Annotated in this window: 55 protein-coding genes and 1 pseudogene (1 of these 56 running past the window's edge); 32 read left to right on the top strand and 24 right to left on the bottom strand. The window is 67.4% G+C overall.

Translation table 11 applies throughout. The features are described 5' to 3' along the window. Window positions 1-1,185, top strand: the final stretch of a protein-coding gene (gene uvrA / locus CDO44_RS12015) for an excinuclease ABC subunit UvrA (RefSeq protein WP_087780444.1). It extends 1,722 nt beyond the left edge of the window; only the last 1,185 of its 2,907 coding nucleotides appear in the window; its start codon lies beyond the left edge, outside the window; the stop codon is at window positions 1,183-1,185. Window positions 1,186-1,233: 48 nt separating this feature from the next. Here uvrA and CDO44_RS12010 read toward each other — a convergent pair whose 3' ends face one another. After that, on the bottom strand, window positions 1,234-1,773 hold the full coding sequence (locus tag CDO44_RS12010; protein ID WP_087780443.1) for an adenine phosphoribosyltransferase: 540 nt from the start codon (window positions 1,771-1,773) through the stop codon (window positions 1,234-1,236). A 211-nt stretch (window positions 1,774-1,984) separates the two neighbouring features. On the opposite strand from CDO44_RS12010, the gene CDO44_RS12005 reads away from it, so the two are divergent. The 11 genes from CDO44_RS12005 to CDO44_RS11955 all read left to right on the top strand — a co-directional run bounded on the left by CDO44_RS12005 (window position 1,985) and on the right by CDO44_RS11955 (window position 12,165). Next, window positions 1,985-3,001, top strand: coding sequence for an SIS domain-containing protein (locus tag CDO44_RS12005; protein ID WP_087780630.1), 1,017 nt, complete (start codon window positions 1,985-1,987; stop codon window positions 2,999-3,001). A 7-nt stretch (window positions 3,002-3,008) separates the two neighbouring features. Then, on the top strand, window positions 3,009-3,614 hold the full coding sequence (locus CDO44_RS12000; RefSeq protein WP_087780442.1) for an HAD family hydrolase: 606 nt from the start codon (window positions 3,009-3,011) through the stop codon (window positions 3,612-3,614). 190 nt (window positions 3,615-3,804) lie between these two features. After that, window positions 3,805-4,419, top strand: a complete 615-nt coding sequence (gene lptC, locus CDO44_RS11995) for an LPS export ABC transporter periplasmic protein LptC (protein ID WP_087780441.1) — start codon at window positions 3,805-3,807, stop codon at window positions 4,417-4,419. 7 nt (window positions 4,420-4,426) lie between these two features. Further along, window positions 4,427-5,032, top strand: a complete 606-nt coding sequence (lptA, locus tag CDO44_RS11990) for a lipopolysaccharide transport periplasmic protein LptA (protein ID WP_233146152.1) — start codon at window positions 4,427-4,429, stop codon at window positions 5,030-5,032. Then, entirely contained in the window at window positions 5,029-5,841 is an 813-nt protein-coding gene (lptB, locus tag CDO44_RS11985) for an LPS export ABC transporter ATP-binding protein (RefSeq protein WP_087780440.1), read from the top strand. Before lptA ends, lptB begins: the two co-directional genes overlap by 4 nt. Before the next feature lie 9 nt (window positions 5,842-5,850). Further along, complete coding sequence (locus CDO44_RS11980; protein ID WP_087780439.1) at window positions 5,851-7,332, top strand: RNA polymerase factor sigma-54; 1,482 nt, start codon at window positions 5,851-5,853, stop codon at window positions 7,330-7,332. A 261-nt stretch (window positions 7,333-7,593) separates the two neighbouring features. Further along, on the top strand, window positions 7,594-7,923 hold the full coding sequence (gene hpf, locus CDO44_RS11975) for a ribosome hibernation-promoting factor, HPF/YfiA family (protein ID WP_087780438.1): 330 nt from the start codon (window positions 7,594-7,596) through the stop codon (window positions 7,921-7,923). A gap of 410 nt (window positions 7,924-8,333) precedes the next feature. After that, the gene (gene ptsN, locus CDO44_RS11970) at window positions 8,334-8,810 is read left to right on the top strand and encodes a PTS IIA-like nitrogen regulatory protein PtsN (protein ID WP_087780437.1); all 477 of its coding nucleotides are present in this window, start codon (window positions 8,334-8,336) and stop codon (window positions 8,808-8,810) included. 40 nt (window positions 8,811-8,850) lie between these two features. Then, the gene (hprK, locus tag CDO44_RS11965; RefSeq protein ID WP_087780436.1) at window positions 8,851-9,780 is read left to right on the top strand and encodes an HPr(Ser) kinase/phosphatase; all 930 of its coding nucleotides are present in this window, start codon (window positions 8,851-8,853) and stop codon (window positions 9,778-9,780) included. A 321-nt stretch (window positions 9,781-10,101) separates the two neighbouring features. Continuing rightward, a complete protein-coding gene (gene rapZ / locus CDO44_RS11960; protein ID WP_087780435.1) occupies window positions 10,102-11,034 on the top strand; it encodes an RNase adapter RapZ in 933 nt (310 codons plus the stop codon). Between the two features lie 3 nt (window positions 11,035-11,037). After that, entirely contained in the window at window positions 11,038-12,165 is a 1,128-nt protein-coding gene (locus CDO44_RS11955; RefSeq protein ID WP_233146151.1) for a septal ring lytic transglycosylase RlpA family protein, read from the top strand. Between the two features lie 109 nt (window positions 12,166-12,274). Here the strand turns inward: CDO44_RS11955 and CDO44_RS11950 are convergent, their stop codons facing one another. Then, window positions 12,275-13,528 (bottom strand): MFS transporter, encoded by a 1,254-nt coding sequence (locus CDO44_RS11950; RefSeq protein WP_087780434.1) that lies wholly within the window; start codon window positions 13,526-13,528, stop codon window positions 12,275-12,277. Between the two features lie 182 nt (window positions 13,529-13,710). On the opposite strand from CDO44_RS11950, the gene CDO44_RS11945 reads away from it, so the two are divergent. Further along, entirely contained in the window at window positions 13,711-14,379 is a 669-nt protein-coding gene (locus CDO44_RS11945) for a hypothetical protein (RefSeq protein WP_087780433.1), read from the top strand. An 86-nt stretch (window positions 14,380-14,465) separates the two neighbouring features. Next, window positions 14,466-15,377 carry an IclR family transcriptional regulator gene (locus tag CDO44_RS11940; RefSeq protein ID WP_087780432.1) on the top strand — a complete coding sequence of 304 codons (912 nt, stop codon included), beginning with the start codon at window positions 14,466-14,468 and terminating at the stop codon, window positions 15,375-15,377. A gap of 84 nt (window positions 15,378-15,461) precedes the next feature. Here the strand turns inward: CDO44_RS11940 and rsmI are convergent, their stop codons facing one another. Continuing rightward, entirely contained in the window at window positions 15,462-16,397 is a 936-nt protein-coding gene (gene rsmI, locus CDO44_RS11935; protein WP_087780431.1) for a 16S rRNA (cytidine(1402)-2'-O)-methyltransferase, read from the bottom strand. A 26-nt stretch (window positions 16,398-16,423) separates the two neighbouring features. Here rsmI and CDO44_RS11930 point away from each other — a divergent pair, with 26 nt between their 5' ends. From CDO44_RS11930 to CDO44_RS11910, 5 genes are all read left to right on the top strand, one after another. After that, window positions 16,424-16,960 carry a YraN family protein gene (locus CDO44_RS11930; protein WP_087780430.1) on the top strand — a complete coding sequence of 179 codons (537 nt, stop codon included), beginning with the start codon at window positions 16,424-16,426 and terminating at the stop codon, window positions 16,958-16,960. Between the two features lie 209 nt (window positions 16,961-17,169). Further along, complete coding sequence (locus CDO44_RS11925) at window positions 17,170-17,760, top strand: phosphoheptose isomerase (RefSeq protein ID WP_087780429.1); 591 nt, start codon at window positions 17,170-17,172, stop codon at window positions 17,758-17,760. After that, window positions 17,760-18,428 (top strand): BON domain-containing protein, encoded by a 669-nt coding sequence (locus tag CDO44_RS11920; protein WP_087780428.1) that lies wholly within the window; start codon window positions 17,760-17,762, stop codon window positions 18,426-18,428. The genes CDO44_RS11925 and CDO44_RS11920 overlap by 1 nt, the downstream gene beginning before the upstream one ends. Window positions 18,429-18,585: 157 nt before the next feature. Then, on the top strand, window positions 18,586-19,134 hold the full coding sequence (locus CDO44_RS11915) for a TlpA disulfide reductase family protein (protein ID WP_087780427.1): 549 nt from the start codon (window positions 18,586-18,588) through the stop codon (window positions 19,132-19,134). A gap of 13 nt (window positions 19,135-19,147) precedes the next feature. Further along, on the top strand, window positions 19,148-20,029 hold the full coding sequence (locus CDO44_RS11910; RefSeq protein WP_087780426.1) for a Kdo hydroxylase family protein: 882 nt from the start codon (window positions 19,148-19,150) through the stop codon (window positions 20,027-20,029). 27 nt (window positions 20,030-20,056) lie between these two features. Here CDO44_RS11910 and CDO44_RS11905 read toward each other — a convergent pair whose 3' ends face one another. From CDO44_RS11905 to CDO44_RS11880, 6 genes are all read right to left on the bottom strand, one after another. Then, complete coding sequence (locus tag CDO44_RS11905) at window positions 20,057-20,464, bottom strand: Zn-ribbon domain-containing OB-fold protein (protein WP_087780425.1); 408 nt, start codon at window positions 20,462-20,464, stop codon at window positions 20,057-20,059. Next, window positions 20,461-21,633: a thiolase domain-containing protein gene (locus CDO44_RS11900; protein ID WP_087780424.1), complete on the bottom strand. Its 1,173-nt coding sequence runs from the start codon at window positions 21,631-21,633 to the stop codon at window positions 20,461-20,463. The genes CDO44_RS11905 and CDO44_RS11900 overlap by 4 nt, the downstream gene beginning before the upstream one ends. Window positions 21,634-21,684: 51 nt before the next feature. Continuing rightward, window positions 21,685-23,235 carry an AMP-binding protein gene (locus CDO44_RS11895; RefSeq protein WP_087780627.1) on the bottom strand — a complete coding sequence of 517 codons (1,551 nt, stop codon included), beginning with the start codon at window positions 23,233-23,235 and terminating at the stop codon, window positions 21,685-21,687. A 20-nt stretch (window positions 23,236-23,255) separates the two neighbouring features. After that, window positions 23,256-24,911: a thiamine pyrophosphate-requiring protein gene (locus tag CDO44_RS11890; RefSeq protein ID WP_087780423.1), complete on the bottom strand. Its 1,656-nt coding sequence runs from the start codon at window positions 24,909-24,911 to the stop codon at window positions 23,256-23,258. A gap of 39 nt (window positions 24,912-24,950) precedes the next feature. Beyond that, window positions 24,951-25,934, bottom strand: a complete 984-nt coding sequence (locus CDO44_RS11885) for a tripartite tricarboxylate transporter substrate binding protein (RefSeq protein ID WP_087780422.1) — start codon at window positions 25,932-25,934, stop codon at window positions 24,951-24,953. Window positions 25,935-26,010: 76 nt separating this feature from the next. Continuing rightward, window positions 26,011-27,000 carry a zinc-binding dehydrogenase gene (locus tag CDO44_RS11880; protein ID WP_158213268.1) on the bottom strand — a complete coding sequence of 330 codons (990 nt, stop codon included), beginning with the start codon at window positions 26,998-27,000 and terminating at the stop codon, window positions 26,011-26,013. Between the two features lie 191 nt (window positions 27,001-27,191). Between CDO44_RS11880 and CDO44_RS11875 the strand changes: the two genes are divergently transcribed. Further along, window positions 27,192-28,184 (top strand): LysR family transcriptional regulator, encoded by a 993-nt coding sequence (locus CDO44_RS11875; RefSeq protein WP_087780420.1) that lies wholly within the window; start codon window positions 27,192-27,194, stop codon window positions 28,182-28,184. Between the two features lie 22 nt (window positions 28,185-28,206). On the opposite strand, the gene pcaQ is transcribed toward CDO44_RS11875, so the two are convergent. Beyond that, the gene (pcaQ, locus tag CDO44_RS11870) at window positions 28,207-29,166 is read right to left on the bottom strand and encodes a pca operon transcription factor PcaQ (protein ID WP_087780419.1); all 960 of its coding nucleotides are present in this window, start codon (window positions 29,164-29,166) and stop codon (window positions 28,207-28,209) included. A 124-nt stretch (window positions 29,167-29,290) separates the two neighbouring features. Between pcaQ and CDO44_RS11865 the strand changes: the two genes are divergently transcribed. The 6 genes from CDO44_RS11865 (at window position 29,291) to CDO44_RS11840 (ending at window position 36,210) form a co-directional block, all read left to right on the top strand. Next, complete coding sequence (locus tag CDO44_RS11865) at window positions 29,291-30,256, top strand: tripartite tricarboxylate transporter substrate binding protein (RefSeq protein WP_087780418.1); 966 nt, start codon at window positions 29,291-29,293, stop codon at window positions 30,254-30,256. Between the two features lie 357 nt (window positions 30,257-30,613). Continuing rightward, a complete protein-coding gene (locus CDO44_RS11860) occupies window positions 30,614-31,585 on the top strand; it encodes a tripartite tricarboxylate transporter substrate binding protein (RefSeq protein ID WP_087780417.1) in 972 nt (323 codons plus the stop codon). A gap of 399 nt (window positions 31,586-31,984) precedes the next feature. Next, complete coding sequence (locus tag CDO44_RS11855) at window positions 31,985-32,755, top strand: phytanoyl-CoA dioxygenase family protein (RefSeq protein ID WP_087780416.1); 771 nt, start codon at window positions 31,985-31,987, stop codon at window positions 32,753-32,755. A 401-nt stretch (window positions 32,756-33,156) separates the two neighbouring features. After that, window positions 33,157-34,308, top strand: coding sequence for an NEW3 domain-containing protein (locus tag CDO44_RS11850; RefSeq protein ID WP_087780415.1), 1,152 nt, complete (start codon window positions 33,157-33,159; stop codon window positions 34,306-34,308). Next, complete coding sequence (locus tag CDO44_RS11845; RefSeq protein ID WP_087780414.1) at window positions 34,305-35,258, top strand: ABC transporter ATP-binding protein; 954 nt, start codon at window positions 34,305-34,307, stop codon at window positions 35,256-35,258. The genes CDO44_RS11850 and CDO44_RS11845 overlap by 4 nt, the downstream gene beginning before the upstream one ends. Further along, window positions 35,248-36,210, top strand: a complete 963-nt coding sequence (locus CDO44_RS11840) for an ABC transporter permease (protein ID WP_087780413.1) — start codon at window positions 35,248-35,250, stop codon at window positions 36,208-36,210. The genes CDO44_RS11845 and CDO44_RS11840 overlap by 11 nt, the downstream gene beginning before the upstream one ends. A gap of 66 nt (window positions 36,211-36,276) precedes the next feature. On the opposite strand, the gene lipA is transcribed toward CDO44_RS11840, so the two are convergent. The 8 genes from lipA to CDO44_RS11800 form a co-directional block, all read right to left on the bottom strand. Continuing rightward, complete coding sequence (gene lipA / locus CDO44_RS11835; protein ID WP_087780412.1) at window positions 36,277-37,281, bottom strand: lipoyl synthase; 1,005 nt, start codon at window positions 37,279-37,281, stop codon at window positions 36,277-36,279. A gap of 60 nt (window positions 37,282-37,341) precedes the next feature. Further along, window positions 37,342-38,034: a lipoyl(octanoyl) transferase LipB gene (gene lipB / locus CDO44_RS11830; protein ID WP_087780411.1), complete on the bottom strand. Its 693-nt coding sequence runs from the start codon at window positions 38,032-38,034 to the stop codon at window positions 37,342-37,344. Window positions 38,035-38,058: 24 nt separating this feature from the next. Beyond that, the gene (locus CDO44_RS11825; protein WP_087780410.1) at window positions 38,059-38,346 is read right to left on the bottom strand and encodes a DUF493 family protein; all 288 of its coding nucleotides are present in this window, start codon (window positions 38,344-38,346) and stop codon (window positions 38,059-38,061) included. An 8-nt stretch (window positions 38,347-38,354) separates the two neighbouring features. Further along, window positions 38,355-39,218: a D-amino acid aminotransferase gene (locus tag CDO44_RS11820; protein ID WP_087780409.1), complete on the bottom strand. Its 864-nt coding sequence runs from the start codon at window positions 39,216-39,218 to the stop codon at window positions 38,355-38,357. A 272-nt stretch (window positions 39,219-39,490) separates the two neighbouring features. Further along, window positions 39,491-40,741: a D-alanyl-D-alanine carboxypeptidase family protein gene (locus CDO44_RS11815; protein ID WP_087780408.1), complete on the bottom strand. Its 1,251-nt coding sequence runs from the start codon at window positions 40,739-40,741 to the stop codon at window positions 39,491-39,493. A 171-nt stretch (window positions 40,742-40,912) separates the two neighbouring features. Continuing rightward, window positions 40,913-41,572 (bottom strand): alpha/beta hydrolase, encoded by a 660-nt coding sequence (locus CDO44_RS11810; RefSeq protein WP_087780407.1) that lies wholly within the window; start codon window positions 41,570-41,572, stop codon window positions 40,913-40,915. Window positions 41,573-41,580: 8 nt separating this feature from the next. After that, a complete protein-coding gene (locus CDO44_RS11805) occupies window positions 41,581-41,898 on the bottom strand; it encodes a ferredoxin (protein WP_087780406.1) in 318 nt (105 codons plus the stop codon). A gap of 37 nt (window positions 41,899-41,935) precedes the next feature. Then, on the bottom strand, window positions 41,936-43,042 hold the full coding sequence (locus CDO44_RS11800) for a VanZ family protein (protein WP_158213267.1): 1,107 nt from the start codon (window positions 43,040-43,042) through the stop codon (window positions 41,936-41,938). A gap of 133 nt (window positions 43,043-43,175) precedes the next feature. On the opposite strand from CDO44_RS11800, the gene CDO44_RS11795 reads away from it, so the two are divergent. The 3 genes from CDO44_RS11795 to CDO44_RS11785 are packed head-to-tail and all read left to right on the top strand — an operon-like array spanning window position 43,176 to window position 45,904. Beyond that, the gene (locus CDO44_RS11795; RefSeq protein ID WP_087780404.1) at window positions 43,176-44,030 is read left to right on the top strand and encodes a biotin--[acetyl-CoA-carboxylase] ligase; all 855 of its coding nucleotides are present in this window, start codon (window positions 43,176-43,178) and stop codon (window positions 44,028-44,030) included. Beyond that, window positions 44,027-44,965, top strand: coding sequence for a type III pantothenate kinase (locus CDO44_RS11790; RefSeq protein ID WP_087780626.1), 939 nt, complete (start codon window positions 44,027-44,029; stop codon window positions 44,963-44,965). The genes CDO44_RS11795 and CDO44_RS11790 overlap by 4 nt, the downstream gene beginning before the upstream one ends. Before the next feature lie 18 nt (window positions 44,966-44,983). Then, on the top strand, window positions 44,984-45,904 hold the full coding sequence (locus CDO44_RS11785) for an SPOR domain-containing protein (RefSeq protein ID WP_087780403.1): 921 nt from the start codon (window positions 44,984-44,986) through the stop codon (window positions 45,902-45,904). A gap of 15 nt (window positions 45,905-45,919) precedes the next feature. Here the strand turns inward: CDO44_RS11785 and rfaE2 are convergent, their stop codons facing one another. Beyond that, window positions 45,920-46,399: a D-glycero-beta-D-manno-heptose 1-phosphate adenylyltransferase gene (gene rfaE2, locus CDO44_RS11780; protein ID WP_087780402.1), complete on the bottom strand. Its 480-nt coding sequence runs from the start codon at window positions 46,397-46,399 to the stop codon at window positions 45,920-45,922. Window positions 46,400-46,535: 136 nt separating this feature from the next. On the opposite strand from rfaE2, the gene CDO44_RS11775 reads away from it, so the two are divergent. The 3 genes from CDO44_RS11775 to CDO44_RS11765 all read left to right on the top strand — a co-directional run bounded on the left by CDO44_RS11775 (window position 46,536) and on the right by CDO44_RS11765 (window position 50,149). Beyond that, window positions 46,536-47,192: a response regulator gene (locus tag CDO44_RS11775; RefSeq protein ID WP_087780401.1), complete on the top strand. Its 657-nt coding sequence runs from the start codon at window positions 46,536-46,538 to the stop codon at window positions 47,190-47,192. Between the two features lie 118 nt (window positions 47,193-47,310). After that, on the top strand, window positions 47,311-48,636 hold the full coding sequence (locus CDO44_RS11770; RefSeq protein WP_087780400.1) for an ATP-binding protein: 1,326 nt from the start codon (window positions 47,311-47,313) through the stop codon (window positions 48,634-48,636). A gap of 64 nt (window positions 48,637-48,700) precedes the next feature. Beyond that, the gene (locus CDO44_RS11765; RefSeq protein ID WP_087780399.1) at window positions 48,701-50,149 is read left to right on the top strand and encodes a DegQ family serine endoprotease; all 1,449 of its coding nucleotides are present in this window, start codon (window positions 48,701-48,703) and stop codon (window positions 50,147-50,149) included. Window positions 50,150-50,222: 73 nt separating this feature from the next. Here CDO44_RS11765 and CDO44_RS11760 read toward each other — a convergent pair whose 3' ends face one another. The 5 genes and pseudogenes from CDO44_RS11760 to CDO44_RS27615 all read right to left on the bottom strand — a co-directional run. After that, window positions 50,223-51,062 carry a ferritin gene (locus tag CDO44_RS11760; protein ID WP_087780398.1) on the bottom strand — a complete coding sequence of 280 codons (840 nt, stop codon included), beginning with the start codon at window positions 51,060-51,062 and terminating at the stop codon, window positions 50,223-50,225. A gap of 146 nt (window positions 51,063-51,208) precedes the next feature. Continuing rightward, on the bottom strand, window positions 51,209-52,642 hold the full coding sequence (locus CDO44_RS11755) for a sodium:solute symporter family protein (RefSeq protein ID WP_087780397.1): 1,434 nt from the start codon (window positions 52,640-52,642) through the stop codon (window positions 51,209-51,211). Between the two features lie 159 nt (window positions 52,643-52,801). Further along, window positions 52,802-53,569, bottom strand: coding sequence for a sulfite exporter TauE/SafE family protein (locus CDO44_RS11750; RefSeq protein ID WP_369824629.1), 768 nt, complete (start codon window positions 53,567-53,569; stop codon window positions 52,802-52,804). 91 nt (window positions 53,570-53,660) lie between these two features. Beyond that, window positions 53,661-55,214, bottom strand: a complete 1,554-nt coding sequence (gene ubiB, locus CDO44_RS11745) for a ubiquinone biosynthesis regulatory protein kinase UbiB (protein WP_087780396.1) — start codon at window positions 55,212-55,214, stop codon at window positions 53,661-53,663. A 3-nt stretch (window positions 55,215-55,217) separates the two neighbouring features. Further along, window positions 55,218-55,439 (bottom strand): annotated as a pseudogene (locus tag CDO44_RS27615) (sterol-binding protein); the annotation flags it as partial.

Genomic DNA, 55,439 nt, shown 5'->3' with positions numbered 1-55,439 from the left:
GGCGGGGAGGTCGTCTCGCAGGGGTCTCCCGCGCATATCGTGACCGACCCGAACTCGCTGACGGGGCTGTACCTCAGCGGCAAGAAAGCCATTCCCATTCCCGTCCGGCGGCCGGTGCGAGGCCAGGAGGAGCTGCCGTGGCTGGAGCTCAAGGGCTGTACCGGCAACAACCTGAAGGGCGTGGACCTGCGCATTCCCGCCGGCCGGCTGGTGTGCGTCACCGGCGTGTCCGGATCGGGCAAGTCCACGCTGATCAACGACACGCTGGTCAATGTCGTGTCGCGGCACCTCTACAACAGCCAGACCGAACCGGCGCCGTACGAATCGATCGAGGGGCTGGAGCATTTCGACAAGATCATCAGCGTGGACCAGAGCCCCATCGGCCGCACCCCGCGCAGCAACCCGGCGACCTACACGGGACTCTTCACGCCGATACGCGAGCTCTTCGCTGGCGTGCCAGAGGCGCGGGCGCGCGGCTACGACCCCGGCCGCTTCAGCTTCAACGTCAAGGGCGGCCGCTGCGAGGCCTGCCAGGGCGACGGCGTCGTCAAGGTGGAAATGCACTTCCTGCCCGACATCTACGTGCCCTGCGACGTCTGCCACGGCAGCCGCTACAACCGCGAGACGCTGGAGATCCGCTACCGCGGCCGCAACATCAGCGAGGTGCTGGACCTGACGGTCGAGCAGGCGCTGGACTACTTCGAGGCGGTGCCCGCCATCGCGCGCAGGCTGCAGACCTTGATCGACGTCGGCCTGGGCTACATCCGGCTGGGGCAAAGCGCCACCACCCTGTCGGGCGGCGAGGCGCAGCGGGTCAAGCTGTCGCAGGAACTGTCCAAGCGCGGCACCGGACGTACCCTTTACATCCTGGACGAACCCACCACCGGCCTGCACTTCCACGACATTTCCCTGTTGCTGGAAGTCATCGGACACCTGGTGGACGCCGGCAACACGGTCGTCGTGATCGAGCACAACCTCGATGTGATCAAGACCGCCGACTGGATCGTCGACATGGGTCCCGAGGGGGGCGACGGCGGCGGGCGGATCGTGGCGGAGGGCACGCCGGAGGAAATCGCCGAGGTGGCGCAAAGCCACACCGGCGGCTACCTGAAGAAGTTCCTTGCGCCTCGGGCGTCGGCCGAGCCTCCCAGGCCTGCCCGCGCGCGCCGGCAGAAAGCGGGCTGAGCGCCGGCCGCGGCGCAGGCATCCCGCCCGCCCTGGGCGCTCGCCGCCCTACTCGTCGAATTCGCAGACGGTATAGAGGTTCAGCCCGGAATTGCGTATGGCCTGCGACCCGCCCAGCCTGGGCAGGTCGATGACCGCGGCGGCCTCGACCACGTTGGCGCCCAGCCGCTGCAGCAGTTTCATGCCGGCCAGCATGGTGCCGCCGGTGGCCACCAGATCGTCGACCAGCACCACCCGCTGGCCGGGACGCACGGCATCGGCGTGCATCTCCACCGAGGAACTGCCGTATTCCAGGGAATACTGTTCGGCGATGGTGTCGTAGGGCAGCTTGCCCTTCTTGCGCACCGGCACGAAACCCAGGTTCAGCTCGTGGGCGATGACGCTGCCGACGATGAACCCGCGGGCATCGATGCCCGCCACCAGGTCCAGCCGCTGGTTCATGTAGCGGTAGACGAACAGCTCGATCAGCACGCGGAAGCTGCGTGGGTCTTGCAGCAGGGGCGTGATGTCCCGGAACAGCACACCGGGTTCGGGCCAGTCGGGCACCGTGCGGATGCGGTCGCGGATGTAGTTCGGATCCAGGAACATGGCGGGCTCGGCGGGAAAAGTCGGGGAGGAACCGGGGTGCGGACACCCTGGCGACGCAGGACGCCACTGTAACCCAAAGAACGTGAAGCAAGGATCGTGCCCTTGCTACTATACTGGTAGATCATCGCAATTGAATGACCGCTGCCGCATCTGGCCGGCGCGGGGCGCTTTTTTCGCCGCCCGCCACCCGTGGCGGCGGCCCGGACTCATCATGAACACCTCAGACAACGGCACGTCCAACGTATACGTCCCCGGCGCCTCCGGCCCCGTCGACGTCATCGGCTCGGCCCGCAGCACCCTGGCGGTGGAAATCCAAGCGCTCAAGGCCCTGTCGGACCGCCTCGACCGCACTTTCGTGCGCGCGGTCGACATCCTGCTCGGCTGCCCGGGCCGCGTCGTGGTCAGCGGCATCGGCAAGTCGGGCCACATCGCCCGCAAGATCGCCGCCACCTTCGCCTCCACCGGCACGCCGTCCTTCTTCGTGCACGCGGCCGAGGCGGTGCACGGCGACCTCGGCATGATCACCGCCAACGACGTCCTGGTCACGATCTCCTATTCCGGCACGACGGCCGAACTGCTCACCATCGTTCCCGCCGTGAAGCGGCTGGGCTCGTCCCTGATCGCCATCACCGGCAACCCCGAGTCCGAGCTGGCGCAGCTGGCCGACGTGCACCTGGACGCCAGCGTACCGCAGGAAGCGTGCCCCCTGAACCTGGCGCCCACGGCCAGCACCACGACAGCGCTGGCGCTGGGCGACGCCCTGGCGGTCGCCTGCCTCGAGGCGCGCGGCTTCGGTCCGGAGGATTTCGCCCGCTCGCATCCCGGCGGCGCGCTGGGGCGGCGCCTGCTGACCCACGTCAGCGACGTCATGCGCACCGGCCGGGACCTGCCCACGGTGCCGGTCACCGCCTCGGTCACCGACGCCCTGGTCGAGATCACCCGCAAGAGCATGGGCATGACGGCGGTGCTCGACGGCGAGCGCGTGGTCGGCATCTTCACCGACGGCGACCTGCGCCGCCTGATCGAACGCGAAGGCGACATCCGCAACCTGACCGTGGTGGCCGGCATGACGCGCAATCCCCTTTTCATCGGCCCGGATGCGCTCGCCACCGAGGCGGCGGCGCTGATGGACGAAAACCGCAAGAACCAGCTGCTGGTGCTCGATGCCACCGGCAAGCTGGTCGGCGCCCTCCATACCCACGACCTGATGGCAGCAAAGGTGCTCTGACGTTCCCATGGCGATTCCCCTCACCCCCCATCCGGCAGAAGCCCTGATCCTGGCCCGCGTGCCGCAGGACGTGCGCGAACGTGCGTCGCGGCTGCGCCTGATGATCTTCGACGTCGACGGCGTGCTGACCGACGGCCGGCTCTACTACGGCGAACACGGCGAAACCGTCAAGCGCTTCCATGCGCTCGACGGCTTCGGCCTGCGCATGCTGCACGAGAGCGGCGTGGAGGTGGCCTTCATGACCGGCCGCGACTCGCCCACCGTGTCGCGGCGCGCGGCCGAACTGGGCATCTCGGAAGTCCAGCAGGGGGTACGCGACAAGAGCGCCGCCGTCACCGTGCTCGCGCAGCGCCACAACCTCGAGCTGGACGACATCGGCTTCATGGGCGACGACATCATCGACCTGGCCGTGATGCACCGCGTCGGCTTCGCCGCCAGCGTGGCCGAGGCTCCGGTCTACATTGCCCAGGCGGCGCACTGGGTAGCCACCCGGCCCGCCGGCAGCGGCGCGGCGCGCGAATGCTGCGACCTGATCCTCGCCGCCCAAGGCCGGCTCGGCGGCTACATCACCAGCCGCGCCCGCACCACGCTTACCTCGGGATCGCCTCAATGAACGTGGCCCCCCCCTACGCGCTGACGCGCGCCCCCCAGGGGGCGATGCGAGCGGACTGGCAGAGCCAGATCCGCCGCATCCTGGATCTGCCCACAGAATCACAGTGCGGAGCGCCCCGTTCTTGCTTTCATCCAGGGCACCGCGGATCCGGCTTTGCCGGTCCGCCAGTGCCGCCCCCTAGGGGGTATCAATGAAAGACCGTCTCGCGTCGGGGGTTTCCATCGCGCTGCTGGCTGCGCTCGTGGCCGGCACGTGGTGGGCGGCCGATTATGCGCGGCGCGCGGTGGTGGAAGATCCGCCGCGCCGCCTGACCCACGAAATCGACTCCTACGTGGAGGAGTTCGTCATGGTGCGCAGCGACGAAAACGGCATGCCGACGACCCGGATGGAAGGCGACCGCCTGGTGCACTATCCGGACGACGACTCGTCCGAGGTCACGCAATTCCGGGCTGTGAGCCAGCGCCCAGAACGCCCCACGATGACGGCTACGTCGCACCAGGCGCGCATGGACCAGGACGGCGCGCGCGTGGTCATGCGCGGCGACGTGCAGCTGCGCCGGCTGCCCGGCCAGGGGCGTCCGGAACTCGATATACGCAGCGAGGAAGTCACTCTGCTGCCCGACGAGGATGTCGCCTTCACCGACCTGCCCGCCACCGTGGTGAACGGGTCCACGCGCATACAGGGCCGCGGCATGCGCTACGACAATGTCTCGCGTGAACTGAAGGTCGACAACCAGACGCGGGTACAGATACTGCCCAACAGTACGCGGCCGGCACCACCGGCCCGTCCGCCATCCAAGGGATAAGAACACCGTGCCACACTATCGATTCTCCCTGATCGCCGCCCAGGCCATGCTCGCCCTGGCGGCTCTCGCCTGCGCCGGCCCGGCCGCCGCGGCGCGCGCCGACAGCGCGCAGCCCACGACGGTCGATGCCGACGCCTTGCGCTACGACGACTTGAAGCAGACCAGCATCTTCACCGGCAATGTCGTGCTCACCAAGGGATCGCTGATCCTGCGCGCCGACCGCCTGGAGCTGCGCGAAGACGCCGAGGGCTACCAGTTCGGCGTCGCCACGGCCAACAGCGGCAAGCTGGTCCACGTGCGCCAGCGCCGCGAAGGCACCGACGAATACATCGAAGGCGAGGGCGAGCGCGTCGAGTACGACGGCCGCAACGAGCTGATCCATTTCATATCGAAGGCCGTGGTCAAGCGGCTGGCGTGCGAGCAGATGGTCGACGAGGTGCGCGGCCAGCGCATCACCTACAACCAGCGCACCGAAACCTATACGGCGACCGGCGGGCCGAAGGCGCCCACGCCCAACCAGCGCGTGCGCACCATCATCCAGCCGCGCGGCCAGGCCGCCGAAGGCGCGCCGGCGTCGGGCTGCCCCGCCACTCCCGCCAAGGCGTCCCAATGAACGCGCCGCAGCACATCGAGGCCGGAAAAACGGCCGAGGTCCGCCGTGCCGAGGAATCCGCCAAGGGCGAAGGCCGCCTGCGCGCCCACGGCCTGCGCAAGTCCTACCAGAGCCGCACGGTCGTCAAGAACGTGTCGCTGCACGTGGACGGCGGCGAGGTGGTGGGATTGCTGGGGCCCAACGGCGCCGGCAAGACCACGTGCTTCTACATGATCGTCGGCCTGGTCCCCGCGGACGCGGGAAGCATCGATATCGACGGCGTGTCGGCCACCAGCCTGCCCATCCACAAGCGGGCGCGGCTGGGCCTGTCCTACCTGCCCCAGGACGCCTCGGTATTCCGGCGGCTGAACGTGGAGCAGAACATCCGCGCCGTGCTCGAACTGCAGCACAACCCGGATGGCTCGTCGCTCAGCTCGCGCCAGGTGGACGAGAACCTGGAGTCGCTGCTGGACGAATTGCAGATCGGCCACATCCGCAGCAACGCCGCCATCTCGCTGTCCGGCGGCGAACGCCGGCGCGTGGAAATCGCGCGGGCGCTCGCCACCAATCCTCGCTTCATCCTGCTGGACGAGCCGTTCGCCGGCGTCGACCCGATCGCCGTCATCGAAATCCAGCGCATCGTGCGCTTCCTCAAGAGCCGCGGCATAGGCGTGCTCATCACCGATCACAACGTGCGCGAGACGCTGGGCATCTGCGACCGGGCCTACATCATCAGCGACGGCACGGTACTGGCCAGCGGACACCCCGAGGAAATCGTCGGTGATCCGGCGGTGCGCCGGGTCTACCTGGGAGAACACTTCCGCATGTAAGCGGTGCCCATGCTCAAACCCGGCCTTCAACTCCGCACCTCCCAACACCTGGCGCTGACGCCGGCCTTGCAGCAGTCGATCAAGCTGCTGCAGCTGTCGACGCTCGAACTCGAACACGAGATCGAACAAATCCTCCAGGAGAACCCGCTGCTCGAACGCGAGGACGAGCACGTGGCCGGCGCCCTGCGCGTCGACGCCGACGGCACCGTCCACGCCCCCGCCCCGAGCGCCACGGCCACGGATGGCGAGCGCGAAAGCACCGGCGACGACGCCGACACATCGTCCGCCGCCGAGGTCCATGAACTGCCCGATGCGCCCGGCATGCCGGAGCTGCATCGCCCGGGCGGCGAACACGACGACGACACCGCGCCGCAACTGGCCGCCCGCTCCGCGTCGCTGCGCGAACACCTGCTCGAGCAACTGTCGTTCACGCAAGCGACGCAACGCGACGCCGCGCTGGTCGCGGCGCTGATCGACGAACTGGACGACAACGGCTATCTCGACACCTCGCTGGAGGAACTGGCCGGACTGTTTCCGCCCGAACTGGAAATCGATGCGGACGAATTGCGTTCGGCGCTGGGCTTGCTGCAGTCCTTCGATCCCGCCGGCGTCGGCGCGCGCAATATCTCCGAATGCCTGTGCCTGCAATTGCGCGATCCGGACCTGAACTGCCTGCCCGAGGCGCGGGATGCCGCGGTGCTGGCGCTGGCGCGCAGCATCGCCGCCCAGCACCTGCCCCTGCTGGGTGCGCGCGACTACGCCAAGCTGCGCAAGGCACTCGGCTGCAGCGACGATCAGTTGCGCGCCGCGCAGAGCCTCATTCGCAGGCTCGATCCGCGACCAGGCGCACGCTATTCGTCGCCGGCGGCCGACTACGTCATTCCCGACGTGATCGTGCGCAAGGTCGGCAACCAATGGCGCGCCACGCTCAACGGCGAAGCGGTGCCGAGGCTGCGCATCAACCAGATGTACGCGCAGATCCTCAAGTCCGAGCGCAGCTCGGCGCATCCGGGACTGTCGTCGCAATTGCAGGAAGCGCGCTGGCTGATCCGCAACGTGCAGCAGCGCTTCGACACCATCCTTCGCGTAGCCCAGGCCATCATCGATCGCCAGCAGGGTTTCCTTAACCATGGCGAGGTGGCCATGCGCCCCCTTGTATTGCGCGAAATAGCAGATACACTAGGATTGCACGAGTCGACGATCTCCCGCGTCACCACCCAGAAATACATGCTCACCCCGCTGGGAACGTTCGAACTCAAGTATTTTTTCGGCAGCCACGTCGCCACGGAAACCGGCGGTGCGGCATCGTCCACGGCGATTCGTGCGCTGATCAAGCAACTCATCGGAGCGGAGGACCCCACTCAGCCACTATCCGACAGCCAACTTGCTCAGATGCTGGGGGAACAGGGCATCGTCGTGGCCCGGCGCACGGTGGCCAAGTACCGCGAAGCACTCAAGATCCCGCCCGTTTCTTTGCGCAAGAACATCTAGTCGGCCAAGCCCGGCGCCCACTGCTGCATATCCATCACGGTGGACTAGGGTTAGGCCGGACTTGAAAGGCCCGGATCAAGGCTCATCTTCATATCAACCGCTGAAATGCATGTGCCCGCCACTTCGATTGCGTGGCAAACGCCGGAAATCCGGTTGCGACGCAAGCAAAGTGGCACGCTCGTGTCACGTGCGCCGGCAACCTGCGGACGCCGGCGCTGGCCCGGGAGCATTCCCGGTACATCGCTTCAAGGAGGGCTTTACATGAATCTGAGCATCAGCGGACATCACCTCATCGTGACCCCGGCCATACGGGAGTATGTGCTGAACAAGCTCACGAGGGTGTTGAGGCATTTCGATCACGTCATCGACATCCAGGTGCTGCTTTCCGTGGAAAAGCTGCGCCACAGCGCCGAAATCACCATGCACCTCAGAGGCAAGGACGTCCATTGCGAGGCCCAGGAAGAAAACCTCTATGCCGCGATCGACGCCCTGGTGGACAAAGTCGACCGACAGGTCATCAAGTACAAGGACAAGGTCCAGCGGCCTCGAACCGACGAGGCACCCAAAAGGCAGCTAGCCGCTGATTTGTGATGTAGCCCGCGCCGAGCGGCCTATGGCCGCTCCGCTCGAGGGGCGGCACTGGCGGACCGGCAAAGCCGGGTCCGCGGTGCCCCGTGGATATCGGGCCGCATTCCGGTCCGAGACGGAAGTGGTGGTTTCACGTCGAGGTATCCATGCGGCATGTTGTTCCGCCGCCTCATTTTCCGGGAACCGAGCACAAGGAGAAAAGCACGCCATTCCTCCGTCAGCCCGGCGTACGCCAGGGCACCGCCGATCCGGTGTTGCCGGTCCGCCGGCGCCGGCCCTCGAGGGAATGGCCGTCAGGCCGCCAGGGGTGGGCTTCCCGTTGCCCCCTGGCCTATAATCGATCTCCATCTTAAAAAGATGTCGCCCGGTCCATCTGTTGTGCGAATTTGTATCGGCAGACCGGCGCATACGTTATGAATCTGATCTCGCGGATACTCCCTCCCTCGAACGTGCTGCTTGATCTGGAAGTCACCAGCAAGAAGCGCGTTTTCGAACAAGTCGGCCTTTTGTTCGAGAACAACCATGGCATCGCCCGGTCGGTGGTCTTCGACAGCCTGTTCGCTCGCGAACGACTCGGGTCGACCGGCCTGGGCCAAGGCGTGGCCGTTCCACATGGGCGCATCAAGGGCCTGACCGACGCCGTGGCCGCCTTCGTCCGCCTGGCGCAGCCCATCAATTTCGACGCCCCCGACGGCAAGCCTGTGCAGTTGCTGGTCTTCCTGCTCGTACCCGAGCAGGCCACGCAGGTGCACCTGGAAATCCTGTCCGAACTGGCGCAGATGCTGTCCAATCGCGCGCTGCGCGAAGCCCTGGCGACCGAACCCTCCGCCAGCGCGATCCACTCGCTGCTGACCCACTGGGAACCGGCCCAGTCCAACGCCGAGGCCTGATCCCGGCCACGTGGTCGGCCGCCTCTTTTCGTGTGCCCCGATGCTTACTATCGAAAAACTGGTCGACGAGAATACCGACAAGATTTCCTTGAGCTGGCTGGCGGGGCACTCCAATGCCAACCGTTCGCCGCTGCCCGACACCTGCCTGGCGGCGGCCGACCTGGTGGGCCACCTCAACCTCATCCACCCGACGCGCATCCAGGTCTTCGGACTCGAGGAACTGGCGTTCTACGTGCGGCTCGAAGCGCGCCGCCGCGCACACCATCTCGACGAACTGCTCGCGGGCGGCGTGCCGGCCATTATCATGGCCGACGGCCTGGCGGCGCCGGCCGATCTGCTCGAACACTGCGAGCGCCACGGCGTGCCGCTGCTCGCGTCGCCGCGCTCGGCGGCGCAGGTCATCGACCTGCTGCGCATCTACCTCGCCAAGAAGCTCGCGCCGGTCACCACCGTGCACGGCGTCTTCATGGACGTGCTCGGCATGGGCGTGCTGATCTCCGGCGAATCGGGCCTGGGCAAGAGCGAGCTGGCGCTGGAGCTGATTTCCCGCGGACACGGCCTGGTGGCCGACGACGCCGTGGAGTTCTCCCGCATCGCGCCCAACATCATCGAAGGCCGCTGCCCGCCGCTGCTGCAGAACATGCTCGAGGTGCGGGGACTCGGCCTGCTCGACATCCGGGCGATCTTCGGCGAAACCTCGGTGCGCCGCAAGATGAAGCTCAAGCTCATCGTCCACCTGGTACGCACCACCTCGCCGGAAGCGAATTTCGAACGCCTGCCCCTGCAAGCCTTGACCCAGGACGTGCTGGCCCTGCCCATACGCAAGGTCGTGCTGCCGGTAGCCGCGGGCCGCAACCTGGCGGTGCTGGTGGAAGCGGCGGTACGCAACGCCATCCTGCAACTCCGGGGCATCGATACGATGACGGAGTTCATGGAGCGGCAGATGGACGCAATTCAGAACGGCGAGTAGGGAAGCCCACCCCCTACGCGCTTCGCACGCCCCCTCAAGGGGGCGATGCGGGTGGACCGGCGGAGCCGGATCCACCGCATCCTGGGTCTAGTACCGCTTTCTTGGAATGTAGCGCCGATGCTTCGCTGGTTGCCAGCGGTAGCAACGGTGTGGCAATTGGAGAAAGCGGTACTAGATCCAGGGCGCCGCGGATCCGGCTTTGCCGGTCCGTCAGCGCCGCCCCCTTGAGGGGGCGCGCGAAGCGCGTAGGGGGTGGGCTTTCCTTGATGGTATCGTTCAGTATCGTTCCTTTTTTCCTCTCCATCTAGACCAGATCAGACTGTGCTACGCGTCGTCTTCATTACCGGCATCTCGGGCTCTGGCAAGTCCGTGGCCCTTCGTACCCTCGAAGACGCCGGCTATAACTGCGTCGACAATCTTCCCGTCCGTTTCCTGCACGAATTCATCGCCGCCGCGCATGACGACGGGCTGCAGCGCGTGGGGGTGTCCATCGACGCCCGTTCCACCGGCGCGATCGCCAGCCTGCCGGGCACCATTACCGCGCTGCGGGCGCTGGGCACCGAGATCCGCGTGGTTTTTCTCGACGCCGATACCGGCACGCTGGTGCAGCGCTATTCGGAATCGCGGCGGCGCCATCCGCTTACCGACAAACTGTTCCGCGAAGGCATCGCGCCGTCGATCGAAGCCTGTATCGCGCACGAGCGCGAACTGCTGGGCCCCTTGCGCGAGCTGGGCCACGTCATCGACACCACCGGACTGACGCCTTCGCAGCTGCGTTCGTGGATACGCAACGTCGTGCAGGCCGACACCGTGCCGCTGGTACTGACCTTCGAATCGTTCGCCTTCAAGGAGGGTGTGCCGCTGGACGCCGACCTGATGTTCGACGTGCGGTGCCTGCCCAACCCCCACTACGACCCCGTGCTGCGGCCGCTGACCGGTCGCGACGCGCCGGTGGCGAGTTTCCTGGCCGCCATTCCCAACGTCGGCCGCATGATCGACGATATCGCGGCCTTCATCCGCACCTGGCTGCCCGAGTACATGCAGGACACGCGCAGCTACCTGACGGTGGCCATAGGCTGTACGGGCGGCACGCATCGCTCGGTGTACGTGGTGGAACAACTGGCGGCCATGTTCGCCGGCCAGGGGCAGGTGCTGGTGCGCCATCGTGCACAAAAGCAGTTCGACCTTTATGATCCTGGCGGCGGCCCGACCGACGCGCCGCCGCTTGCCAGACCCACGCATTCAGGACCCTAGACGATGATGCAACCCGACCGGACCTCCAGCCTTGGCGCCAACTCGACATCCAGCCGCCAGCCTCGCGGGAGTTCCAGTCTGTTATGGGTCGCGGTTTGCGCCACCGTGGCGCTCGCCGCCTGCAGCAGCGCTCCCAAGGCGCCCTCCGGCTCCGCATCGCGCGGAGGCGGCTACTACAAGGACGACGGCCCGCCGGCCAATCCCCCGGCCAACCTCGATCTGGTGCCGGACCCGCTGCCGGCGGTCGAACCGCTGGCCAGCGGCGCCAACCGGCCCTACGTGATCTTCGGCAAGCGCTACGTGCCCGACACGTCCATGCAGCCCTACAAGGTGCGGGGGATCGCCTCGTGGTACGGGCGCAAATTCCACGGCGCCCGCACGTCGAATGGCGAGATCTACGACATGTATGCGATGACGGCCGCCCATACCACGCTGCCGATCCCGAGCTATGCCAGGGTCACCCGGGTCGCCACCGGCAAATCCGTGATCGTCCGCGTCAACGATCGCGGCCCGTTCCACAGCGACCGGATCATCGATCTCTCCTACACCGCGGCGCACAAGCTGGGCCTGCTTGCCCAGGGCAGCGGCGAAGTGGTGGTGGAACTGCTGCAACCGGAGGAAATCGCCAGGATCCGGGCCGAGCGCGGCAACGCGCCCATGCTGGCTTCGGCGCCCGCAGTCACGCAAGCGGCGGCGGACGGGAATGCTCCCGAGGTCGTGGCGCTGCCGGTCACGGTACAGGCGCCCGCCAGCCAGATGCGGGAGCTGCCGCCGCTGGCCCAGGCGAATCCCGCGCCGCCGGCGAATCCCGGCCCGGCCGCGGTCGCCGCGAACCCGCCCCAGCCGTCCGGCGTGCAGGTGCCCGCCTCGGCCGCGGCGCCGGTGGCGGTCTTGCCGCAATCGGGCATCTTCCTCCAGGTGGGCGCATTCAGCGGCCAGCGCAACGCCGAAGACCTGCTGGCGCGGCTCAAGAGCCAGCTGGGGGATTGGGCCGAACCCTTGCGGATCGTCAATACCGACAGCCTGCACCGGGTCCACATCGGCCCCTACCCCACGCGGGAGAGCGCGCAGGCGGCGGCCCAGCGGCTGCAGGCCCGGATGGACATCGCCCCCGTCATCGTCGTGCGCTGACCGGCCGCTTGATCCGCTCGACGGCGGCGTTGCCGTGCCCGCGCCCAGGATGGCCCGGACGACGGGCACGAAGCGGGCTCCGGCCTGACGCCACGCCGCCGCGCGGCGCCTACTCCAGCTCCCCGCCCTTGGTCTCGGGCAGGAAGAAATACACGATGACCGCCGCCAGCGCGAAGAACCCCGCCGTGGCGGCCAATGCGCTGGCCACGCCGTGGCTGGCGGAGAAGAATCCGACCGCCGCGGGAGCGAGCGCGCTGGTTGCCCGCCCGGCGTTATAGATGAAACCCTGGGCGGTGGCACGGATCTGCGTCGGGAACAACTCGGCGAAGGTGGGCGCAAAGCCGCTGTAGAAGCCGGTGCCCACGAACGCCACCAGCGGCCCGAAGGCGAGCAGCAGCAGGCTGGAGTGGATCTGCACGTACACGGGCACGCACACGGCCGACAGCAGGAAGAACAGGATGAAGGCCATGCGGCGGCCGATCCGGTCGGCGATGTAGCCGAAGCAGATGAATCCCAGCGCCGCGCCCACTTGCATGATCACGATCCAGGTGGTGGACTTGGTCAGGTCCAGGCCGGCACCGCCGTCGCTCACCGGCGTCGCCAGGTAGGTGGGAATCCAGGTGAACAGGCCCCAGTAGCCGCACATCGCCGCGGCGGTGAACGCCAGCCCTACGATGGTGCTGCGCAAATGCTGGCCGAACAGAAGGCGCAGCGTCGCCCCGACTCCCAGGCGTTCTTTCTGGCCGGTCCAGATCTCCGGTTCGGAAGCGTGCCGGCGCACCCAGAACGCGAACAGCGCGGGCAGGAGCCCGACGGCGAACACCCAACGCCAGCCGAGCGTGGGCAACACCAATGCCGCGACGATGGCCGCCAGCGCGTAGCCCGCCGCGAATGCGCTCTGCACCCAGGCCATGACCTTGCCACGGTGCTCGGCCGGCCACGTCTCGGTGACCAGCGCGGCGCCCGCCGACCACTCGCCCCCTACGCCGAGCCCCAGCAGGAAGCGGAACACGAGCAGTTGCGTGACGTTCTGCGAGAAGCCGCACAGCGCCGTGCCGATGGAATAGCACGCGATGCTCAGCACCAGTGACCGGGTGCGGCCGAGGCGGTCGGCCAGAAAACCGAAGATCAATCCGCCGAAGGCCGTCGCCAGCAGCGTCATCGAAGCGATGACGCCGGCGGCGCCGCTGTCGAAGTTCAGCTCCGACCGCATGTGCGTGATCACCATGGCGAACAGCATCAAGTCCATGATGTCCAGCATCCAGCCGATGTAGGCCGATCCAAACGCGCGCCATTGTTCCTTGGTGCGCCCTACGTACCACTTTTCCTTCGCGCGAGGCAGCGCCGTCGAAGGGATAGACATGACTGCGTCTCCTTCATGTATCGATAGTCGATACAAACGTATCGATAAATATTCTATCCTAATATTTCCAGATCATGTGATGATGGTTTACGATAAATAATACGCATGTATTGATAATCGATACATCATCATTGAAGCCGGCCCACCAAAGGGCTGGCCATGGATACACAGGAGTTTTTTCCATGCGCACGTTCATGCTTCGGCTTTATGAAGACAGGATTCCCGCGGGCCACGCGCCGGCGTATCTGCCCAAAGCGCCACGCTCGGTCTATGTCGTGGAAGGCGGCATTACGGTCGAATTCCCGCAGGGCAGCCAGCATCAGGGCCGTGACTCGGCCTGGATCGGCCAGGAACAGATCGCCCTCGTGGGCGGCGAGGAAAACGCCGTGCTGTGGCGCTGGGAACTGGTCGCGCCCGATGCCGCCCCCGGGGTAATGCGCAGCGCGCCCGGCGTGGAATCGGTGCTGAAGCTCCAGCAGGAGATCGAGCTCGACGAGCAGTTCGACTGGCTGATGCGCTGCGACCGGGTGGACTTCCCGCCGGGCGGCGTGGCGCTCACCCACGTGCACCAGGGGCCGGGCATCCGGTGCTGCATCAAGGGCGAAATCACCATCGAGACCCAGGGCAAGACTACCGTCCATCCCGCGGGCTCGGCCTGGTTCGAACTCGGCCACGCACCCGTGCTGGCCCCCACGACGCAGGCCTCGGATACCAGCTTCATCCGCTGCTTCATCCTGCCCCAGGGCTGCCGGCTGCGCAGCTCCATCCGCTACGTGCTGCCCGAGGACGCGGGCAAGCCGAAGCGCCAGCATTATCATGTGTACGGCGAGCGCATGCTGAGCCTGCCCTGAGGACGGCCGACGGCCCGGCAACGAGGCCGGGCCGGGCATGCGCACCGAGAAACAGACCCGCAACAGCCAGGACCCGCTTCGATTCCATGCCTTCTCCCGCTCCTCCCGCAACGGACCTAGCCCCGCCCGAGCCGGGACCCGGCTCCTCCTTCGCCGGCGCAAGACCAAACCCTGCGCTGGCCACCGCCGGCGACGAGGCCTCGGTGTCGTCGACCTCGGTCATTTCGCTGCGCATCCTGGAGCTGATGGCGGCCCAGGGCGCCGACTGCGGCATCACCGAACTGGCGGAATTGCTGGGCATGCCCAAGGCGCGCGTGCATCGCCACCTGAGCGCGCTCAAGCAGCAGGGCTACGTCACCCAGAACAAGCGCACCAGCCGCTACCGCATCGGGTGGCGCCTGTTCCTGCTGGGACGCAAGCTGGTGCAGCAGTTCGACGTGGTCTCGCTCGCCAAGCCCATCATGGAGGATTTGCGCAACCGCGTCGGCCAGACCATCGTCATCACCACCTTCGACCCGAACAAGGTCGTCGTGCTGGACCTGGTCCGCGGACGCAATGCGCTGGAGATCCTGCTGAACCCGGGCACCCAGTTCCCGGGCTTCCATACCGTGGCGCAAGGCAAGATCGTGCTGGCATTCGGGCCGCCGTCGCTGCGCGAGGCCGTGCTGTCCCAGCCCCTGGCCGCCAGCACGCCCAAGACCATCACCGATCCCGACCGGTTGCGGGCGGAGATCCAGCTCGTCCAGCAGCGGGGATGGGCCGAGGCCCCGGAGGAAGTCTTCACCGGTATCAATGCGCTGGCGGCGCCGATATTCCAGGCCGACGGCTCGCTGTTCGGCGCGCTCGCCATCGTGGCCTCGATCCACTATCTGCCCGCGCGAGCCCATCCCGATACGGTCCGGGAGCTGATGCAGGCGGCCGCCGGCATCTCGGCCATCCTGGGCGCCGGCGACCCCGGCCTGCCCCCGCGCGTCGAAACCAGGACATCGCGCGCCTAGGCGGCTACACGCCGGATCGCCGCTGCGGCATGCTGGCGCTTGCCTCTTCCCCGGGCCAGCGCCATGCACGATGCCTTGCATTCCCTAGTCGTCTTTTTCCTTGAGCGCCAGTGCGCGCGCGTACAGAGTATCGCGCGGCGCCCCGGTAATGCGGGCCGCCACCTTGGCGCTGTCGCGCACGCTCAAGACCTCCAGCAGCGCCCGCAGCACCTCGTCGGCGTGCGCGTCGAGCTGTGCCGCGGCGGCCGGCGGCGCCTCCTGCACGACCAGCACGAACTCGCCCTGGGCGCGTTGAGGATGCGCCTCCAGCCAGGCACGGGCGTCGCCCAGCGGCAGGGTGGCGATCTCCTCGAACCGCTTGGTCAGTTCGCGCGCGATCGTTATCGGCCGCTCCGGGCCGCACACCTCCAGCAGGTCGGCCAGCGTGGCGGCCAGCCGGTGCGGCGACTCGTACATCGCGACGGGCGCCGGCAACGCGCACCACTGGGCCAGCCAGCGCTGCCGGGCGGCCGACTTGGCCGGCGCGAATCCGGCGAAGACGAAAGCGGGATTCTCGTCCGAGGTCGCGCCGCTGGCCATCAGCGCCGCAATGACCGCGCTCGCGCCGGGCACCGGCACCACTTGGTAGCCGGCCGCCCTGACTTCGCGCACGATGCGCGCCCCCGGGTCGCTCACGCCCGGCGCCCCGGCGTCGGAAACGAGCGCGACCCGCTCGCCCGCGGCCAGGCGGCCGACGATGGCCTGCGCCGCCTGGGCCTCGTTGTGGCGATGCGCCGCCATCAACGGCGTGGCGATGCCCCAGGCTTCCAGCAAAGGGCGGGTCATGCGGGTATCCTCGGCGGCAATCACGTCAGCCAGTTGCAGGCAGGCCTGGGCTCGCAGGCTCAGGTCGCCGAGATTGCCGATGGGCGTCGCCACCACATACAAGGCGGGCGCCGGCCAGTGCTGCGCGGCCACTTTGTCCGCCAAGCGCCCCCAGGCGCCGGCCGAAGGCCCGGTTTGGTCGAATTCCTTTTCCATGACGCGAGGATAACGCGAGGGCGGCCATGACGTCCGGCCGGCAGCGGCGCTCCGCCGCGGTGGCCGCGCCCGCGCCATCCGGCGGGAGCGACGCCGCCTACGTCCTGGCCCACGCGGCCCAGCGGCGCGCGCTGCGCAAGCGGGCGCGAGGCAAGCGGAACAAATCCTCTGCGGAAATACCGGCGCCCCGCCGCTCCCCGGCCCAGCAGGCCGGCGACCGCGCCGAACGGCGCGCGCTGGACTACCTGCTGGCGGCCGGCCTGCGGCCCGTGGCACGCAATTTCGCATGCCGTACCGGTGAAATAGACCTCATCATGCGCGAGGGCAAGGTGCTGGTTTTCGTGGAGGTGCGCGCCCGCTCCGTGAGCCGCTACGGAGACGCGGCAGCCACCGTCGGCCTCGCCAAGCAGCTTCGCCTGGCCCGGGCCGCACGCCATTTCCTCCACACGCGCTGGCGCGGGCCCATGCCCCCTTGCCGTTTCGACGTGCTGGCGTTCGACGCCGACGGCCCGCCCCGCTGGATACGGCACGCCTTCGACGCGCGGGCGCCGTCCCGAGGTTGAGCGCTTGCGGGGGACATGCCAGCCGGGGAAACGCGTCGCCGCGGCCTTTTCGGCCTCCCGGGAACGCGCCAAGGAAACTATCATTGCCGAATCCGCTCGAACCCTGGTCGAGGCGGCCCGCGACGCGGGCGTTGCGCCCGGTTACAGCGGACACACTTGCCGGCAGGGCCGGCAAGCCGGCCGTTTCCCCTGCATGAGATAATCCCGGCATGGACCTGATCGCCCGTATTTCTGCCCATTTCCGCGACGCCGTCGCCCTGTTCGAACATTGCCAGGACACGCTTTCCGCCCCCACCGCCGCCGCGGTGGATGCGCTGGTGTTCTGCCTATCCAACAACGGCAAGATCCTGGCCTGCGGCAATGGCGGATCGGCCGCCGATGCGCAGCACTTCGCCGCCGAGCTGGTCGGCCGCTTCGAGCGCGAACGCCTGCCCCTGGCTGCCATCGCGCTCAATACCGATACGTCGATCCTGACCGCGGTCGGCAACGATTTCGGCTATGACCGCGTCTTCTCCCAGCAAGTCAACGCGCTCGGCCAACCGGGCGACGTGCTGGTGGCCATATCCACCAGCGGCAACTCGGCCAACGTGATCGAAGCCATCGAAGCCGCCCACGCGCGCGAACTGCGCGTGATCGCGCTGACCGGCAAGGGCGGCGGCAAGATCGGCCAGATGCTGACCGAAGACGACGTGCATCTATGCGTTCCGCACGACCGCACCCTGCGCATCCAGGAAGTCCACATTCTGCTGCTGCACGCCATGTGCGACGGCATCGACGCTCAACTGCTGGGAGATCTCTGATGTTTCGCAAACCGGCCATTTCGGTACGCCCGCTGGTTCTGGCGGTAATGGTGGCAAGCTCCGCGTGGGCCGTGTCGGCCTGCGCCCCCATCGTGCTGGGCGGCGCCTACGTGGGCACGATGGCCGCGACCGACCGGCGCACCGTCGGCATCCAGGTCGAGGACAAGAACATCGAGCTCAAGGCCTCCAACCGGCTCTCTGGCCGCTACGGCGACAAGGGCCACATCAACGTCAACGCGTACAACCGCAAGGTGCTGCTCACCGGCGAGGTCCCCGACGAAGCCGCCAAGCGCGACGCCGAGGAACAGGTGCGTGGCGTCGAGAACGTACGCTCCATCGTCAACGAACTCCAGATCGGCATCCCGACCTCGCTGACCACCCGTTCGAACGACGTCTTCATCGAAGGCAAGATCAAGGCCTCGCTGGTCGACGCCAAGGACCTGTTCGCCAACTCGTTCCGCATCACGGTGGAGAACGGCGTGGCCTACCTGATGGGCCGCGTCACCGAACGCGAAGGCAAGCGAGGCGCCGAGATCGCCGCCGGCGTGAGCGGCGTGAAGAAGGTCGTCAAGGTGTTCGACTACATCACCGAGGAAGAGCTGCAGGACCTTTCGAAAGTGAAGGCCGAGCAGGACGAAGCGGCCGCCAGCCAATCCAGCTCGCGCTGACCCCGGGCCCCGCCGGGCAAGCCCGGCGCCGTCGCCGGGCGGCGCCCCTTCATGCGAGCCGCCGCCCGCGCCGCGCCTATAATTGCCAGCATGGGGCCCAGCCGCATCGGCTTGCCGCGGCAAGCGGGCGCCCCCCTTCGGAAACGGACCGACCGATATGCCTACCTCAGCCCATGTCAACGTAACCGCCGGCGCGCCCGGCGGGCAACGCGGGGCCGCCAAGCTGGCCGCGATCCTGGCGGTCGCGCTGCTGGCCGCGGCCGGCGCCTGGTTCGCGCTGGCTCCTGCAGCCAAGGCGCCCGATACCACCTTCACCTCCATCCAGGGCGAGCAGATCACCACCGAAAGCCTGCGCGGCAAGGTCGTGCTGGTCAACTTCTGGGCCACCAGCTGCGTGACCTGCGTGAAAGAAATGCCGATGATGGTCGAGACCTACAAGAAGTACGCGCCGCGGGGCTACGAGATGATCGCCGTCGCCATGAGCTACGATCCGGCGAACTACGTGCTCAATTTCGCCCAGACGCGCGAGCTGCCCTTCAAGGTCGCGCTCGACCCCATGGGCGAGATCGCCCGCAGCTTCAATGACGTCAAGCTGACGCCGACTTCGTTCCTGATCGACAAGCAAGGCCGTATCGTCAAGCGGTACCTGGGCGAACCCGACGTGGCCGAGTTCCACGCCACCATCGAAAAAGCGCTGGCCAGCTGAGGATCGCTCCGCCATGACCGCCCCCACCCGGATCGTTTCCATCGATCATCGCTCCTGGGAGAACGCTCCCCGAGTGGACGAGGCCGCATCGCCCGTGGCCGAGCTGGAAGAGGGCAAGGTGCTGTTCTTTCCGCACCTGCGCTTCGAGCTGAGCGCGGCCGAAACCGCGCTGCTCGATCCGGCCCTGGTCGATCCCAAGCGCAAGAACATCAGCCTCAACGCGACGACCGGCAAGCTGACCGGCGTGGCGGTCGAAGACGAACGGCGCGACGCGATCGGCGCCCTGGTGCGCCGCTATTACGAGACCACTCGCCGGTTCCTGGACCGGCTGCTGCCCCACTACGCCGCGCATCTCCATACCCCCACCACCAGCCTGCGCCTGCATCGCATCGGCACCTGGAAGATGTCCTGGCGCAAGGACGACACCCGGCTGCATGTGGACGCCTTTCCCTCGCGGCCGGTGGGCGAGCAGCGCATCCTGCGCGTCTTCAACAACATCAATCCGCACGGCGATACCCGGCTGTGGCGTGTCGGCGAAGCCTTCGACACGCTGTCGGCGCGCTACCTGCCGCAGATGCCGCCCTACCGGCCGGGCATGGCCTGGCTGCTGCACAAGCTGCACATCACCAAGAGCCGCAGCGCCTACGATCACTTCATGCTGCAATTGCACGATCGCATGAAGGCGGATGCCGACTACCAGCGCAACGGACAGCAGGAAAGCATCGAATTCCCGCCGGGCAGCACCTGGATCTGCTTTTCGGACCAGACGCCGCACGCGGCCATGACCGGGCAGTTCATGCTGGAACAGACATACCTGCTGCCGGTATCCGCCATGACGCATCCGGAGCTTTCGCCCCAGCGGGTACTGGAGCGGCAGGTGGCTGCAGCGCATTGACCCTCTGCGCGGCCTGCGGCACGCGCATCAGGACGGGGAAAAAACCGGGATACGCCGCCCTTCGGGGGCCGGCCGAAACGAGACTCGCAGGCGCAGGCCTATGCGCAGCGCTTCGCGCTCCATGCCCGCTATGTTAGTCATGAGCAAAGGACCCTCGTCGAGCTGGACATAGGCGACGACCGGCTGCCCCGGGTTCTTCCGGTCGATGCTGTAAGAATACAGGGTCGCAGCCCCTGAAGCGCGAACGCGCCCTACATCGCCGGCACCACAACATGGGCACATGCTCCGGGGAGGCCAATGGCATTGCGTGCATCGGCCGCAGACCGGCAATAGCAGCACCCCCTCTTCGGCAGCTGCCCAGAAGTCCGTCGTCTCGGGAAATGCGTCGACATAGGGATCCCGCAGATAGCCTTGCTTTTCGCCGGCGTTCGTCATGCCATCCGCTCCAGAATCGCCGTGGCATGAGCATGGCCGATGCCGTGGACGCCTCCGGGCCCGGCCGCCACGGCCAGATCGCAGTTCGGCACCTGTACAGCAGGGTGAGCCTCGCCGCGCAATTGCCTGACAGCTTCGATCACCTTGGTCATCCCGCCGCGATTTGCCGGATGATTGCTGCACAGCCCTCCCCCGTCGGTGTTCCAGGGCAATGCGCCGACGCCGGCGATCAGGTTGCCATCCTGCACGAAACGCCCGCCCGCGCCCTTCGGGCAAAAACCCAGGTCTTCCAGCTGCAAGATCACCATGATGGTGAAGTTGTCGTAGATCGAAGCGTACTTGATGTCGCGCGGGCGAACGCCCGCCTCCCCGAATGCGGCTGCGCCCGACCGTGCGGCGCCCGTCACCAGCATATTGGCATGCCCGCCCTCGCCGGTCCGGATCGTCTCGCCGAACCCGGCGATACTCACCAGAGGCCGGCGCAACGTCTTGGCGACCGCCGGGCTCGCCAGGACCAGAGCTCCGCCACCGTCCGTGATCACGCAACAATCCAGGCGATGCAGCGGATCCGCCACCATGGGCGACTCGACGACGTCCCGCACGGTCACCACCCGGCGAAGCAGCGCATGGGAATTGTGCTGGGCATGGTGGGAAGCGGCCACCTTGACCCAGGCCAATTGTTCGCTCGTCGTGCCGTACTCGTACATGTGCCGGCATGCCAGATTGCCGTACAGGGTGCCGATGGTGGCGCCATATCCGGCCTCCCAGGCGGCGTCCGGCCTGTCGGGCGATGCGATGCGCCGCTCGGTGCCGGTGTTCTGCCGGCGGCTGCGTGGCTTTCCCGCGAGCGTGATCAACGCCACCGAACAGTGCCCCGCCGCGATGGCCCGGGCAGCGTGCCCCACATGAGCGAGATAGGAGGCGCCCCCCGCCTCGGTTCCATCGAAACACCCCAACCGCAGATTCATGTATTCCGCCATGAACGCCGGGGAGGCGCCAGGCGCGTCGCCCGCGCAGAAATAGCCGTCCACGTCGCGGAAATCCAGGCCCGCGTCCTCCAGCGCCCCGCGGGCGCATTCCGCGTGCAGTTGCGACACCGATTTGTCGGGCGCGTAGCGGGTGGGATGCTCGAATGCCCCAACGATGAACGCCTTGCCTTTGATGGTCATCGGGCATCCTCTTTCCGCGGCTCATGGAGGCGGAGCATGGCGGCGACGACGTCAGACCAGCCTTTCACGACCGCTCCAGAAATGCCGCCGGATTTCCGCCTTCAAGACCTTGCCTACGGCACTTCGCGGCAGGTTGTCCCAGACCTCGATCGACTTCGGCGTCTTCATCCCGCCGAGGCGCTCGCGGCACATGGCGAGTACTTCGGCGCCATTCCAGTCCGAACCGGGCTTCAATTGCACGACTGCCTTGACCGCCTCCCCCCATACCTCGTCCGGCACGCCGATGACCGCGCAGTCGCTCACGCTCGGGTGGCTCAGCAATACCTGCTCGATTTCGCTGGGAGCCAGGTTGAACCCGCCGGAAATGATCAGGTCCTTGAGCCGGTCCACGACGTAGAAGTAGCCATCTTCGTCCTTGTAGCCGATATCCCCGGTGTGAAGCCATCCGTCGCGGATCGTCGTTCCGGTGGCCTCGGGATTGCGGTAGTAACCCGGCGTCACCAGGTCGCCTTTGACGACGATCTCGCCGCGCTCGTTTGGCGGCAGCAAGTCCCCGGCATCGTTCATGATCTCGACCCGCACGAAGGGCGACTCGCGGCCGCAACTGGCCAGGCGATGCTCGTGGCCGGGGCGACCCGCGGCAAGATGATCGGCGACCGTCAGGCAGGTGCAAACGAAGGGAGCCTCGGTCTGCCCATACAACTGGACCATTACCGGCCCGAATACATCGAGCGCTTCGCGCAGCCGGTGCACGGACATGGGAGCGGCGGAATAGACCAGATACTGCAAGAAACGGTAATCATGGTCTCTGACGTGCGGATGATCCAGCAGGCGATAGATGAGCGTGGGCGTCAGGAACAGCTGGGTGACGCGATAGGCATCGATCAGCCGAAGGATCTCCCCCGCATCGGCCGACCGGGCGATGACATTGGCTCCCCCGTAGATGAAAGTGGGGAAAGTCATGGTACCCGCCGCATGGGTCAGCGGCGCCACGACCAGATGGACGGGAGGCTGATGGACGGGCATCGAGGCGAACCAGTTCGCGAAAAGGCTGGCATACATCCGATGAGTTGCCATCACTCCTTTCGGCAACCCTGTAGTTCCACCCGTACCGCGTATGGCGACGACTTCATCTGGCGCCGCAAAAGGATGAACGGGTCGGTCGTCCTGTTGCAGGCTCCACGCTTCGAGCCCCGGCACGCCATCCAGCGGACCGTCTATGCAGACCATGCCGAGCAACGACAACTCCCGGCGCAGCCGACCGATGTACGGAGCCAGGCTGCTGTGGACGAACAGGAACCGGCAGTCCGCACGGTGGAGGATATTGATGCTTTCGTCGATGGCGTTCCTGGCATTGACGGGCAGCCAGACGCCGCGCGAACGGATGATGCCCAGCACGGCGGGAAACGTGAGCACGTGATTGGGTCCCAGCAAGCCAACGTTGTCGCCCCGGAGGATGCCGGCCGCATGGAGGCCATTGGCCACGCGGTGGGAAATATCGGCTGTTTCCCGATACGTTAGCGTCCGTCCACCGGGCTCGATGAAACACGGGCCGTCGGGTTGCAACCGCAGCCCCCGCTCAAAATAGTCGATCAGGTGCATCGTGGATTCGCCCGCTTCGTTCAATGATCGAAATTGCTGCGGCGGAACGAAAAGTCCACCTCTTCGTTAGTGATGATCTCCAGAAGTGCCGAGCGGCCATTCTGGTTCTGTTCCCATGCCCGCCGGATCGCATCGCCTATTTGCGCCGGATCCTCGACCCGCTCGCTCCATCCGCCGAGATCGCGGGCGATACCGGCGTAGTTCCCGCCAATATCGCGAGTCCGGTAGAGCGAATGCGACAGTTTCATGGCACGCGTTTCCACCGCCATGGACGAGTTGTTCAGCACAACGGTGCATATGGGGGCGTCCGCGCGGACGGAGGTCTCGAAGTCCAGCCCGGTCATGCCGAAGGCGGCGTCACCCATGAAGTTGACGCAGAACCGGTCGGGTGCAGCGAGCTTGGCGCCTATGGTGAGCCCCAGGCCCGTACCCAGCGCGTGGGATTTCCCCCACCCCAGGTAGCCATTGGGCACGGTCGTTTCGTAGAAGGGCAATATCTGATCGCGCGGGCTGCCCGAATCGTGGGTCACGATGGTCTTGTCGCGATCCACCGCGCGGGCGAACTCCGAGATGACGCGATAAGGAGTAATGGGGCTTTGCGAGCTTTCCAGCTTAGGACGCCATTCGGCCAGCCACTCGCGCTTGATGGCGGCGATCTGCGCGGCGGTGCCGTTCACGCGGGCCTTGCCGCCGAGGCGGTCGCGCACCGCGTCGATCAACTGACGCAGCACCAGCTTGGCATCGCCGAGCAGGGCGACATCCATCTCGTAGCCCTTGTAGAAATCGCGGGGATCGTTGCTGGCCTGGATGATGCGGCGCGTAGCCACGGGCAGCACGCGATTGGTGAGGAAATGCCGGGTCAGGCTGGTGCCGATGCCCAACAGCAGGTCGCTCTGCGCCAGGAAATGGTTGCCGGGGCCGGTCAGGACGATACCCGTGGTCCCCAGGGAAAGAGGATGCGTCTCGGGGAACGCGCTTTTGCCCTCGACCGTCGTCACCACTGGAATGGAAGTGAGTTCGGCGAGCTCACGCAGCTCGTCCCAGGCCTCGGCATACAGAACGCCCTGCCCGGCCTGGATGACCGGGCAATCCGCTTCCAGCAACAGCCTGGCGGCGTCGTCGACATCCCGCGGATCGGCTGCCGAGCGTGTCGGACGCACGGGCCGATAGACGATGGGAAAATCCCCGAGCTCATGCTCGACCAGGTCCAGGGGAAGCTCGACCATGACCGGTCCCAGCCGGCCGTTCTTTAAATGATTGAAGGCACGCCGCATGACGTTGCCGATCTCCGCCGGCTCGAGCAGCTCTTCCACCGAGCGGGTTACGCTGGCGTACGTGCGCGATGATCGAAACGTCGGCGCCACCTGGGCCACCTCGCGGCGATGTCCAAGGGGCAGCAGCAGCACAGGCGAGGAATCCGAAAACGCGGTGGCGATGCCCGGAAAGGCGTTCTCGGCGCCGGGACCGTATTGCATGGCGAACACGCTGAACGGCTTCCCGTTCTTGACGCGGGCATAGCCGTTGGCCATATCCACCCCCACCCGCTCCTGCCGGCACAGGATGGGTCGGATGCCCGCCCTGGCTGCCGCCTCGATCACCGGCGTGGTCGGGTAGCAGAACATCAGCGAAATGTTCTCGCGGCGCAGCATCTGCGCGATCACGTCCATCACTTGCATGTCATTTCCTCAAGTCTTGAAAGGTGGCGGCCGCCAAGGTCAGTCGATTTTTGTTCCCAAGGCCTTGAGCATGGCGGCCGTGTCCCGCAGGCTGCGTTCGAAGAACGCGCGAAAGGCGTCCGGCGTACCGGGAACCGGCATGGCGCCCGCCTCCAGAAAGCGCTGGCGCACGTCGGGGCTGGCCAAGGCCCTGCCCAATGAGTCGGCAATACGGGATTGCACGGCGGCAGGCGTGCCTGCGGGCGCACAGAGGCCGAACCAGGCGCTGGCCGTGAAATCGGCCACGCCGGACTCGATCATGGTCGGAACCTGCGGCAGGAAAGGCGATCTCGCGGGCATCGTGGTCGCCAGGACCCGCAGCTTTCCTTCGTCGATGAACGTCCGCGTGGCAGGCAGGCTCATGAACAGGAATTGCGCTTCCCCCGCCACTACCGCGGTGACGGCCGGCGCCGACCCCTTGTAGGGAACGTGAAGCAACGGAACACCGGTTTTCAAAGCCAGCTGCTCGCCCGTCAAGTGCGGCGTGCTGCCTATTCCGGACGAAGCGAACGCGAGTTTGCCGGATGAACGTCGGGCAAGCGCGAGCAATTCGGCCACCGTCGCCGCCGGTTGCCTGGCATTGACCACGAGGAAGTACGGTGTCTCGAAGAAATGCGAGACCGGCGCGAGGTCCCGCTCTGTGTCATAAGGCAGTTTGCCGTGTAGCGCGGCATTGGTGACCGTCGCGGAATTGCACAGCAACAGGGTGTAGCCGTCGGGGACCGATTTCGCGACGTGGTCGGTGCCGATAATGCCGTTGGCCCCCGCGCGGAAATCCAGGATCACGGACTGTCCGAGATCCTCGGCCATTTTCTCGATCACGATGCGCGTCAGTCCGTCCGCCGTGCCGCCCGGACTCGCCGGATTGACGATGCGGATGGGCCGTGCCGGCCAGTCGGACGCGGCAGCGCCTGCCGTGAAGAGGCCAAGGCATAGCGCTATCACCCCCTTGCGCAGGACCCGCGAGCCATGATGGGTGTTCATGCTTGTCTCCGTTCATCTCATGTTCTGCGGTGCGGACTGCGCTTCGATGGCGGCACGCCCGCGCATCCGCCCGGGTTCAGCCCTTCGCCCCCTCCAGGACGATTTTCCCGAGGTAGGAACCCGACCTCATGAATGCCTGAGCCTCGTCCGCCTCGTCGAATGCAAAGACCTTGGCGACCGGCAGGCTGATCCGCCTCGATGCCAGCGCTTCCTCCAGGTCTGCCCTGGCGGCGCTCACGAGCGCCGCGATTTCGTCACTGCTGCGCGTGCGGAACGTCACCCCGATCAGCGCCAGGCGCTTGCGCGCCATAGTGTCGAGATCGATGGTCGCCTGGCCGCCACCCATGCGCCCTACCTGAATCCAGCGCGCTCGTTCGGCGGCCGCGGCGAGCGTCGACGCAGCGGCGGAGGCGCCGACCATGTCGATAATCACGTCGGCCCCGTGGCCGCCGGAGGCCCGCAAGACCTGCGCGACCCCATCTCCGGTCCGGTAGTCGAACCCGTGATCGAGCCCATACTCGGCAAGCTTGGGCAGCTTGCCCCCGCTCGCGCTGCCGGCGATCGATGCGGCCCCCTGCAGCCGCGCGATCTGCATGGCCGCCATGCCGACGCCGGTCGCGGCGCCTTGCACCAAGACATGATCGCCGCGTCTGACCTTCCCTTCGGTCACCATTGCGTTATGCGCGGTCAGGAAGGCCATGGGCAAGGCGGCGGCCTCTATCCACTGCAGGCCGGCGGGAACGGGCAAGGCATGCGCCGCCTGCAGCACGACCTGCTCCGCATAGGCTTGCGCGGGCAACCCCATCACGCGATCACCTACGTGAAAACCCCTAACGCCCTGGCCCAGTGCCACAACTTCACCGGCCATCTCCAGGCCAGGAATGGGAAGGTCGGTGGAAGCAGGCAAACGCTCATAGTGCCCCGTCCTCCGGGCAAGATCCGCGCGATTCACGCCTATGGCTCGCACCCGCACGAGCAGATCGCCGGGCCCCATCCGGGGCGAAGGTACGTCGCTCATGCCGATATGGGCTTCGTCATTACGCCGTTCGATGAGCCACGCTTTCATGGCAGGCTCCTCCTCGAGGGAAATGCGGTTCCTATTTCTCGCGAACTCATTCCTCTTTGTCTCCTTGTCGGTATGGCCGCGCTCCTGCGATACTGGGATGCCTTCACCTGCGCGGCGCCGCGTTGCCAGAGGCAACCTGAACGGCGAGCAGTATTGGGCCTGTACATGCATCAGGCCATCTCTTTCTTGTCATGTTCCAGATGCGTGAAATTAATATCGCCACCGTCGATTGGAATCTGCTGCGCGTATTCGACGCCATCTTCCGGGAACGCAACCTGACCCGCGCGGGCAACTTTCTCTGCCTCACCCAATCGGCCACCAGCCACGCCCTGGGCCGGTTGCGCAACCTCTTCGACGACGAATTGTTCTTGCGCGCGCCGCAGGGGTTGACCCCGACACCGCGCGCCATGGAACTGGCCGGGCCCATTGCCGAAGCCGTGGCTTCGGTCAGGCGCGCCGTCGAAGCCGCCAACGGCTTCGATCCGGGAAGCGCGAACATCCAGCTCCGCATAGGGATGACGGACTACGCGTCATGGGTGCTGCTGCCCAGGCTGGTCCAGCGACTGGAAAACGAAGCGCCAGGCATCGACATCGAAACCGTGCATGCGGGCCTGGAAGATGCCCGCGAGCGGCTCGACGCCGGGCTCCTGGACCTGGCCATTGTCCCGGCCGGCGATCACCCGTCACGGTTCAACATGCAGCATCTTCTTGCCCAGGACTATGTGAGCGTCGCCATGCGCGACCACCCGCTCATTCCGGGCGAGCTGACCATGGAGATCTTCCTGGAAGCACGCCACGTGCTGGTGTCGGCGAGCACCGAACAGCGCAGCATCGTCGACAAGGTACTGGCCAGCCGCGGCGAGAAGCGCCGGGTGGCGGTGAAAGTGCCGTTCCTGGCCGGTATCGCGAATCTGCTGACCGAGAGCAAGATGCTGTGCACGCTTCCCCGCACGCTGGCGGAGGAATTGGCGGCCCGCTGGCCACTGCAGTTGCATGAACTGCCGTTCGAAGGCGCGGTGGCCCACTACCACGCGCTCTGGAACTCACGCGACGAGAACATTCCCGCGCATCGGTGGCTGCGTCAGCTGGTTTTCGACTGTTGCCGGGAACTGGATGGCCCATCCCTCGCCGAACGACGTCCGTCGCCCCGCCAGCAACGCAGCGGGCGCGCCACACCGGCGTAGCGGCCGCCGACAATCCCGGCCCCTATCCGGCATACCCGGATTGCTTGCGCCGGCTCGCCGCCGCGGCACGTATACAGTCGAGCAGGGCTCGCACGGCCTGCGAGGGGACCGCATCGCTACGAAGCGTCAATCCTACCGAAGCCGACGTATGAAGCGTGTCGCAAGCCAGCCGCACCAGCGCTCCCGCCGCCAGATCGCGCTCGACCACTCCGAGCGCGATCATCCACACGGCATCGGTACTGGCCACGTACGAGCGCGCGAACGCATCCGAAAGCGTCTCGATCGCTTCGCGGCCGACGCCGACGCCGTGCCGCACCAGGTAGGAATCGATGGTGTGCCGGATGGCCGTGCCTGGCAAGGGCAGCACCATGCCGCAGGCCGCGATTTCCGCAGGCTCCACGCGCGCCGCGGCCGCCAGCGGGTGGCCCGGGCGCGCCACCACCACGACGGGCTCTTCGTACAGGTGCTCGTACGACAGGCCCAGCATCTCGGAAGGTTCGGCCACCCGGCCCAGCACCAGGTCCAGCTCGCCGCGCTTGAGCAACGCCAGCAGGCCGGCATTCACTCCCGTGTGCACGCTCAGCCGCACCGAGGGCCAGTTGCGCTTGAACAGGCTCGCCGCCTGCGGCCCGATGGTGGGCGCAACGGTGGGCAGCGTCCCCATCGCGATGACCGCCACGTCGTCCCGGATTTCGGACGAGATGTGGTCCAGGCCTTCGCGCAGCGTGCGCAGGCTGCTGCCCGCGTAGCGCAGCAGCACCTGCCCTTTCTCGGTCAGCCAGACGCCGCGCTTGCTGCGGACCACGAGCTGCGCCTGGACCGCGTCTTCGAGTTCGGACAGGGTCTTGGAGATGGCCGGCTGCGAGATGCCCAGCGCGTCCGCGGCCTGCCCCATGTGCCGGTGCGCCGCGATCGCGACCAGACATTGCAGGTGGCGCAGCTTGATGCGCCCCAACCCGGAAGAGACGCCTTGTTCGTGCATGGTGGTCCTGAGATATACGAAAGAATAATAACCAAAAGGAAATCAACTCTTCTTATTTTTCATTTTTCATAACCAAAATAACAAAATACACTCGCTTCAAAACATCAGCATCAGGAGCGAGACCATGCCCGCTTTTCGACCGGCCTTCCTGGCTGCCGCCCTTCTTGCCGCTTTCCCTCTCGCGCATGCCCAGTCGGACTACCCGTCCAAGCCGGTACGCATCCTCGTCGGTTCGCCTCCCGGGGCGCCGTCCGACATGGTGGCCCGCATCATGGCCGAACGCCTGGGGAACCGCTTCAAACAGACCTTCGTGGTGGAAAACCGCGCCGGCGCCAACAACGGCCTGGCCGCCCTGCAGGTGGCCAAGTCCGCACCCGACGGCTACACGCTGCTGGTCACGCCCGACACGGTGGTCACGGTCAACCCGCTGATCTACAAGAAGATGGATTTCGACCCGCGCACCGACCTCGCGCCCGTGTCCCTGCTGGCGAACTTCAACCAGATGATGGTGTGCAATGCCGCGCTCAAGATTACGTCGATGGAGCAACTGATCGGCCGCGCGCGGCAATCGGCCATGACCTACGCTTCCGGCGGCCAAGGCTCGCCGGGCCATCTGGCCGCCGAATTGGTATTGAGCGGCGCCGGCGTCGAGATGACGCACATCCCCTACAAGGGACCGAGCCCGGCAATGACCGACGTGATGGGAGGCCAGGTGGACTGCGGCTTCCTTGCCACGCCCACCGTCCTGCCCAACGTCCAGTCCGGCCGGCTGACGGCGCTGGCCGTATCCTCGGCCCGGCCCTCGCCCATGGCGCCCTCCGTGCCGACCTTGCCGCAAGTCGGCCTGCCCAACATCGACGCCTCGTTCAACCAGTATCTGATGGCGCCCAAGGGCACCCCGGCCGCGGTGGTCCAGGCCCTGCAGCAGGCGGTGACCGCCGCGCTGAAGGAAGAGCCGGTGCGCCAGCGCCTCACCTCGCTCGACCTGACGCCGGTAGGCCTGACGGGAAGCCAGGCGGAAGAAACGCTCAAGCGCGATACGGCCAAGTGGGCCGAGGTCGTGAAGCGCATCGATATCAAGCCTGAGTAGGGGTCCCCCCTACGCGCTTACGCGCGCCCCCCAGGGGGCGGCGCTGGCGGACCGGCAAAGCCGGATCCGCGGCGCCCTGGGTCTAGTGAGGCTTTCTTGGATTGCCACGTCGTTGCTACGGCTGGCAGCCAGCAGTAGCACCGGCAACCAAGACACCCGGTTTAGGCCCAGGGCACGGCGGATCGGCTTTGCGCCAGTGCCGCCCTTCCGGCGGAAGCCACCCCAAGGGGGTAGGCGTCTCCTCTACCGGTACACTGGCACGTGGAGCCGAAGGCACCGAGCCAGTCATGCCTCCGAGACTCCGAGAAGAGCCGCCGGCTTCGGCAGCCCGCACCAGATCCATCCCACGGAGACGCCATGCCTTCCCTTGTCCGCCTGGCCGCCAGCGGCCTCCTCGCCACGCTTGCCTCGACTGCCGCGCTGCCGGTCCATGCCCAGGACTATCCCAGCCGCCCCATCCGGGTCATCGTCCCCTACTCCGCAGGCGGCGGGGCCGACAATGCGGCCCGGGTCATCGCGCAGCGCCTGAGCGCTTCGCTGCGCACCCAGGTCGTCATCGACAACCGGCCGGGCGCGAGCGGCATGATAGGCGCGCAGGCCGTTGTCCAGGCCGCTCCCGATGGCTACACGGTGCTCTACGACGCGTCCACCTACGCGGTCAATCCCGCGCTGCGCAAGATGCCCTTCGACCCCGACACCGACCTGATCCCGGTCTCGCTGGCCATCACGGTGCCGAACATACTCGTGGTGCATCCCGATGCCCCCTACAAGACCTTCAAGGAATTTATCGACTACGCGCGCCAGCACCCCGGCAAGGTGAGCTACGCGTCCTATGGGGCCGGCAGTCCGGCCCATCTGGTCGGCGAATTGCTCAAGAGCCAGGCGCGCATCGACATGCTGCACGTGCCCTACAAAGGCGGCGCGCCGGCGCTTGCCGACGTCATGGGAGGCCAGGTGAACGCGTATTTCGCCAACGCCGCCTCGGGCCTTTCCTATGTGGAATCCGGCCGCCTGAAGGCGCTGGCCGTGACCTCCACCAAACGCCTGGCCGCGCTGCCCGATACGCCCACCATCGCGGAAAGCGGTTTCAAGGACTTCGAGGTGCTGGAGTGGAACGGCTTCTTCGTGCCCAAGGGCACCCCGCCCGCCATCGTCGAGCGCCTCGCCACGGAAGTCAGGCAGGCGGTGAACGACCCCGACACCCGAGCCAAGCTGAACACGCTCGGCCTCGACACCGTCGGCAGCTCGCCCGCCGAATTCGCCCGCTTCATCCAGGGCGAAACCCGCCGCTGGACGGCGCTGGCGAAGAGCAACAGGATTGTGGAGTAGCCCCCCTACGCGCTTACGCGCGCGCTTCAGAGGGCGATGGTGGACCGGAAGGAAGGCCCACCCCCCTACGCCCTTCGGGCGCCCCCTCAAGGGGGCGATGCGGGTGGACCGGCAGAGCCGGATCCACCGCATCCTGGATCTAGTACCGCTTTCTTGGGAATGTGGCGCCGGTGCTTCGCTGGCTGCCAGCGGCAGCAACGGTGTGACAACTTGAGAAATCCTCGCTAGACCCAGGGCGCCGCGGATCCGGCTTTGCCGGTCCGCCAGCGCCGCCCCCTTGAGGGGGACGCGCGAAGCGCGGAGGGGGTGGGCTTCCCTCGGTGGGCTTCCCTCGGTGGGCTTCCCTCGATTTAGGCGTATCCTAGTCAGCTGATTTTCTTCTCTTGTGTTTAAAGCAGCATGGCTAGCCTGTCTCGCGATGAACAGATCGCGGCACTGCGCCGGGATGGTCTGGTGGTGGTGCGCAATTTCCTCGATGCCGATGCATGCGCGGCACTCCTGCAGATCGCGCGCGCCCAGCTCAACGCGCATATCGAACCTGTCGAATACGAGGCGGACCTGGGTTATCCGGGCGCCCCGGCCTCGCGCGACGCAGAGGGCGGCCGGACCGTGCGGCGGCTGCTGGATGCGTGGTCGCGCGACGAAGCCTTCCGGCAATACGCCACCTGCGGGCCTATCCGCGACTGGATGGCCTCGTATTTCGGCGAGCCGGCCAAGCTCTCCCTGGCCCACCACAACTGCGTCATGACCAAGCACCCGCGGTTCGGCACGCTGACCGGCTGGCACCGCGACTTCCGCTACTGGTCGTTCGAGCGCGACGACATGGTGTCGATCTGGCTGGCGCTGGGGGACGAGTTCGATCGCAACGGCGCACTGCATCTGGTACCCGGCTCGCATCGCGAGCAATTCGACGCGTCCCGCTTCGATGCGCAGAAATTCTTCCGCGACGACCTGCCCGCCAACCGGCCGCTGATCGAACGAGCCATCGTGCCGGAACTGCATGCCGGCGACGTCATGTTCTTTCACTGCAATACGCTGCACGCGGCCGACCGCAATGCCACGGACGAGGTGAAATTCTCCGTCGTCTTTACCTATCATGCCGCCAGCAATCGGCCGCTGCCCGGCACGCGGTCGGCAGCCAAGGGCAGCGTCAGCCTGGAAGGCGCCTAGGGCCTTGCCACGAAGCGTGCCGCCTATCCCGGCGCGCCTCGCGAGCCAGGGCCTACCCGGATAGTCAATCGGCGTTCCATCGATTAGTGTTCTGCCCCGTGCCGGCTCCGCGCTCGTGGAGTCGGCCGAAGCGCGTCGCGGCGCCGGCATCCCCGCCGGCCGTTCAGGGCATTGTTAGACAAGGTATGGCAACCTGAGCCGGTCCCCGGGGATGGCGCATAGCGGTTCGCATCGGCCGCCCGGCACGTTGGCAAGACCGCCCGCGTGGCCGGTTCCGCAACGCTCCCGGGACTCGCAGCAGTCTTGCCGGTGGGAGACACCCACGCTTCGATTGGTTCAGGCGTATCCACGCACTGCGCCTGTCCGAATCTTTCCGCATCCAACTTCATCCATGAACTGCCATGCATAAGATTCGCGTCCTGATCCTGTCGCTCTTTCTCGCCCTGCCGCCCCTTGCCCAGGCCGCCAGCCAGGCGGGCATCTACCTGGTCACCGACTACCCCTCCCTCACTCTGCAGGCCGGCGCCACCACGACCCTGGCATTGAGCCTGCGCAACCAGAACGAACCGCCGGCGCGGGTCGCGCTGCGTGTGGAAGACGTGCCGGAGGGGTGGAAGGTGGCCCTGCTCGGCGGTGGCAAGCCGGTGGCCGCCGCCATGCCGGCCACCGATGCCAGCGTGCCCCTGCAACTGAGGTTCGAGTTGCCGGCCAAGGTGGAAGCACGCAGCTATCGCGTGCGGGTGGTGGCCGAGGCGCCGGGCAAGCGCATCGAGCTTCCGGTCGACGTGACCCTGGCCGACGAGCTGCCGGCCCAGCTCGGCATCGAATCGAAACTGCCCGCCCTGCGCGGCGGCCCGCGCACCACGTTCGACTACCAGTTCACGGTGCGCAACGACAGCGGCCGCGACCTGCTGGTGAACCTCACCGCCGAGACTCCGCAGTTCTTCGAACCCACCTTCACCGAGAACTACGGATCGCAGGAGCTGACCTCGGTGCCGGTCAAGGCCGGGGAGTCCAAGGAGCTCAAGCTCAGCGTCAAGCCGCCGTCCTCGGTCAAGGCGGGCAGCTATCCGGTCATCGTGCACGCCAGCGCCGAAGGCGCATCGGCCAGCGCCAAGCTGGCGCTGGAGATCGTGGGCCATCCCGAACTGCGCATCGCCGGCCGCGACGGCATCATGAGCGCGACGGCGCGCGCCGGGCAGACCGAAACCGTGCCCATCGTCGTGCGCAACGAGGGGTCCGCCCCGGCGCAGGGCATCGAACTGTCCGCCAGCGCGCCTTCGGGCTGGAAGATCGAATTCGAACCCAAGACCCTGGCGCAGATCGAGGCCGGCAAGGAAGCCGAGGCGCAGGCCCGCATCACGCCCTCCGACCGTTCGCTGGTGGGCGATTACATGGCCACCATACGGGCCTCGGGCGGCGGCGAAAACGCCTCCGGCGAGTTCCGCATTACCGTGCAGACCTCGGGCCTGTGGGGCATCGTGGGGGTCATCATCATCGCCATCGCCGTGCTGGTGCTGGTGGGCGCGGTCGCGAGGTTCGGGCGGCGATGAGCACGGACGTCATCCAGGCGCAAGGCCTGACCAAACGCTACCAGGGCCGCACGGCGGTCGACGGCGTCTCGTTCGCCGTGGGACAAGGCGAAGTCTTCGGCCTGCTCGGCCCCAATGGCGCCGGCAAGACCACGACCATCCTCATGCTGCTTGGCCTGACCGACGCCAGCTCGGGCTCGGTCTCGGTACTGGGCCGCGACCCGCGGCGCTCGCCCCTGGCCGTCAAGCGCGAAGTGGGCTACATGCCCGACGCGGTCGGCTTCTACGATTACCTGACGGCGCGCGAGAATCTGGCCTACACGGCCAAGCTGATGGAGATCGAGGCCGGCGAGCGCAATGCGCGCATCGACGCCGCGCTGGAACGCGTGGGCCTGGCCGGCGACGCGGACCGGCGGGTGGCCGCGTTCTCGCGAGGGATGCGCCAGCGCCTGGGCCTGGCCGAGATCGTCCTCAAGCGCGCACGCATCGCCATCCTGGACGAACCCACCTCCGGCCTCGACCCGCAAGCCGCCGAGGATTTCCTGGGCCTGATCGACAGCCTGCGCCGCGACGGCGTCACGGTGCTGCTGTCCTCGCACCTGCTCGACCATATGCAGCGCATCTGCGACCGCGTCGCCCTTTTTCACAGGGGCCGCATCGCGCTCATGGGTTCGGTGCCGGAACTCGCGCGGCAGGTGCTGGGCGGACGCAGCGCGGTGCTGGTCGAAGCGCGCGGCCGCGACCTGCCGGCGCTGCTGCGCGGCATCGCCGGCGTCACGTCGGTCGAGGCCCAGGGCGACCAGCGCTGGCGCCTGCGGGCCGAACGCGACGTGCGGCCGGACATCGCCCGGGCCCTCGTGGCGGCGAACGCCGAACTGCTACGGCTGGACGACGAGCCGCTCAGCCTCGACGCGATCTACAACCGTTTCTTCCACTCCATGGCTCAAGGGGAACGACGTCATGCAGCGTGAAGGATCGCCCGTACAGGGCATGAGCGTGGTCCTGCTCAAGGAACTGGCCGATCACCTGCGCAGCGGCCGCATGCGCGTGCTGGAATGGCTCATCATCCTGACCGCGGCGGCTGCGCTCTACGGCGTGTTCCAGCAGATCCGCAACACCACCGCCAGCGACCCCTATGTCTTCCTGAGGTTGTTCACGGCGGCCCAGGAGCCCATGCCGTCGTTCTCGGCCCTGCTGGGGTTCCTGGTGCCGCTGGTCGCCATCGGGCTGGGCTTTGACGCGGTCAACGGCGAATATTCGCGGCGCACCATGAGCCGGCTGCTCTCGCAACCCATCTACCGCGATGCGCTGCTGATGGGCAAATTCCTGGCCGGCCTCGCGACCCTGGCCATTTCGCTTTTGGCCTTGTGGCTGCTGGTGATCGGCGCGGGACTGATCCTGCTGGGCGTGCCGCCCGGCGGCGAGGAAATCGCGCGTTCCCTGCTGTTCCTGCTGCTCACGCTCGCCTATGCGGGCGTGTGGCTGGCGGTAGCCATGCTGTGCTCCATCGTGTTCCGGTCGGCGGCGACCTCGGCGCTGGTGAGCCTGGGGCTATGGCTGTTCCTGTCGCTGCTGTGGCCCATGCTGGCCGGCGCACTGGCACAGGCGGTCGCGCCGCCCGATCCGGTCGCGCTGATGCTGGGCCAGCCCGGGATGGAGACCCTCCAATGGCAGCAGGCGCTGGAGCGGCTGTCGCCATCGCAGCTTTTCGGGGAGGGCGTACTGGCCTTGCTGGTTCCTTCGACCCGCACGCTGGGGCCGGTCTTCCTGAGCCAGCTGCAGGGCGCGGTCATCGGCTCGCCGCTGCCCCTGTCGCAAAGCCTGGCCATCGTCTGGCCGCAGCTGGTCGGATTGATCGCCGCGGTCATCCTGCTGTTCACGCTGGCCTACATGGTGTTCCAGCGGCGGGAAGTACGGGCGTAGAACGGTACGGCTAGGGGAACGGCGAAGGAAGCGCGCCTCCCGGCGCATGCCTTCGCCGCGCCCGGTTCAGGCCACGCCGGCCGCGTGCGCCTGCTGGTCGGCGTGATACGACGAGCGCACCATCGCGCCCACCGCGGCATGCGTGAAGCCCATCGCATAGGCCTCGCGCTCGAACATCGCGAAGGTGTCCGGATGCACGTAGCGCAGCACCGGCAGGTGGTGCTCGGACGGCTGCAGGTACTGGCCGATGGTGATCATGTCGACGTTGTGCGCGCGCATGTCGCGCATCACCTGCAGGATCTCCTCGTCGGTCTCGCCCAGGCCCAGCATCAGGCCCGACTTGGTGGGCACGTCCGGGTGCCGGGCCTTGAACTCGGCCAGCAGCTTGAGCGAGTGCTCGTAGTTCGATCCGGGGCGCGCCTGCTTGTAGAGCCGGGGCACGGTTTCCAGGTTGTGGTTCATCACGTCCGGAGGACCGGCGTCCAGGATGGCCAGCGCGCGGTCCAGGCGGCCGCGGAAATCGGGCACCAGGATCTCGATGCGGGTGGCGGGCGACAGCTCGCGGGTCTTGGCGATGCACTCGACGAAATGGGCCGCGCCGCCGTCGCGCAGGTCGTCGCGGTCCACCGAGGTGATGACCACGTAGTTCAGCTTCAGCGCGGCGATGGTGCGCGCCAGGTTGACCGGCTCGTCGGGATCCAGCGGGTCGGGGCGGCCGTGCCCCACGTCACAGAACGGACAGCGCCGCGTGCACTTGTCGCCCATGATCATGAACGTGGCGGTGCCCTTGCCGAAGCACTCGCCGATGTTCGGACACGAGGCTTCCTCGCACACGGTGTGGAGATTGTGCTCGCGCAGGATGCGCTTGATGTCGTAGAAGCGGGAGCCGGGCGACGCCGCCTTCACGCGTATCCACTCCGGCTTCTTGAGCCGCTCCGCCTGCACGACCTTGATCGGGATGCGCGAAACCTTGGATTCGGACTTCTGCTTCTGCAGCGGATCGTAGGCCGGCGCCGCCCCGGGGACTTCGGGTTGGCTGCTCAGGGCGGAAGTTTCGGGCACGGAGCTCATCGACAAATTCCTGTTCGGCGTGGCCGGGGTAGAACCGGGGGCCGGGATTAGTAAAGACCCTTATTCTACCGCCGCCGGCGCCGGGTCCGCCAAAGCCCCTGCCGGCGACCCGGCCGCAAGCCCCCGCTCCAGGTAACGCGCCAGCAGGTTGCCGGCCTCCTCCAGCCCGATCTTGCAACCGCAGGAGGCCAGATCGACGGTCCGCAATCCCACGTAGCCGCAAGGGTTGATCCAGCCGAACGGCGACAAGTCCATGGCCACGTTCAGCGCCACGCCATGGTAGGTGCAGCCGCGGTGAACCTTGATGCCCAGCGCCGAGATCTTGGCCAGCTCGGAAACCTCCGGCGACGCCGGGGACCGGGGCCAATCCACGTAGACCCCGGGAGCCCCAGGCTTGCGCCGGGCATCCGGCAGGCCGAGATCGGCCAGCAAGTCGATCACCGCTTGCTCGACCCGGACCACATACTCTTTCACGAAGTACCCGGCCCGCTTCAGGTCCAGCAGCACATAGGCCACCACCTGCCCCGGCCCGTGATAGGTCACCTGCCCGCCCCGGTCGCTCTTGACCACCGGTACGTCGTGCGGCGCCAGCACGTGTTCAGGCTTGCCGGCCTGTCCGAGCGTGAACACGGGACCGTGCTCGACCAGCCAGATCTCGTCCGGCGTGTCGGGACCGCGCGCGGCCGTGAAAGCCTTCATCGCGTCCCAGGTTGCCTGGTATTCGGCCGGGCGCGGCAGCCAGCGGATGAGCATGGCGGGTATCTCTCCGGGACTTGCCTACAGCACGAACTTGACCATGGGATGCGAGGTCAGCTCCCGGTACAGGGCATCGAGCTGTTCGCGCGAAGTCGCCCGCACGATGAACGTGAGGCCCAGGTAGTTTCCTCCGGAGCTGGGCCGCATTTCCACGGTGGCCGGATCGAAATCCGGATCGTGGCGCAGCACCACCTCGGTCAGCACCTGGGCGAAATCGGAGTGATGCGCACCCATCACCTTGATCGGAAAATCCGACGGATACTCGATCAGCGAAGCCCGGCTTTCGGGTGTGTCAGGAACGTCTGCCATGATGAGAATTAAAGCGCTGCGATAGCCTCATCGTACCCCTGGCGCAGCCGGGCATAGACCGGTCCGGGCCGGCCGCTCCCCACGGGCTTGCCGTCCAGCGATACGATGGGCAGGATTTCCTTGGTAGCCGACGACAGCATCAACTCGTCGGCCGCTTCGACCTCTGCCTGGGAGACCGGCCGCATTTCGAGCGGAATCCCCTTGGCCGAGGCCATTTCCTCGATGAATCCGTAGCGGATGCCTTCGAGAATGAGGTGGTTCTTCTGCGGCGCCACCAAGCGTCCGTCCTTGACGACCCAGATGTTGCTGGACGAGCCTTCGGACAGGTAGCCGTCGCGGAACATCACGACTTCCAGCGCGTCGCGATCGGCGGCAAACTGCCGCGCCAGCACGTTGCCCAAGAGCGAAGTCGACTTGATCTCGCAATGCAGCCAGCGCTCGTCCGGCATGGTCACGGCCTTCACGCCCTGCTCGCGCAAGGCCGCTGCGGGCCGCGCGAAGGGACTCGTCATGCCGAACACCGTGGGCACCACCTGCGCCGGAAACGCATGGTCGCGCTTGGCGACCCCTCGCGTCACCTGCAGATAGACGAACTGGTCCTGGGCATCCGAGGTATCGATCAGCTTGCCCACCAGCTCCCGCCATTCGGCCGTGCCATGCGGGTTGGGGATGCGGATCGCCTCCAGGCTGCGGGCCAGCCTCGCCAGATGCTGCGCCATCCGGAAAGGCTTGCGCCCGTAGACGGGCACCACTTCGTAGATGCCGTCCCCGAAGATGAAGCCCCGGTCCAGCACCGATATCTTGGCCTGCGACAACGGCGTGAACTCGCCGTTCAGATAGACCGGTGGATCGCCCGCTATGCCTGGAATCATGACTATTCCTATAGGAAAGCCCACCCCCTAGCGGCCTTCGGCCGCTCCCCTCAAGGGGGCGATGCGGGTGGACCGGCGGAGCCGGATCCACCGCATCCTGGATCTAGTGCTGCTTTCTCGGGTCGTGGCGCTGGCGCCTCGCTGGCTGCCAGCGGCAACAACGGTACTGCAAACGGAGAAAGCTGTACTAGACCCAGGGCGCCGCGGATCCGGCTTTGCCGGTCCGCCAGCGCCGCCCCCTGGGGGGCGCGCGTCAGCGCGTACGGGGGGCTTCAGTTGAACCAGAGCCGCACCGCGTCGAACGCACGGCCGAAAATGCCGGCCACGTCCACGGGCTCGAGCACCGTCAGCGGCACTTCGCGCACCGGCTTGTCGTTGAGGGTAAGTTTAAGCGTACCCACTTGCTGCCCCGCCTGCAACGGCGCCACGAGCGGATCGGTACGCTCGATGGTGGACTTGACGTTGCCCGCCTGGCCGCGCGGCACGGTAACCCAGATGGCCGCCGGCGAACCCAGCTTGGCCTTGCTCTCGCTACCCTTCCAGACCTTGGGCTCGACCACGGCCTGCTTGGCATCGTAGACGCGCACGGTGTCGAAGTTCTGGAAGCTCCAGTTCAACAGCTTCAGGCTTTCCTGGGCGCGGGCATTCTCGCTCGACGCCCCCACCAGCACCGTCAGCACGCGGCGATCGCCCCGCATGGCCGACGCGATCAGGCAGTAGCCCGCCGCATCGGTGTGGCCCGTCTTCATGCCATCCACCGAAGGATCCACCCACAGCAGCCGGTTGCGATTGGGCTGGGTGATCTTGTTGTAGGTGAACTGGCGTTCCTTGTAGTACCCGTAATAGTCGGGATGGTCCTGGATCAGGCGCTTGGCCAGCAAGGCCAGGTCGCGCACGGTGGTCACGTGCTGCGGGTCGGGCAGGCCGGTGGAATTGGTGAAGTGCGTATTCTTCAGTCCCAGGCGCGCGGCCTCCTGGTTCATCAGCGCGGCGAACGCATCCTCGCTGCCGGCGACGGCCTCGGCCAGCGCCACGGTGGCGTCATTGCCCGACTGCGTGATCATGCCGCGTATCAATTCCTCGACAGTCACGGGCTTGCGCGGTTCGATGAACATGCGCGAGCCGCCGGTACGCCACGCCTTCTCCGATACGTTGACGTTCTGCGCGAGCGTCAGGCGCTTTTCCTTGAGCGCGTTGAACACCAGGTAGGCCGTCATGACCTTGGTCAGCGATGCCGGCTCGATGCGTTCGTCGGCGCGGTCTTCGGCCAGGATCTGGTCGCTGGTCACGTCGATGGCGACCCAGGACCGGGCCGCGACGGCCGGCGCCGGCACGGAAGACAGCAGGCCGACCGTCGACATGGGCGGAGCCGAAGGCGTGGCCGAAGACGTGGTGGCCGGCGGCGCGGCCGCGGCCAGGGCGGAAGCAGGCATGGTCGCCGGGAACGCGAGGAAGCAAGCCGAAGCCACGGTGGCCAGAGCGAACCGACGTCCCGGACCAAACGAGAAAAAGCGCAGTTTCATGTGGGAGGATTGTCGTGCAAGAGGGGCGACTCGCCGGCACGGTCGGGACCGCCCGGGGCGCCCCGCGATGCGGGGTGGAAACCGTCAATTATAGGCACCCCCGCCGGCGGGCCGGCGCCGGGCCACGCTCCGGCTGATGCAACGGAATGCTACAGCTGGCCCGAAAGGGGTTCAGGCCAGCACGCGAGCCAGATAAGTCAACACCAGGCGCTTGACCACCACGAGGTTGCCGTGGAAGAAATGGCCCGAGCCGGGGATGACGGTCACGGGCAGGCTCTGCGGACGGGCCCAGTCCATGACAGCGGCGAGCGGCACGGTATCGTCCTGCTCGCCGTGGATCACCAGCGTGTCCTCGGGCACGGTGGCCACGGTGAAACGGCTGGCCGCCGTGCCGAGCAGCACCAGGCCGGCCACGGGCAGCCCCTTTTCGCTCGCGGGCCCGCAGCCCGCGTACACCTGGCTGGCCACCGCGCTGCCGAACGAAAATCCGCCCAGCACGAAGCGCCCCTGGGCCAGCGAAGGATGCCGCGTCCGGAACTGGTCCACCACGCCCAGCATGTCCGCCGCCTCGCCGGCGCCATTGTCGAATTCGCCCGCGGACTGGCCCACCCCGCGAAAATTGGGCCGCAGGGCCGCGAGCCCCTGCTGGACGCAGGCACGCGCAACCGTCGTGACGACCTTGTTGTCCCGGGTTCCGCCGAACAGCGGATGCGGATGGAGCACCAGCGCCCATCCCCGCGCGGCCGCAAGGCCTCCCTCGGGAATGTCGAGCGCGCAATCGACGGGGCCGGCGCCGCCGTCGAGGACGAGATGTTCGGTAGTAACGGCCATGGCGGTCCTCAGATCATGAGGCGTTCGACCGGCTGGCCCTGCACCAGGTGCGAATCGATGATCTCGTCGATGTCGTCCTGGTCCACGTAGGTGTACCAGACGCCCTCGGGATAGACCACCAGGACCGGGCCTTCCTCGCAACGATCCAGGCAGCCGGCCTTGTTGATGCGGATCTCCCCCTTGCCGGCCAGGCCGAGCTGCTTGATGCGCTTCTTGGCGTAGTCCTGCATGGCCTGCGCGCCCTGCCGCGCGCAACAGGGGCGGGGAGCGTCGGCCCCGCGCTCGTTCAGGCAGAAGAAAACGTGGTGTTTGTAGTAGGACTCCATACCAACTCGCAAAGGGGGAAACGTGTTGCCGGGGCGTTCAGGCGAAGCGCCGCCGGGCCAGGGAAAACAGGGCTGCCAGCGGCCAGATCACCGACAGGCCCAATGTGAGCGACTCCAGATGCAGCCAGCCGGTGCGCGCCATCGAAGCCGTCGTATCGAAGTACTGGTCGGACGGGAACAGGTTGACGATACCCAGCTGCACGCACAGCGCCGCGATGCCGAGGCTGCGCTGCCAGGACGGCTTGAGGTAGGCGAACCCGGTCGCCAGGACCAGGCCGCCAGCCACGCCGATGACCGAGCCGACGGTGATCCACGCGCCGGGCGCTTGCGCCGGCACGGCCAGCGGTTGCAAGGCGGCCTTGACCAGTATCGCGCACATGACCAGCGCAGCCGGAAGAATACCCCGCGCCGGGACCGGCCGCGCCACGTGCAGCAGCAGCATGGAAACGGCCACCACGGCAGCCCCGGTGCAGAACTGCTCGGCGATGATGCGCTGGCCCGGCGTAGGCGACCACAGCTCGCCCATGAACTCGGAGGGCAGGGCCGCCCAATCGCCCAGCAGCAGCCATAGCTCGCCGGTTCCGAACAGCATGGGCTGGCGCGGGATCTGCATGAAGATCCACAACGCGGCCAGGATCAGCGCCGAACCGGCCTCCGGCGCGAACCATCGATGCCGCCAGCGCGCCAGGGCCCCGTCGCCGATCAGGCGCGAAGCCGTGGCGGTTCCCACCAGCGCGCCCAGCAGGGCGCCCGCGACGTTGGCCGCCAGATCCACGTTCGACGCGATACGATTGGGCAGGTAGGTCTGCAGGGCCTCCAGCATTCCCGAGAGCGCGGCGCAGAACACGACTGTCGCGGCAACGGCAACCAGCCCCCGGCAGGCCGGATAGAGCGCCCAGACGAACAGGGCGCCGACGGGCAGGTAGGCCGCGACATTGGCGATGATTTCGGAGCCGACCCAATACTGCGGCCAGGGCGCCCGCAGGTAGGCGAAGGCCGGCACGCCGACGTCGACCCAGCCCGTGAACGGATACAGGCTGGCATAGACGACCAGCAGCACGACGATGAACGATGCCAGCCGCGCCAGCGGCGCGCCGTGTCGGACGACCTGCCCAGAAGCGGCGGACGATCCGTCGGGACTCATGGGCGGCAAGGGTAAAACGTAAGCGACATGCCCTAAGTTTATGCGTTTTGCGCGCTCCGGCTGCGAAAACCCCTGGCTCTGCCTACAATTGCCGGTTTGCGCCGCCCGCACCCGGCGGCTTTGACGGATTCCCATGCCTTCATCCCACTCCGCCCTGTCCGACGCCGTCCTTGCCCCGCCAGCGGAGTTCGCCGCCGGGCTCCGGTCCGCGCTGCCGGGCTGGAACGTGTCCTGGCTGGCCTCGACCCCGTCCACCAACGCCGATCTCCAGCAATACCTGCGGCGCGGCGGTGAGGGGCCGGCGCTGATAGGCAGCCACGAGCAGACCTCGGGACGGGGCCGGGCCGGCCGCCCATGGCATACGCGCGCGGGGGACGCGCTGCTGTTCTCTTGCGGCTGGCAGGCGCAGATCGCGCCGGCACGGCTGCCGCCGCTGTCGCTGGTGGCAGGGCTGGCCGCCTGCGAAGCCCTGAGCAGCCTGCTCGGCCCCCATGCCGACGGGGCGCTGGCCCTCAAATGGCCCAACGACGTGCAATGGAACACCGCCAAGCTGGCCGGCATCCTGGTCGAGAGCGTCCCCGTACCTGCGCCGGGCCGCATCGGCCTGGTTCTGGGCATGGGCATCAACCTGCGCGGCGCCGGGGCATTGTCGCGCGCGCTGGGCCGGGAGGTCGCCGACTGGGCGCTCACCGGGAGCGCCGCGGATCCGGCGCGCCTGGTAAGCGCTGTGGCCCAATCCTGGCGCGCCGCCGCCGACGAATATGCCGTCGAAGGCTTCGGCCCCTTCCAGGCGCGTTTCGCCCGCTGGGACGCCTTGTACGGCCAGCCGGTACGGGTCATCGACGCTGGCCGCACCCTGTTCGAGGGCACGGCGCGAGGCGTCGATGCCAGCGGCAAGCTGCAGGTCGAGGAAACCACCGGCCAGTTGCGCGCAGTCACCGTAGGCGACATTTCCGTGCGGGCCGCGCCGCAAGGGGGGTGGGCATGAGCGCTCCCGCGCGGCCGCCCGGAGGGAGCGCTCCCTCCCACGGGGAGGATGTCGCGCAGCGACAGGAGGGCTCGCCGATAAGCGTTCCCGCGCGGCCGCCCGGAGGGGGCGCTCCCCTCTCTCCGACGCTGCTGATCGACGCGGGCAACACCCGCGTGAAACTCGGCTGGCGTACGGGCGGCCCGGCGCTGCGCGAACCGCAGCAGACGGGCTTCAGGCACGAAGAACTGCCCGAGGCCTTGCCGCGATGGCTGGCGGCCAGCGGGCTGCGGCCGCGCGTCGCCCTCGGGTCCAACGTCGCCGGCGCCCGCATCGAACAACTGATCGGCGAACTGCTGGAGCAGGCGGGATGCGACGTGCACTGGATCCGCGCCAGCCGCCGGCTGCTGGGCGTGACCAACGGGTATCGGCACCCCGAGCGCCTGGGGGCCGACCGCTGGCTGAGCCTCGTGGGCATCTGGCAGGGCTGGCGCCGCGCGGCGCCGCCCGAGGCCCCCGCCCCGGTACACGTCCTGGCCCATTTCGGCACCGCCACGACCGTGGACACGCTCGACGCGGCCGGCCGCTTCGCCGGCGGCCTCATCCTGCCCGGCCGTGACCTGATGCGGCAGTCGCTGGCCGCAGGCACCGCCGGCCTGCCCCGCGCCAGCGGACAGATCACGCCGTTCCCGGACAATACCGGCGATGCCATCATGTCGGGCATCGCCGCCGCCCAGGCCGGCGCCGTGGTGCGCCAGTGGCTGGCCGCCCGCGAACGCTACCGGCAGGAACCGCTGCTGGTCGCAAGCGGCGGCGCCTGGACCGCCATCGCCGACGAGGTCGCCCACCTGATGCACGCCGCCGGCTCGACGCGACAGGTGCAGGTCGTCGATAATCCCGTGCTCGACGGCCTGGCCTGCCTGGCCGAGTCGGGCATCGTTCCCGCTTCCTCCTGACTGTCTTCCCGGCTTTTCATGCGCAGCCTGTTCGTCGTAGTGCTCCTGGCCAATGTGGCGCTCTTCGCCCTGGATCGCGGCTGGTTCGGCCAGCCGCTCTCGGAACGGGGGCGCGACCCCGGCCGGCTGCGCACGGAAATCCGCGCCGACACGATCCAGGTCCCGCGGCTGCCAGGCATTAACGCCGCGGCCGGACCGGCGCCGGCACGAGCCTCCGAGCCCCTCGACGGCGCGGCCGGATCCGCGGGCGCCCCCGAGGCCGTGTCGCCGGTCTCCGCTGCCGATCCGGCGCCAGTGAATCCCACGGCCGCTACCGGCGCATCTTTGGACAATCCCGTGGCGCTCGCCTCGGCTGGGCCCGAACAAGCCGCGGCGGCGGCGCCCGCATCTCCGGCTGCGCCGGACTCGCCAGCCCCCTCCCCGCCGGCCGCGGCAGCTCCCACGGCGGCGACTCGCGCGGCCGGCTCCGGCTCCCCCGCTCCCCTCGCCTGCGTGGAATGGGGAGCGTTCAGCGACGCGGACCTGGCCATCGCGAAAAAGTGGTCGACCGAGCACCTGCCCGCGGCGCGCCAGGGCACCCGGCGCGAGCCGGGCAAGCAAGGCTGGATGGTCATCGTGCCGCCGCTGGGAAGCGCGGCCGCCGCGCACGCCGCCGCCGCGCAACTGGGACGGGACGGGATCAAGGACTTTTTCGTGATCCAGGATGGCGGCCCGTTCCAGCACGCCATTTCGCTAGGCGTGTTCAGTACCGAGAATGCCGCCCGCAAGCAGGCGACGGCCTTGCAGGCGCAAGGCGTGCGCAATGCGAAAGTGGTGTCTCGCGCAGCCCAGGGCGGCAAGAGCTGGCTGCGCCTGGAGGGCGTATCGGCCGCCGATCGCCGGGCGCTTGATCGCGCACGTACCCTGTTCACCCGCCCTTCCGTGCGCGACTGCCGGTAGGCGACGCGGCCCTGCTCAGCGGGCGCGGATGCGCTCGACCAGCTTGGTGGTGGAGCGGTCGTGCTCGAAATCGATAGCCACGGCGTCGCCGCCCCAGCTGCGCACCAGGGCGGTCTCGGGCAGCTTGTCCATGTCGTAGTCCCCGCCTTTGACGATGAGATCGGGGCGCAGCTTGCCGATCAGCTCCAGCGGCGTGTCCTCGTCGAACCAGGTTACCGCGTCGACCGAAGCCAGAGCCGCCAGCAGCGCCGCGCGATCATCCTGCCTGTTCAGCGGGCGGTCGGGCCCCTTGCCCAGGCGCCGCGCCGACGCATCGGTATTGATGGCCACGACCAGCATGGCGCCGAGCTGCGCGGCTTCGTCCAGGTAGGTGACGTGGCCGCGGTGCAGGATGTCGAACACGCCGTTGGTGAACACCAGCGGACGCGGCCACGCGGCACGCGCGACCAGGCATTCGTCGGGACTGAGGATCTTGGATTCGAAACGGGCAGACACGGTCGCAGCAGTACACGAGGGGCGGGACGCCCCATTGTAGAGGCGATCGCCCGCGGCGTGCCGGCGTCCCCCGCCGGCGGGGAAGATACACTGTGCAGGTCCATTGCCGGGACTGGTCCCGGGACGAGGAATCGCAATGCGGCTGCTGCTGGTTGAAGACGATCCGATGATAGGAGAAAGCGTGCTCGACGTGCTGCGCGCCGAGCACTACGCGGTGGACTGGGTGAAGAACGCGCAGAGCGCCGATACCGCCTTGCGCACCGAACACTACGATCTGGTGCTGCTGGACCTCGGCCTGCCCGACGGCGACGGCCTGTCCGTGCTGCGCGAACTGCGGGCGCGCAAGACGCAGACCCCGGTCCTCATCGCCACCGCGCGCGACGCCATCGAGCAGCGCATCGCCGGCCTGGACGCCGGCGCGGACGACTACGTGGTCAAGCCCTACGACGTGGACGAGGTCCTCGCCCGCATCCGCGCCCTGATCCGGCGCAGCGCAGGCCGGGCCGAGCCCCTGTACGAACATGGCGGCGTCGTGCTCGATCCGGCCACGCACACGGCAACGGTCAATGGCGAGCCGGTCACGCTCACGGCCAAGGAATGGGCGGTGCTTGAGCCGCTGCTGGCGCGGCCTGGCCTCATCCTCTCCCGCGCCCAGCTCGAGGAAAAACTCTACAGCTGGAAGGACGAGATAAGCAGCAACGCGGTGGAAGTCTATATCCACGGGTTGCGCAAGAAACTGGGCGCGCAGTTCATCCAGACGGTACGCGGCGTCGGGTATGTCATTAGGGTATAGCTCCCAGCCCCCCAAGGGGGCCTGGGCCCGCCTTGGGGCGGCACAGGTGGAGCCGGATCCGCTGTGCCCTGGATACAGTGGCGTTGCGCCGCAGAGAACGGCGCCGTAGAGGACTGAGATGAGGCTCATTGCTGGTCATTCGTTGCGCGGGCGGTTGCTGGCTTTCCTGCTGGCGGCCATTTTCCTGGCGGCGCTGATGCAAGGCGCCATCGCGTATCGCGGCGCACTGGTCCAGACCGACGAGATCTTCGATTATCAGCTGCAGCGCATCGCCCTCTCGCTGAGCAACGGCAATCCGCTGTTCAGCACGGGGCCCGACGGCGGCCTGCTCGACGATCCCGCCGCGCGCGACCTCATCATCCAGATCTGGACGCCGGACGGCGTGCGCCTGTTCCGCTCCACCCCCAAGCTGGTCCTGCCCGATCGCGTGGTGCTGGGCTTCTCCACGGTCGAAGCCGAGGGCGCCACGTATCGCATGTATTCGCTCGAAGCGCCGTTGCAGATCATCCAGGTCGCGCAGGACGTCCGCGTGCGCACGTCCATGGCGCGTTCGCTGGCGCTGCGCACCATATGGCCCATCGCCGCCATGGCGCCGCTGCTGATGCTGGTCGTCTGGTGGGTGGTCAGCCATTCGCTGATGCCGGTGGACCGGGCGCGCCGGCAGGTCGCCGCGCGGCAGGCCGACGATTTGTCTCCGGTCAGCGAATCGGGCCTGCCGGACGAGGTACGCCCCCTCGTCCACGAGCTCAATTTGCTGTTGGACCGGGTACGCCAGGCCTTCGCCGCGCAACAGCAATTCGTGGGCGATGCCGCGCACGAGCTGCGCTCACCGCTGGCTGCGCTGAAACTGCAATTGCAATTCCTGCAGCGATCGGACGACGAGGCCTCGCGCCAGGTCGCCATCGGCCGACTGGGGGCGGGCATCGAGCGCGCCACGCGGTTGGTCGAGCAACTGCTGTCGCTGGCGCGGCAGGAGGCGCCGGGCATGCAGTTCGCCACCGTGGACCTGGCGGACGTCGTGCGCACCGCCCTGACCGACGTGCTGCCGCAGGCCCGCGCACGCGGCATCGACATCGGCATGGAGGGCGCCAGCGGCGCCCGCGTGACGGGACAGGGGGAGGCCCTGGCCCTGCTGGTGCGCAACCTGTTGGACAACGCCGTCAAATACGCCCCCGCGTCGGGCCGGGTAGACATCGGATTGGCGAGCGACGAGCGGGGCGCCACGCTCGACGTGGACGACGACGGACCGGGCATCCCGCCCTCCGAGCGCGGCCGCGTGTTCGATCGCTTCTACCGCTCCCATTCCGCCGACACGCCCGGCAGCGGCCTGGGCCTGGCCATCGTCAAGGCCATAGCGGGACGCCATGGCGCCACGGTCGAGCTGCTCGATTCGCCCCTGGGAGGGCTGCGCGTGCGGGTGCGTTTCCCCCCTCCGCCGACTTAAGGATGGCTTAAGGATACGGTTCCAACATGGCGCCATGTCTCACCACATGGCACAGGAGCCGACCATGAACACCCGCAAATTCTCCGCCTCGCACCTGGCTGTGGCGTTGGTTGCCGCAGGCGTATTCGGCGCTGCCGGCGCCGCCGCGTTCACGCGAGTGGCCGATACCCAAGCACTGCCGGCCGCGGCCGCCAGCACGCAGGCCGCCGCTCCGGTGGGCGCGGTCACCCCGCCTGATTTTTCGCAGATCACCCAGCGCTACGGTCCGGCGGTGGTCAACATCAGCGTTACCGGCACCACCAAGGTCTCCGACGACGAGGACGATCCGTTCGCGCAATTCTTCCGCGGATTTCCCGGTTATCCCGGAGGCGGCACGCACAGCGTTCCGATGCGCGGCCAGGGGTCCGGCTTCATCATCAGCCCCGACGGCGTCATCCTGACCAATGCCCACGTGGTCAAGGGCGCCAAGGAAGTCACCGTCAAGCTCACCGACCGGCGCGAATTCCGCGCCAAGGTCCTCGGCTCGGATCCCCAGACCGACGTGGCGGTACTGAAGATCGACGCCCGCAACCTGCCGGTGGTGGCACTGGGCAACCCCAACGACCTGCGCGTGGGCGAATGGGTGCTCGCCATCGGATCGCCCTATGGCCTGGAAAACACCGTCACGGCCGGTGTCGTGAGCGCCAAGGGCCGGTCGCTGCCCGACGACAGCTCGGTGCCGTTCATCCAGACCGACGTCGCCGTCAACCCCGGCAATTCGGGCGGCCCGCTGTTCAACTCGCGCGGCGAAGTGGTCGGCATCAACTCGCAGATCTATAGTCAGACCGGCGGCTATCAGGGCCTGTCCTTCGCCATTCCGATCGATGTCGCGACCAAGGTCAAGGAACAGATCGTGGCCCATGGCGAAGTCCGCCATGCCCGCCTGGGCGTCACCATCCAGGACGTCAACCAGGCGCTGGCCGACTCGTTCAAACTCGATTCGCCCACCGGCGCGCTGGTCGCCAATGTCGAGAAAGGCAGCCCCGCGGACAAGGCCGGCCTGAAGTCGGGCGACATCATCCGCAAGATCGACGGCAAGCCCGTCGTAGCCTCCGGCGACCTGCCGGCCGTGGTCAGCCTGGCCACGCCGGGCCAGGAGGTGAAGCTGGAGGTGTGGCGCGACGGCAAGCCGCGCGACGTCGTCGCCAAGCTCGGCAGCGCCAAACAGGAAACCTCTGCGCGGGCCGGCGCGCAGGACGGCGCCGCACACGGCCGGCTGGGGCTCGCGCTGCGGCCGCTGACGCCGCAAGAGCAGATGGCCGTGGGCGGCAATACCGGACTGGTCGTGGAGCAGGTGGGCGGCCCGGCCGAACAGGCCGGTATCGAACCCGGCGACCTGCTGCTGTCACTCAATGGGGTGCCCGTGCAGAACGCGGAGCAGGTCCGCGCCCTGCTCGCCAAGTCGGGCAAGACGGTGGCGCTGCTGGTCCAGCGCGGCGACGCCAAGATCTTCGTGCCGGTACGCCTGGGTTGACGGTGCGGACGCAGTAAGGAAGACGGCCGGAGCGGCTTGCTGCTCCGGCCATTTCTTCAAAGAAAGGCCGCCCTTACCCCGCGGCGAGTTCCTTCCGGTAGCGGTTCAGGTCCTGCACCGTGGCGAAGCTGCGGCCGAGCAGGGTCGACATGTTGTGCAGAATGCGGTCGGCGACCTTGCCTTCCCACTCCTTGTCGAACTGGATCTGGTCGTCGAGCCAGCGCTCCAGCCAGCCGGGCTCGGGCAGGCGGGACTGCACCGTATCGTTGGGGAACAGGCTCTTGTTGACGTGCAGGTTGGTCGGATGCAGCGCCTGCGACGTACGCTTGGCCGACGCCATCAGCACGCCTATCTTGGCGAAGGCGGCGCGGGCCTGGTCGGCGAGTTCCTTGCCGCGATCGGTCAGCGCGCGTTTCATGTAGCGCAGGTAGGCGCCCGCGTGGCGTGCCTCGTCCTGGGCAATGAGCTTGTAGATGGCCTTGATGACCGGCTCGGTGTGCCATTGCGCGGCGCGCCGGTACCAGTGGTTCAGGCGGATCTCGCCGCAGAAATGCAGGGTCAGGGTTTCGAGCGCGGGCGCCTCGTCGAACTCGAAGCGCACGTTGTGCAGTTCCTCCTCGGTCGGCACCAGGTCCGGGCGGAAGCGTTGCAGGTACTCCTGCAGCACCAGCGAATGCTTCTGCTCCTCGTAGAACCAGATGGACATGAAGGCGCTGAAATCGCTGTCCTCGCGATTGTCGCGCAGGAACATCTCGGTGGCCGGCAGCGCCGACCACTCGGTGATCGCGTTCATCTTGATGGTATGCGCCTGCTCGTCGGTCAGCAGACTGGCGTCGAACTGATCCCACGGCACGTCCTTCCTCATGTCCCAGCGCACGGACTCGAGGGATTTGAATAGTTCCGGGTACAGCATGATGGAGCCCTTGTATCGAGGCCGGCAGCTTGTGCGTACCAAGGCGCCGGAAGGTCGGCGAACAATATAGGTGGAGTTTTACCCCCTAATGACACGTTCCTTCCATACCTGGCCGGGCGCCGCCACCCGGGGCCGTGTAACAGAGCTTACAGGGCCGGATGCAGCGCGGGCCGGTTGCGGGCCCGCACGACCTGGGGAAGCAGGCTGCCGGCCCAGATGCCGACGAATCCCGCCAGCAATCCGGCCAATTGTGGCGGAAAATCGTCCGCGGCAAAAGCCCTGACCAGCAGCCACGCCGCCACCCCCAGGATCGACGACAGCAGCGCTCCTTGCGTGGTCGCGCGGCGCCAGTACAGCCCCATCAGCAGCGGCACGAAGGCCCCCACCAGGGTGACCGTGTACGCCCCTGCCACCATCTCGTAGATGCTGTCGGAGGTGCTGAGCGCGAACGTCAGCACGCACGCCCCGAACACGACCACGGACAGGCGCATCGCCCGCAGGAAGTGCTTGTCCGACATGCCCGGCAGGAAATGGCGCAGGATGTTCTCGGCGAAGGTGGTGGACGGCGCCAGCAGCGTGGCCGAGGCGGTCGACATGATGGCCGACAGCAGCGCGCCGAAGAAGAACACCTGCGCCACGGCGGGCATGCGTTCCAGGATGAAGGTCGGCAGGATCTTCTGCGGATCGTCCTGCATCAGGGTGGCGACCGTGTCGGGCATGACGCCGAAGGCGGCCACGCCGATGTACATCGGGATGCAGGCGAACATCAGGTAGAGCAGGCCGCCGATGATGGGACCGCGGCGGGCCGTCTTCACGTCCTTGGACGACATGACGCGCTGGTACACGTCCTGCTGCGGTATCGATCCGAGCATCATGGTCACCAGCGCCGCGAAGAAGAAGAGGATGTCGTGCGGCGTGGCGGGCGGCAGGAAATTGAGCAGGTCGCGGCTGGTGGCCTCGTGCACGACCACGCCGACGCCGCCGGCCAGGTCGGTGGCGAAATACGCGATGGTGAACAAGCCGGCGACGATGACGATCATCTGGAAGAAATCGGTCAACGCGACCGACCACATGCCGCCGAACAGCGTATAAGTCATCACGATCAGCGTGCCGATGATCATGCCGCCGGACTGCGAGAACACGCCGGGATCGAGCATGTGGAACACCAGCCCCAGCGCCTTCACCTGGGCCGCGACCCATCCCAGGTAGGAGATGATGATGGCCAGGCTCATGATGACTTCGACGATGGGGCCGTAGCGCTCGCGGTAGTAATCGCCCAGCGTAAGCAGATTGTGCCGGTACAGGCGAGCGGCGAAGAACAGGCCTACCAGCACCAGGCACATCGAGGCGCCGAAGGGGTCTTCCACCACCCCGCCCAGCCCTTCCCGCACGAAAACCGCCGACACGCCCAGGACCGCCTCGGACCCGAACCAGGTGGCAAAGGTCGTGGCCACGACGATGAACAAGGGCAACGACCGGCCGGCCACCGCATAGTCGGTGGAGTTCGACACCCGGCGGGCGGCGACGACGCCGATGGCGATGGAAACCAGCAGGTAGAGCAAGACGAACCAGAACACCATGATGCCGCGGCCACCCGGACGAAAGCCAAAACCGCGGGAGTATCGCACAGGGCGCCTGGAAAGCCCAGGCGGGATCGGCATTTGCGGCTCACCCGCCACGCTTGCGCGAGCAGGAGGGACGAGACGCCCGCCGGCGCAGCGGAGGCCCCTCCAGCCCGGTCAGAAGCAGAGGTACAGGCCGAGCAGTCCCAATCCGGTGAAGAAGCCGCGGCGGAACGCCGCGGGGCTGATACGGCTGCGCAGGTACTGGCCGGCCCACATGCCCGCCATGGCCGGGACCAGGGCAAAGAGCGATGCCGCTATTTCATGGTGGCCAAGCGCGCCGCCACGCGCCAGCGCCGCGGCCAGCGCCAGCGTCGAGGCGGTGAAAGAGATGCCCAGCGCCTGGACCAGTTCGTCCTTGGCCAGCCCCAGCCCTTGGAGGTACGGCACGGCCGGGATGACGAATACTCCCGTGGCCGCGGTGATCACCCCCGTCGTGCAGCCGACGACCGCGCCCAGGGAGCGCTCCCAGCGCACCGGTACCCGCAGCTGGAAGGCAAGGAGTCCCGATATCGCGTAAAGCACCAGCGCCACCCCGAGCGCACGGACGGCCCAGGGCTGCGAGCCCGTGCCCATCAGCGCGGCCGCCGCCCACGTGCCGGCGAACACGCCGGCGAGCAGCGGCCACAATCGCTTCATCAGGTAAAGGAAACGGCCTCCGAGGGCCAGTTGCCAGACGTTGGTCACCATGGAGGGCACCACGAGCAAGGCCGCGGCCTGCACCGGGGCCATGGCCAGCCCGAGCAAACCCATGGCCACGGTGGGCAGGCCCAGGCCGATGACGCCCTTAACCGCGCCGGCCAGGAAGAATGTGCCGAGAACGAGCAGGACCAGGGTCCAGTTGGTCACGGAAAAAATCAAAGGCAAGATGTCCATGGGCCCCATGCTGCCTCATGGGCGGACACTTGAAAATGCGGTTTCCCCACGCATAGCCTTCGGAATTTCCGGAGGCATGAGGACCGGCCGGCGCCCGGCGCTACCGAGACACCGCCCACAGCGCCACGGCCACCCCCACCGCGAGCACACCGGCGATGACCGCCATCAGGCGGTTGGTCTGCTGCTGGGCAACGCGCAGCCGCTGCAACTCGGCCAGCGTCTCGGCCGAGCGGTCGGGCCGCGCCAGCTGGTTGTGCACCAGGCGCGGCAGCTCGGGCAGCATCTGCGCCCATTGCTGCGACTCGCGCCTGATGCCATTGCGCAGCGCCGCCCAGCCCACGCGCTCGTTCATCCAGCGCTCGAGATAGGGTTTGGCGGTCTTCCAGAGATCCAGCGACGGATCCAGCTCGCGTCCCAGTCCTTCGATGTTGAGCAGCGTCTTTTGCAGCAGCACCAGTTGCGGCTGGATCTCGACGTTGAAGCGGCGCGAGGTCTGGAACAGGCGCATCAGTACCTGCCCGAGCGAGATCTCGGCGAGCGGGCGGTCGAAGTACGGCTCGCAGCAAGCCCGGATGGCGCCTTCCAGCTCTTCCTCGCGCGTGCCGGGCGGCACCCATCCGGATTCGATGTGCAGGCGCGCCACCTGCCGGTAATCGCGCCGGAAAAAGGCCAGGAAATTCTGCGCCAGGTAGTTCTTGTCGAACTCGGACAGCGAGCCGACGATGCCGAAGTCGAGCGCGATGTAGCGCCCCAGGGTACGCGGATCGTCCGACACGTAGATGTTGCCGGGGTGCATGTCGGCATGGAAGAAGCCGTCGGCGAACATCTGCGTGAAGCAGATTTCCACGCCGTCGCGCGCCAGCTTCTTCAGGTCCACGCCGGCCTCGACCAGGCGCTCGGCATGGTTGACCGGAATGCCGCGCATGCGCTCCATCGTGAAGATGGAGGACGAGCAGTAATCCCACATCACTTCCGGAACGATCAGCAGGTCGCCGCGCGGACCGCCCGGCGCGAAGTTGCGGCGCAGCTGGCTGCAATTGGCCGCCTCGCGCAGCAGGTCGAGCTCGTCGTGGAGGTACTTGTCGAACTCCGCCACGACTTCCCGCGGCTTGAGGCGCCGGCCGTCGGCGGAGATCTTTTCGATCAGGGTGGCCGCCGCGCGCAGCAGGCGCAGGTCTTTCTCGATGACCGGCGCCATGTTGGGCCGAAGCACCTTGACCGCCACCTCGCGCCCGTCGCGCAGCACGGCGAAGTGCACCTGGGCGATCGAGGCCGAGGCGACCGGCTCGCGTTCGAAACTGGCGAAGAGCTCGTCCGGATGCCGGCCCAGCTCTCTGCGTATGCTCTGGATCGCGACCTCCGAGGGGAACGGCGGCACCCGGTCCTGCAGGCGCGCCAGTTCGTCGGCGATGTCGGCGGGAATCAGGTCGCGCCGGGTCGACAGGACCTGGCCGAACTTGACGAAAATGGGCCCCAGCGTCTCCAGCGCCATGCGCAGCCGTTCGCCGCGCGGTGCATGCAGCTTGCGTCCCAGGCGCAGCACGACGAGCAGGCGCTCGGTCCAGGGATGCTGGATGCCCGACACCACGAGTTCGTCCAGGCCATAGCGAAAGCTGACGAACATGATGCGGATCAGGCGCAGGAAAGTGAACATGGCTCACTCCCCCGTGCGCGGGCGGGCCTCGAAACGGGCCAGCCTGGCATGCAAGTGCTCGACCCGCTTGGCGGCGCGCTCGGCATCGTCGCGCAGGCGGCGCACCTCGGCGCCCCAGGCCCGCAGGGCGGGCGCCGCCGCGACGGCATCGACCTCCTCGGTCAGGTACTCGGCCACGTTCTCGGCCAGCCGCCACGCGCCGGCGCGCACGCCGCGCGCGACGCC

Origin of the sequence: Pigmentiphaga sp. NML080357 (assembly GCF_002188465.1) — a bacterium.
Classification (GTDB): domain Bacteria; phylum Pseudomonadota; class Gammaproteobacteria; order Burkholderiales; family Burkholderiaceae_B; genus Pigmentiphaga.
The sequence above is the reverse complement of the archived record's forward strand: the minus strand, read 5'-3'. Positions and strand labels throughout refer to the sequence as shown.

Excerpts from the sequence above, each read along its gene's own strand:
- CDO44_RS12010 (WP_087780443.1), bottom strand. The coding sequence starts at position 1,773 with ATGTTCCTGGATCCGAACTACATCCGCGACCGCATCCGCACGGTGCCC.
- CDO44_RS12005 (WP_087780630.1), top strand. The coding sequence starts at position 1,985 with ATGAACACCTCAGACAACGGCACGTCCAACGTATACGTCCCCGGCGCC.
- CDO44_RS12000 (WP_087780442.1), top strand. The coding sequence starts at position 3,009 with ATGGCGATTCCCCTCACCCCCCATCCGGCAGAAGCCCTGATCCTGGCC.
- lptC (WP_087780441.1), top strand. The coding sequence starts at position 3,805 with ATGAAAGACCGTCTCGCGTCGGGGGTTTCCATCGCGCTGCTGGCTGCG.
- lptB (WP_087780440.1), top strand. The coding sequence starts at position 5,029 with ATGAACGCGCCGCAGCACATCGAGGCCGGAAAAACGGCCGAGGTCCGC.
- CDO44_RS11980 (WP_087780439.1), top strand. The coding sequence starts at position 5,851 with ATGCTCAAACCCGGCCTTCAACTCCGCACCTCCCAACACCTGGCGCTG.
- hpf (WP_087780438.1), top strand. The coding sequence starts at position 7,594 with ATGAATCTGAGCATCAGCGGACATCACCTCATCGTGACCCCGGCCATA.
- ptsN (WP_087780437.1), top strand. The coding sequence starts at position 8,334 with ATGAATCTGATCTCGCGGATACTCCCTCCCTCGAACGTGCTGCTTGAT.
- hprK (WP_087780436.1), top strand. The coding sequence starts at position 8,851 with ATGCTTACTATCGAAAAACTGGTCGACGAGAATACCGACAAGATTTCC.
- CDO44_RS11955 (WP_233146151.1), top strand. The coding sequence starts at position 11,038 with ATGATGCAACCCGACCGGACCTCCAGCCTTGGCGCCAACTCGACATCC.
- CDO44_RS11950 (WP_087780434.1), bottom strand. The coding sequence starts at position 13,528 with ATGTCTATCCCTTCGACGGCGCTGCCTCGCGCGAAGGAAAAGTGGTAC.
- CDO44_RS11945 (WP_087780433.1), top strand. The coding sequence starts at position 13,711 with ATGCGCACGTTCATGCTTCGGCTTTATGAAGACAGGATTCCCGCGGGC.
- CDO44_RS11940 (WP_087780432.1), top strand. The coding sequence starts at position 14,466 with ATGCCTTCTCCCGCTCCTCCCGCAACGGACCTAGCCCCGCCCGAGCCG.
- rsmI (WP_087780431.1), bottom strand. The coding sequence starts at position 16,397 with ATGGAAAAGGAATTCGACCAAACCGGGCCTTCGGCCGGCGCCTGGGGG.
- CDO44_RS11930 (WP_087780430.1), top strand. The coding sequence starts at position 16,424 with ATGACGTCCGGCCGGCAGCGGCGCTCCGCCGCGGTGGCCGCGCCCGCG.
- CDO44_RS11925 (WP_087780429.1), top strand. The coding sequence starts at position 17,170 with ATGGACCTGATCGCCCGTATTTCTGCCCATTTCCGCGACGCCGTCGCC.
- CDO44_RS11920 (WP_087780428.1), top strand. The coding sequence starts at position 17,760 with ATGTTTCGCAAACCGGCCATTTCGGTACGCCCGCTGGTTCTGGCGGTA.
- CDO44_RS11915 (WP_087780427.1), top strand. The coding sequence starts at position 18,586 with ATGCCTACCTCAGCCCATGTCAACGTAACCGCCGGCGCGCCCGGCGGG.
- CDO44_RS11910 (WP_087780426.1), top strand. The coding sequence starts at position 19,148 with ATGACCGCCCCCACCCGGATCGTTTCCATCGATCATCGCTCCTGGGAG.
- CDO44_RS11905 (WP_087780425.1), bottom strand. The coding sequence starts at position 20,464 with ATGACGAACGCCGGCGAAAAGCAAGGCTATCTGCGGGATCCCTATGTC.
- CDO44_RS11900 (WP_087780424.1), bottom strand. The coding sequence starts at position 21,633 with ATGACCATCAAAGGCAAGGCGTTCATCGTTGGGGCATTCGAGCATCCC.
- CDO44_RS11895 (WP_087780627.1), bottom strand. The coding sequence starts at position 23,235 with ATGCACCTGATCGACTATTTTGAGCGGGGGCTGCGGTTGCAACCCGAC.
- CDO44_RS11890 (WP_087780423.1), bottom strand. The coding sequence starts at position 24,911 with ATGCAAGTGATGGACGTGATCGCGCAGATGCTGCGCCGCGAGAACATT.
- CDO44_RS11885 (WP_087780422.1), bottom strand. The coding sequence starts at position 25,934 with ATGAACACCCATCATGGCTCGCGGGTCCTGCGCAAGGGGGTGATAGCG.
- CDO44_RS11880 (WP_158213268.1), bottom strand. The coding sequence starts at position 27,000 with ATGAAAGCGTGGCTCATCGAACGGCGTAATGACGAAGCCCATATCGGC.
- CDO44_RS11875 (WP_087780420.1), top strand. The coding sequence starts at position 27,192 with ATGTTCCAGATGCGTGAAATTAATATCGCCACCGTCGATTGGAATCTG.
- pcaQ (WP_087780419.1), bottom strand. The coding sequence starts at position 29,166 with ATGCACGAACAAGGCGTCTCTTCCGGGTTGGGGCGCATCAAGCTGCGC.
- CDO44_RS11865 (WP_087780418.1), top strand. The coding sequence starts at position 29,291 with ATGCCCGCTTTTCGACCGGCCTTCCTGGCTGCCGCCCTTCTTGCCGCT.
- CDO44_RS11860 (WP_087780417.1), top strand. The coding sequence starts at position 30,614 with ATGCCTTCCCTTGTCCGCCTGGCCGCCAGCGGCCTCCTCGCCACGCTT.
- CDO44_RS11855 (WP_087780416.1), top strand. The coding sequence starts at position 31,985 with ATGGCTAGCCTGTCTCGCGATGAACAGATCGCGGCACTGCGCCGGGAT.
- CDO44_RS11850 (WP_087780415.1), top strand. The coding sequence starts at position 33,157 with ATGCATAAGATTCGCGTCCTGATCCTGTCGCTCTTTCTCGCCCTGCCG.
- CDO44_RS11845 (WP_087780414.1), top strand. The coding sequence starts at position 34,305 with ATGAGCACGGACGTCATCCAGGCGCAAGGCCTGACCAAACGCTACCAG.
- CDO44_RS11840 (WP_087780413.1), top strand. The coding sequence starts at position 35,248 with ATGCAGCGTGAAGGATCGCCCGTACAGGGCATGAGCGTGGTCCTGCTC.
- lipA (WP_087780412.1), bottom strand. The coding sequence starts at position 37,281 with ATGAGCTCCGTGCCCGAAACTTCCGCCCTGAGCAGCCAACCCGAAGTC.
- lipB (WP_087780411.1), bottom strand. The coding sequence starts at position 38,034 with ATGCTCATCCGCTGGCTGCCGCGCCCGGCCGAATACCAGGCAACCTGG.
- CDO44_RS11825 (WP_087780410.1), bottom strand. The coding sequence starts at position 38,346 with ATGGCAGACGTTCCTGACACACCCGAAAGCCGGGCTTCGCTGATCGAG.
- CDO44_RS11820 (WP_087780409.1), bottom strand. The coding sequence starts at position 39,218 with ATGATTCCAGGCATAGCGGGCGATCCACCGGTCTATCTGAACGGCGAG.
- CDO44_RS11815 (WP_087780408.1), bottom strand. The coding sequence starts at position 40,741 with ATGAAACTGCGCTTTTTCTCGTTTGGTCCGGGACGTCGGTTCGCTCTG.
- CDO44_RS11810 (WP_087780407.1), bottom strand. The coding sequence starts at position 41,572 with ATGGCCGTTACTACCGAACATCTCGTCCTCGACGGCGGCGCCGGCCCC.
- CDO44_RS11805 (WP_087780406.1), bottom strand. The coding sequence starts at position 41,898 with ATGGAGTCCTACTACAAACACCACGTTTTCTTCTGCCTGAACGAGCGC.
- CDO44_RS11800 (WP_158213267.1), bottom strand. The coding sequence starts at position 43,042 with ATGAGTCCCGACGGATCGTCCGCCGCTTCTGGGCAGGTCGTCCGACAC.
- CDO44_RS11795 (WP_087780404.1), top strand. The coding sequence starts at position 43,176 with ATGCCTTCATCCCACTCCGCCCTGTCCGACGCCGTCCTTGCCCCGCCA.
- CDO44_RS11790 (WP_087780626.1), top strand. The coding sequence starts at position 44,027 with ATGAGCGCTCCCGCGCGGCCGCCCGGAGGGAGCGCTCCCTCCCACGGG.
- CDO44_RS11785 (WP_087780403.1), top strand. The coding sequence starts at position 44,984 with ATGCGCAGCCTGTTCGTCGTAGTGCTCCTGGCCAATGTGGCGCTCTTC.
- CDO44_RS11775 (WP_087780401.1), top strand. The coding sequence starts at position 46,536 with ATGCGGCTGCTGCTGGTTGAAGACGATCCGATGATAGGAGAAAGCGTG.
- CDO44_RS11770 (WP_087780400.1), top strand. The coding sequence starts at position 47,311 with ATGAGGCTCATTGCTGGTCATTCGTTGCGCGGGCGGTTGCTGGCTTTC.
- CDO44_RS11765 (WP_087780399.1), top strand. The coding sequence starts at position 48,701 with ATGAACACCCGCAAATTCTCCGCCTCGCACCTGGCTGTGGCGTTGGTT.
- CDO44_RS11760 (WP_087780398.1), bottom strand. The coding sequence starts at position 51,062 with ATGCTGTACCCGGAACTATTCAAATCCCTCGAGTCCGTGCGCTGGGAC.
- CDO44_RS11755 (WP_087780397.1), bottom strand. The coding sequence starts at position 52,642 with ATGGTGTTCTGGTTCGTCTTGCTCTACCTGCTGGTTTCCATCGCCATC.
- CDO44_RS11750 (WP_369824629.1), bottom strand. The coding sequence starts at position 53,569 with ATGGGGCCCATGGACATCTTGCCTTTGATTTTTTCCGTGACCAACTGG.
- ubiB (WP_087780396.1), bottom strand. The coding sequence starts at position 55,214 with ATGTTCACTTTCCTGCGCCTGATCCGCATCATGTTCGTCAGCTTTCGC.